This window comes from Archangium sp., from assembly GCF_057119385.1.
The window spans coordinates 1-57671 of sequence record NZ_DBNGVP010000028.1 but is presented as its reverse complement, the minus strand read 5'-3'; the positions used below and the strand labels follow the sequence as shown (position 1 = coordinate 57671).

Genomic DNA, 57671 nt, shown 5'->3' with positions numbered 1-57671 from the left:
AACGCGGTGGTGGGCTCGTCCGCGATGAGCAGCTCCGGCCCACACGCGAGCGCCATGGCGATCATCACCCGCTGGCGCATGCCGCCGGAGAGCTGATGCGGATAGCTGTCCACGCGATGCTCGGGGGCGGGAATGCCCACCTGGCGCAACATCTCCACCGAGTGCTCGCGCGCGGCGGCCTTCGACAGCTTCTGGTGCAGCCGCACGCCCTCGGAGATCTGCTCGCCCACCGTGTAGACGGGGTTGAGCGAGGTCATCGGCTCCTGGAACACCATGGAGAGGTGACGCCCGCGCATGCGGCGCATCTTCTCCTCGGGGAGCGCGAGGAGTTCCTCGCCCCGGAAGCGAATCCGCCCGCCCACCACCCGGCCGGGCGGCTCGGGCACCAGCCGCATCACCGAGAGCGCGGTGAGGCTCTTGCCACAACCGCTCTCCCCCACCACGCCCAGCGTGCCGCCAGGCGGAATGGAGAAGGACACATCATCCACGGCCAGCACCGGGCCCTCCTCCAGGGAGAGCTGGGTCTTCAGTCCACGGACGTCAAGGAGAGGCTCGGACATGGGGCTCACGGCCGGGCCTCAACAGCCGGCCCGGGGCATCACTTCCGGGACAGCTCCTCCAGGAACTCCTCCTCGCGAATGATGCGCTTGCGGATGAGGAGCCGGATGAGGCTGGCCACCATGCGCGCGGGCTTCACCTTCTCCGTGTGCAGCTCCGCCTCGGCGCCATCCGCCATCCGCTCGATGTCCTCGAGCACCTTCAGGTCCTCATCCGTGATGTCCGGAGGCTGGGGCGCGGGAGGAGGCTGCGGCAGACCCTTCGCGGCGCCCCCGAAGACGACCACCGGCACGCCCTTCTGATCCGGCGCGGCGGGCGGCGCCGGGGACTCGGGCTCGCCGAGCAGCTCGTCCAGCAGGTCCTCGCTCTCCTGCGGAGGCGGAGGCGGCGGCGGCGGCGGGCTCGCGGGGGCCCGGGGCTTCGGCGAGCCCCTGGGGGTGATGAGGGTGATGTCATCGTCCTCATCATCGAAGGGCGGCGGTGCCGGGGGCGTGGGCGGCTTTGGCTTCAAAGCGGACCTCGGGGTGAGGACGGGGGGAGCGGCGACAGGGGGCGGCGGCGGTGTGGAGAGCCCATCCCAATCGAGCAGGGCCGAGACGGCGGCGGCGGCCGAGGACGGCTCCAACACCGGCGGTTCGCGGGGCTCGTCCTCCACGAGCAGTCCCACCGCGCGGCCGCTCACGAGATCCAACGCGCGGTCGATGTCGTCCTCGGCGGCCACGTGCACGCGGATGGGCTTGTTGAGCTGGAAGCTCAGCTCGCCCACCACGCTCAGGTCCGAGGGATCATCCACCGCCACGAGCAGCCGCTCGCCACGGGCCTCGCGCTCGAGCCCGAACAGCACGAAGCGGTGCTCGGCCTGGAAGTCGAGCGAGACGAGCTCGCGCACCTTCGGGGGGATCTCCTCCGGGAGCCGGACGAAGGGCAGATCGAACTGACGCGCCAGGGCCTGGGCCACCGCGGTGGGCTCGGTGAAGCCCAGGGCGATGATGACGGAGCCCAGGCGCTGCCCCTGCCCGTGGATCCGCTGCTGGCCGAGCGCCTTGCGGACCTGCTCCGGATTGAGTGCGCCGGACTCGATGAGCAGCTCGCCGATCTTCTTGCGCATGGAAGGACGGGGGGGCTGGACGGCTTACCGCTTGACCTTCGCCAGGTACTCGTCGCGGGTGAAGACGCCCTTCTCGATGAGCAGCTCCACCATGGCCTTGAGGGCGGCCACTTCCTTGCGCTGCACCTCCTCCACGCTGCGCAGGAGCTCCACGGGGCTGCCGTTGCCGCCGCGCACCGACGGCACCTCGCGCGAGGGCGTGGGCGGCATGGGGGCCGGCGTCCGGGAGGGAGCCGCGGCCGGCGGAGGCGCGGTGGGCGCGTTCATGTTCTTGACGACCGTGCGGCCCTGGGCGTCCACCACCTTGAAGTTGGTGTCCGCCTCGGCCAGCTCGCCCTGGTCGTCGTAGAAGCGCGCCATGGAGCGGGCGATGGCCGTGCGTCCGGCCACGTTCGGCACGATGCGGCACTTGGTGACGGCGCGCAGCTCGTCCAGCTGCCGCACGTTGAGCGGGTCCGAGATGGCCACCACCAGCGTCTTGCCGTCGTCGCGCAACTGCAGCGGCAGCACCGCGAAGTCCCGCGCCGTCTGCAGCGGGATCTTGTTGAGCACGTGCGCGGGGATCTCCTTCACCGCGTCCAGGTTCACCGCCGGAATGGCCAGCTGCTTGGACAACGCCCGCACCAGGATGTCCTCGGACACGAGGTTCATCCGCACCAGGATCTCTCCCAGCTTCCCGCCCCACTTCGCCTGCTCCGCGAGCGCCGCCTTGAGCTGGCTCTCCTGGAGCACGTTCGCCTTGATCAGCAGTTCACCAAGCTTGATCTGTGCCATGTCGCAGTCGCGGTGAGTCCGAACGGACCCGCCTTTGGCGTCAGTCTACCTGAAGTTCCAAGCATTGCCGCATTATCGACGAGGCCCGCTCAAGAACCGGGCGAGGCAGGAGGCAGGGCAACCGGAGGGAGGGACTGCCCCCCCTCGTCCACCTCGACGACGCGGACGTGCTCGGGCGCGGTGAGGTCGAAGAGCGTCAGGTCCGGGGACTCGTTGAGGGTGATGCCGGTGTAGCGCACGCCCACGGAGGTGCCGGCGTTGGGGGCCCGGAGCGTCACCTCGTGGGGGAAGACGAAGTCCCCCTGCTCCTTGAAGTGGTCGTACTCGAGCCCATAGGCCTGGATGCCGCGGACCTCGCTGCGCACCACCCGGAGGTGCTTGGGGTGGATGTGGAGCACCTGGAACACGGCTCCCTTGTGGAGCGTGAGGACGTACAGCCGCTCCTTCTCATCCAGGGCGAGCGTCATGCGCTCGGCGGGGATGAAGGGCACCTTGCCGAGCATGACGGAGACCAGCTCCTCGCTCGGCAGGGCCAGGGGCAGGAAGCGCGAGAGGTTCCGGGGGGTCGCCGGCCCCTGGTAGTACGTGTTCTCCTGGAACTGGAGCAGGCCGAAGCGCTGGCCGTCGGTGACGAGCACGGCGATGGGCCGGTTGAAGAAGTCGAACATCTCCACGCGCAGCAGGCCCGGCCGGGAGGCGGCCAGGAAGGCGGAGACGGTGCCGGAGCCCTGGGGCGACTCGACCCGGAGCTTCCCGTCACCCTGGAGGGTGGCCACCTGGTCCTGGGCGGCGCTCACCAGACGGAAGAGCTCCCCGGCGTCGGTGATGGGGCCCTGGGGGCCGAAATCGATGCGCTTGGGACAGCCTGAACATAAGAGAGCCAGGAAGATTGCTGCGGCTGCGCGGTTCATGGCTTTAGTCTCGCGCCAGGCCGACCTTCCTGGCCACCATTCATGAGCCTTTCCGACCTCCTCCACTACCTGCGTATCGGCGGCGTCACCCTCGCCTCCCTCCTCCTCGCCTCCGTGGTGGCCCTGGGTGTGGCCATCGAGCGGCTGATCGCCCTGTGGGGGGTGAGCGAGCGCTCGCGGGCCCTCGGCGACACGGTGCACAAGCACCTGCTGCGCGGGGACATCACCGCCGCCCGCACCGCCACCGAGCGCTCGGATGCCGCCGTGGCGGACATCTTCCTGGCGGGCTTCGATCGGCTCGAGCGCACCCGGGGCACCGGGGACGGCGTGGAGTCCGCGGTGGAGCGCGAGCGCGCCCAGGTGGGCCTGCGGCTGCGGCGCAACCTGTGGATTCTGGCCACCATCGGCTCGCTGACGCCGTTCGTGGGCCTGTTCGGCACGGTGGCCGGCATCATGAAGTCCTTCAAGGACCTGGGCCTGGACGTGCAGGCGGGCGGCTCGGGTGGCAGCGCGGCGGTGATGACGGGCATCTCCGAGGCGCTGGTGGCCACGGCGGTGGGCATCCTCGTGGCCGTGCAGGCCATGGCCTTCTACAACTACTTCCAGGCGAGGCTGTCGCGGGTGCTCGTGGAGCTGCGGCTCATGGGTGACGAGTTCGCCGAGCTGCTGCGCGAGCGGCCCATGAATGGCTCGGCGGCTTCCGCTTCCTCTTCCACTGCTCCGGCCCCGGTGGACGCGCCGCGTTCCCAGCCGGAGGCCTGAGGTCCACTGCCATGGCGATGGGCAAGACTCCGGGGGACTCCGAGGGAAGCGGCGAGGACGTCGGCTTCGCGGAGATCAACATCACCCCGCTGACGGACATCTTCCTCGTGCTGCTCATCATCTTCATGGTGACGAGCTCGGTGATCGTCCAGCAGGCACCGGGAGGGGCGCAGACGGGCCTCAAGGTGAACCTGCCCAAGGGCGGCACCACCGACGTGACGGCGCGGGCCACCGACTTGTCCGTGGCGGTACTCGCGGACGGGCGCTTCGTGCTGGGCGGCAACGTGGTCAGCGAGGACGAGCTCAAGCGCGCCTTCGCGAAGGCCCAGGAGGAGAACCCGGACACCGTGGTCATCGTCCAGGCCGACGAGGGCGTGCCCCACGGCACCGTGGTGCAGGTGATGGAGCTGGCCAAGAGCGTCGGGCTCGGCCAGCTCGCCATCGGCGTGCGCGACTCGCGATAGGTCAACCTGGACGCGGAGCGCGCGGTGAGACGCCCAGCCGCTGCATCACCTGCTGGAAGACGCCGTACTCCTGGGCGCCCTGCAGCGCGAAGCGATCTCCGAGCACGAAGGTGGGCACGGCCTGGATGCCCGCTTCCCGCGCCTCACGGACGGCGTCCTCGACGACCTGGCGGTAGCGGCCCTCTTCCACCGCCCGCTGCATCGCATCGGGATCCAAGCCGGCCTCCTGCGCCGCGCCTCGGAGCGTGTCCCACTGCCACAGGTCCTGCCCCTCGCTCCAGTAGCGCCGCAGCACCGCCGCATGGAACGGCTCGAGCTTCCCCTGGTCCCGGGCGAACTCCGCCGCCTGATGCGCCCGCCGCGTCGAGGGGATGATGTCGCGATCCACCATCTTCAACCCGGCCTCGGCCGCCCTGCGCTTGAGGGGGTTGTTCGGATCCTTCATCCGCTCGCGCACGTAGGCCGGCAGGGGGAGCCCCTCTGGCGGTGTCTCCGGACGCAGGAAGAACGGACGCCAGTCCACCTGGACGTCATATTCCTTCTTCAGCTTCTCGACCTCCACGAGGCCGACGTAGCACCAGGGTCAAACGAAGTCCGACCACACCCGGATCGTCACGATGTCGCTCATGAGGCACACCTAACACCTCCGGAGCGTGCCTGCCACCTGGACCCCCCTCACCCCCCGCCCTCTCCCAGCGGGAGAGGGCGCATGCGGCTCACAGGATGCGGCGCGAGCGCGGGTAGCTGCCCAGGACGAAGAGATCGCGGCAGTGCGTCTGGGCCTGTTCGATGGCGGCGACCATGGCCGGGTCCTCCCGGTGGCCGAGCGCATCGACGAAGAACGTATACGTCCACCGCTCCCGCCCCTGCGGCCGCTTGTCGATGTGCGAGAGGTTGATGCCGGCGGACTGGAAGACGCCGAGCACCGACACCAGCGCGCCGGGCTTGTCGTCCGTGGTGAACATGATCGACGTCTTGTCATCGCCCGTGGGCCGGGCGTTCTGCCGCGCGATGATGACGAAGCGGGTGATGTTGTTCGGGTCGTCCTCGATGCGGGGGAAGAGGACGTTGAGCCCGTAGAGCTGCCCCGCGAGCGCCGTGCCGATGGCGGCCGAACCGGGCTCGGCGCCAATCTCCAGGGCCTTGCGGCACTCGTCGGCGGCGATCTGCGCGGCGCGCGAGCTGCTGGCCGCGGGCATGAGCTCGACGCCGGGGTACTGGGTGCTCAGCCAGTTGCGGCACTGCTGGAAGATCTCCGGCTTGGAGTGGATGCGCCGGACCTGGCTGGGCTGGCAGTTGGCGAGCAGCGCATGGTGCACGGCGATCTGCACCTCGCCGTAGACGGAGATCTGCTGGGCGTTGGCCTTGAAGGCGTCGAGCGTCTCCACGATGCCGCCGCCCAGCGAGTTCTCGATGGGGACGAGCCCGTAGTTGACGTGCCCGCGGCGCACCTCGGTGAAGACGCCCCCGATCTCCCGCAGGTCCTCGTAGTCCACCGAGGAGCCGAACTGCTTGACGGCGGCGGCGTGCGAGTTGGAGCCGGGCGGTCCCAGGTAGCCGATGCGCAGCGGCTGCTCGAGCGCGAAGGAGCCGCTCATCAGCTCGCGGTAGATGCCCTCCACGGCCCGGTCGCTCAGCGGTCCCTTGTTGGAGGACAGCACCTTGCGGAGCACCTCGGCCTCGCGGTGCGGAGCGTAGATGGGGGTGCCCGTGGCGCGCTTGGTCTTGCCCACCTCGACGACGAGGCTCGCCCGCTCGTTCAACAGCCGGACCAGGCGCTGGTCCACGGCGTCGATCTTCCGGCGCAGTTCCTGGAGCCGGGCCGCGTCCTTGGGCCGGACGGGCTCGGGCTGCTTCTGCTTTCGGGTCTTCCTGGTGGCCATCGGTCTCCAGCGCGGTCGAGCACGGAAGGCGGGATTCTCTCTCAAGAACCCCCGATGGCGCACGGGAAGTATTCAACCCGGGGCTCCCGGCACCCTCACCCCGCCCCTCTCCCGGCGGGAGAGGGAAGGATGCGAGGGTGGGCCTGGGAGGTACGGGAGCCCCCGGGCCTGGACGTCAGATGCTGCCGAAGGCGGTGTTGGAGATCTCCACCGAGGAGGTGTCCTCGGTCGCCATCATCCGCGCCGCCTGCTCCACGTTGGGCAGCACGTTGCGCGCGTACCACAGCGCGCTGTACTTCTTGCCCTCGTAGAAGGCCTTCTCGTCGCCCGTGGCCTTCTCGCCCACGCGCTCGGCGATGACGGCCGCGTCCAGCAGCAGCCAGCCCACGGCCAGCTCCGACATCATGTTCAGGAAGCGGTTGGCCGACAGCGGGATGAGCGTCATCTTCGACGGCTCCTGCGACCAGCCCAGCACGGCCATGGCGCTCGCCATCACGCCCTCCTGCGCCGCCGCCAGCTGCTTCACCGCCTCGCCGTACACCTTGTGCTCGCGGTTGGCCTCGATGAAGCCGCCCACGTCCGCCATGAACTGCTGGAAGTTCGCGCCGCCCGACTGCCCCATCTTCCGGCCCACCAGATCCATCGCCTGGATGTGGTTGGTGCCCTCGTAGATGGAGAAGATCTTCGAGTCGCGCGTGTACTGCTCCACCGGGTAGTCCTGGCAGTAGCCGGCGCCGCCGTACACCTGGATGGCCTGCGCGCACAGCCGGAACGCCTGGTCCGACGCGTACGACTTCACCAGCGGCGTCAGCAGCTCCACCTGCCCGCGGTGGTAGGCCGCCTGATCATCGTCCTTGCCCGCCATCATCTGCGCCTTGTCCGTGTGCATGGCCAGCTTGACGAGCAGCGCGCGGATGCCCTCCACGTGCGCCTTCATCTCCAGCAGCATGCGCCGCACGTCCGGGTGCTCGATGATGGCCACGCGCGGCGCCGAGGGATCCTTCCACTTGCTCAGGTGCGCGCCCTGCTTGCGATCCTTCGCGTACTCCAGCGCGTTGAAGTACGCCGCGCTCGCCAGCGCCACGCCCTGGATGCCCACCGCGATGCGCGCGCCGTTCATCATCTTGAACATCTGGCTCATGCCGACGTTCTCGACGCCGCCCACCAGCTCGCCCACGCAGCCGTCGTTCTCGCCGAAGTTCAGCACACAGGTGGCCGACGCCTTGATGCCCATCTTGTGCTCGATGGAGCCCACCGTGACGTCGTTGCCGCCCGCGAGGCTGCCGTCCGCGTTCACGCGGATCTTCGGCACGATGAAGAGCGACAGGCCCTTGGTGCCCGGCACCGCGCCCTCGATGCGCGCCAGCACCAGGTGCACCACGTTCTCCGCCAGGTCGTGGTCACCGCCCGAGATGAAGATCTTCGTGCCACGGATGCTGTAGGTGCCGTCCGCGTTCTTGCGCGCGCTCGTCTTCGCCGCGCCCACGTCCGAGCCCGCGTGCGGCTCGGTGAGGCACATGGTGCCGCCCCAGGTGCCGTTGAGCATGCGCTCCACGAAGAGCTTCTTCTGCTCCGGCGTGCCGCACTCGGCGATCAGCTCCGCCGCGCCGAAGGCCAGGCCCGGGTACATGTTGAAGGCCGAGTTGGCGCCCGAGAGGATCTCCTCGATGAGCACCTGGAGCATGATGGGGCCACCCTGGCCGCCATGGTCCGGGCTCACCGCCACCGTCTTGAAGCCCTGCTCGTAGAGCTTCTTCCAGGCGTCCTTGAAGCCCTTGGGGGTGATGACGGCGCCGTTCTCCAGCCGGCAGCCCTCGCGGTCACCCGAGGAGTTGAGAGGCCCGAGGACCTCCTTCGCGAAGCGGTACGTCTCCTGAATGACGGCCTTCGCCTCATCCGGCCCCCAGGCATCAAAGGGGGCCTGCCCCGCGACCTGGCCGAAGCCGAACTGCTCGAACAGCGTGAAGAAGATTTCCCGAAGGTCGGTCTTGTAGGTGTTGATGCCGGCGGACATGAGCCCCTCCCCGTACGTTGGTGGGGCTCACGGCCGCCACATCGGCGGTCAGCGGCCCCCATTGGGACACGCAAAGGTTACGTCTGTTGATTCGAGAGTCAATCCCGATTGACTCCAGAATCAATCAAAAGTGACGCTTCGCGTTGGAGCGGCGAGGGTTGCTCGCCGCCCCCACAGGGAGGGGATTGAAGGGGAAAGTCCTACTTCTTGGCCTTCTTCGCCGCGGCGGAGGCCTGGGAGACAGCGGGCGCCGTGGCCGTCTTGGCGGCCGGCTTGGAGCCCGTCGTCTTCTTGCCGGACATGCTGCCGGCCCTGCGCTCGTCGTCCTCCTCGCCCTCCCCCGCCGTCTGGGCGGCGGAGGCCTGGAGGAGGCTCTCGCGAGGCACTTCCACCACGATGGGGGACTGGCCGGAGCGCTGCCGGTTCTCGTCCTCCAGCGAGTAGAAGAGCTGGATGGTGGAGTTGCCCTTCATCACCAGCTCACCGCGCTGGTTCTCCGCCCACAGCTCCACCTCGACGAAGTAGCGGCCACCCTCGCCGTGCCGGTCGCTCACGCGGCCCTTGCAGACGACGGTGTCACCGGGCCACACCATCTTGATGAAGCGCACGTGGTAGCGGCGCAGCTGGCCGCCGCGGGCCCAGTCGCTGATGAGCTGGCCGAGCATGCCCATGACGAGCATGCCGGGGGCATACACGGAGGGCATGCCCACGCTCTTGGCGTAGACCTCGTCCACGTGGACGGGGTTGAAGTCACCCGAGGCACCGGCGTAGCGCGACAGCTGCACGCGATCGATGGGAGCCTTGGCCAGCGCCGGCAGCTCGTCGCCGACGCGGATGCCTTCGAAATAGAGCTTGCGCGCGGGCATTACGGATTCTCCTTGGCGGCGCGGACGATGAGCGTCCGGCGGGCGCGGAACACGAGGTTGCCCTCCTCGTCCCGGCCCTCGTCCTCGATGACGGCGACATCCATCTTGCCCGCCGGGCCGGTGCGCTCGAGCACGTCCGACACCCGCGTGGCGACGAAGATGCGGTCACCGGCGAAGATGGGACGCTCGTACTCGAAGGACTGCTCGGCGTGCAGCAGGCTCTTGATGCCCACCCCCAACAGCTCGCGCAGATCCGCCGCCGAGCTGAAGGACGCGGGGAAGGTAGGCGGGGCCACTACCGTGGGGTAGCCCGAGGCCCGCGCATACTCCTCGTCGTAATAGATGGGGTTGTAATCGCCGAGGGACTCGGCGAAGCGCCGGATGGCGCCCTTCTCCACCTCGTTCAGGAACGGCGGGGAGGCCCGGCCGATCGCGTTCTTGTCCAGCATGTCCCTCTCCCTTTAACGACCGGCCGGAAGCTCGAGCACGGTCAAGAGGCCCGCCTCGGCGGCAGTCACGCGCGGGGCCGCATTCACCAACGTGTTGGCGGTGGCCCGGTCCCCGGGCACGCCCCCGCGAATCTCCAGCACCAGCTTCGGGTCCGCCTCAATCTCGATGCGATCCCCCGGATTGTCAGCCCCCACCGCGATGGTGAGCTCCAACCGAACCCGCTCCTGCCCTTCCTCCAGACCCACGGCGGACTGGAAGATTCCCGCCACCCGGCCCTTCTTCACCGGGAAGGCACCATCCAGGATGTCCTCCTCGGCGAAGACGGGGACGATCTCCTCCTCGAAGTCGTCGCAGTCCATGCCGAGTCCCAACGCGCACAGGGCCGCGCTCTCCACCAGGCCCACGTGCCCCATCTGATCCTTGTCCACCAGGGCGAAGAACTCGTCCTCGGTCAGGCCGGCGCCCACCTTGCGCTGGAGCGCTTCGCGGCGCGTGCGCGCGTCCACCACGCGCGTCACCGTGGCATGGCGCACCGGGCCGCACGCCTGGCCCGCCACCGCCACCAGCCGGTCCATCACGAAGCCCGGATTGACGCCGGTGCCGAGCACCGCCACGCCCGCGGCTTGCGCCGCGCGGTCCAGCTTCTCGGCCAGCTCGGGATACTTGAGGAAGGGGAAGGCCAGCTCCTCACAGGTGGAGACGATGGGCAGGCCGAGCTTGAGGGCGTCGAGCAGCTGATCCATCACCTGCTCCAGGCGCGAGCCGGTGGCATGCAGCAGCACGGCGCCCTTGCGCCGTCCCACGGCCGCCTCCAGCGTGCCAGCCACCTTCACCTTCAGTGCGGGGCCCCCGAGCACATCCGACAGGGGACGCCCCACCAACTGGGGGTTGGCGTCCACGGCACCGATCAGCTCCACCTCAGGTGAGAGCTGGGCCGCCCTGGCGATCTCCTGCCCGATGACTCCCAACCCCATGACCACCACCGGGACCGGCCCTGCGGAGGCTCTAGGCATCGGAGAACTCTCCAAAAATCAAGGAGTTACACCACAATGCAGCAATGTCGCGCACCATAGACCACCCCCAGCCGGACAGGCAAGCGGCTCGTGAGGCAGGCAGATCGTCCCCTCCCAGAAAGAAGAGAGGTTACGAGGGGTTGTAAAGCGAGCAAGAGTGCGAGCCCACACCCTGCGGGTGTGACCTTCGGGCGCAAAGACGTGTATAACGGCCCGGTTTCTTCGATGTCCGTCCCTATTTCGAAGGGTTGGGAGGCTGTGTTCATGGACCGCATCCTGGTGGTGGATGACGATCCCCTCATTCTGGCCGCGCTGTCGCGGATCCTCCAGTCGGAGGGCTACGAGGTCGTCACCCACACGGATCCTGCCCAGGCCGCCAAGGAAGAAGGATTCCAGGTGGTGCTGACGGACTTCATGATGCCGTTGCTCAACGGCGTGGAGCTCCTGAGGACCCTGCGTGAGAAGAACCCGCGCGCCGTACGCCTGATGCTCACGGCGGCCGCGGACTTCCGTACGGCGTCCGAGGCGGTCAACCGGGGAGAGGTGTTCCGTCTGTTGGGCAAGCCCTGGTCGCTCAGCGAGCTGACCAGTGCGGTGCGGCAGGCTTTCGAGCATTTCAAGCTCGTGGAGTCCAACGAGCGGCTCACGCGGGAGGTGGCCGAGAAGAACGCGGAGCTGACGCTCATCAACCGCGACCTCGAGCGCATGGTGGTGGAGCGCACCAACGGCCTGCTGGACGGCCTCATCAGCGCGCTCGACTACCGCGATACCGAGACGCAGTGGCACTCGCGCCGGGTGTCGCTCTACTCGCGGCGCATTGGCGAGGAGATCGGTCTCACGCCCACGCAGCTCGAGGTGGTGGAGCAGGGAGCCCTGCTGCACGACATCGGGAAGATCGGCGTGAGCGACACCATCCTGCTCAAGCCCGGCCCGCTCTCGCCCGAGGAATGGGTGGAGATGCGCAAGCATCCCGAGTACGGGTACAAGATCCTCGCGAAGATGCCCTACCTGCACGAGGCCTCGCTGATCGTGCTGCACCACCAGGAGCGGTGGGACGGCAAGGGCTATCCGCAGGGGCTCAAGGGCAAGGACATCGTGATCGGGGCGCGCATCTTCGCCATCGCGGACACGGTGGACGCCATCACCTCGGATCGCCCGTACCGCAAGGGCCGGCCGATGTCCGTGGCGCGCGATGAGATCAAGCGCTGCTCGGGCACGCAGTTCGACCCGGAGCTGTCCGAGGCCTTCCTGCGCATTCCGGACGCGGAGTGGCAGCGCATCCGCAAGAAGGTCGAGGACATGGAGAACGCGGAGAACGCGCTCTGGGCCGGCTTCACGCCGGGCAAGGTGCCCAACCGCGTCGCGAGCTGAGCGCGTCTCTCACGGGAGCGCGCCCTTGCCCACGAAGGCGCGCAGCCAGGTCACCTCGCTGCGCGCCCGTGATTCCAGCAGTTGCTCCGAGAGCGAGCGCAGCGGCCACCGGTCGAGCGCGGCCCGGAGCGAGCTCATGACGGCCGCGTGCAGCTCGTCCTCGCGCGCGAAGGCCTCCCGCTGATCGCGGCCATGCCGCAGGCTGGAGGCTCCGGACGCCATGAGCGAGCTTCCCACCGAGTGCTCCAGGAGCGAGGACTGCCCGGTGAGTTGGCTTCCGATGCGCCAGAGCATGCGTCCCATCCTGCGGCGCTCGTCCTCAGGAGAGCCGCTCCCGGGTGGCCGCGGCCCGCCAGAGCAGCAGGAGCACACCGCGATGGCCCAGCGTCCGCTCCGCCACCGCGAAGGCAGCCCCCGTGGAGCCGGGCACCGACAGGTCCACCAGGCATCGCCGCGCCTCCTGGAAAGGCCGTGTGAAGGAGTCCTCCTTCCAGGTGGGGAGCACCGAGATGGCCTCGAGCGTTTCCAGTTCATGGGGACCCAACGGTGCATCCCGCTCCGTTCCCACCAGCAGGTGCAACAGGCGAAGCCGCATGGCTGAAGGTGAAGAGAGCTGAGCGAAACGCTGGCGCAACACGGGCGCGGCCTCTTGCTGGACGGACACCGGGAGCCTCTTGTCGCGCAGTAGATCGAATGCCGCGACGAGCAGCGCGGAATCGTCGAGCTCCGGAACCTGCTCGAGGACCCAACGGGCACGCGCCTCGGAAGGATTCAGGGAGAGCAGGGTCAAGATGAGACGCACCCGCGAAGAGGGGGCACGATCCCAGGCGCTCTCGAGCCCTGATTCATCGAGGCTCGCGAGGAGGGGCTCCGGCAACAAGGCACTCTCCTGCAGGTCGGGGCGGCCCAACTCCGTCCAGGCTTCGAGAAAAGCCTGTCCCCACCCCACCGGGACATCTCGCCGCTGATTCGCCAGGAGCGTCTCCAGAATCCGCAACTCCGGTTGCCCGGGAGCCAAGGCACTCACTCGGCGAAGAACCTCCTGTGCCGCGGAGAGGTCACCTGATTCCAGTGCGACGCACGCGAGAACGACATGCGCCGGAGCATGGCCTGGTGCTTCAGTCAGGGCCGCGGAGGCCTCCTGTCGAGCGCGCTCCATTTCTCCCGTAACGGCGGCCCGATGAGCGAGCCGGGTGTGCTGCAATGCACTGGAAAGGGCCTGCCCGGAATCGGGTGGCTCGCGCGCCGCTCGGGACTTCCAGAGTGCGAAGCCTCCCGTGAAGGTGAGCAGCGGAGTCGCGAGGCCCAGGGACCAGAGAAGCATCCTCCGTGTCATGCCCGTGCCGCTGCGTTCCGAGGTAGGGCTCGGAGGAGTCGATGTGACGTTCATCAGGACGCGGCCCCGTGGTTGTTGGCTACCCTACGCAGAATAGTCAGGAGGCGTCCCCTCTGATTGAGACGGCCGTCTCGTCTGTTCGAGACTCGTCGCCAGCGACGGAAGAGTCGCTCGCGCACCAGCCTGGGCGCTTTCGGAAGAGGGGAAGAGGTGCCCGATGCACATCAGGAGCTCCGCACCGCACCGCTCCATACTGGTGGCCACTGCGGCCCTGATGCTGATGACACGATTGGCCCTGCAAGGATTCATGCATGCAGAACAATGTGGTCTGGCCCGATAGACTCTGGGACGAAAGACCTTGCCGATGGTGAGGGTCTCCGCCAGCTCAAAGCGCCGCTTCATGGAGGTAGCACGAACGCTGGAGCAGACACTCGTCGCCTCGTTCGACGATTCCTTCGAGACCTTGGAGTCCAGGTTCAAGGCGCTGGAGCGGCAACTGCTGCGTTCAGTCGTGATGACGGCGTACGAACGACAAGAGGTACAACGGCGGATTGCCGAGGCGATCTTCACCGAAGCGTATGGGCACGACTGCCCATGGCCGATCTTCGGGCGCACGCTGCGGCGCATTCATCGCCTGGGCTACTCGAACGTCGAACGCCGCTACCACGTCGCCTGTCTGTACGCGCGATGGTGCCAACGGCACCCGCAGCACGACAATCGCGAGGCCCGTCGCATGCTGGATGAGACCGAACGGAGCATTCGCCGTCTTCCTCACGGCAACAGCCTTCGCAAGTGGCTGTTGAGCGCTCTGTCGGAGCTACGAGTCCAGACAGGGTTCCAGTCTGGAGCACCGCTCATCCAGTAGCCGTCCTTGCTTCAGGGCGACACCTCCACCTCCTGGATGGTGTCGCCCTCCAGGAGGCGGTCCACCACCTCCATGCCGCGCGTCACCTCGCCGAAGGCCGTGTAGCGGCCATCCAGGTGCGGCTGCGGCGAGTGGGTGAAGAAGAACTGGCTGCCTCCCGTGTCCTTGCCCGACAGCGCCATCCCCAGCACGGCGCGGCGATAGGGCCGCCGGGTGATCTCGCAACGGATGGAGTAGCCCGGACCACCCTCACCGTCTCCGCGCGGGTCTCCCCCCTGCGCGACGAAGTCCGGCACCACGCGGTGGAAGGTGGTGCCCCGGAAGTAGCCCTTGCGCGCGAGCGCCACCAGGTTGCCCGACGTCAGCGGTGCCTCCGCGTCCAGCGCCACCGTGAAGTCCCCCTTGTTCGTATGGAACGTGAGCGTGCTCCCCACCGGAGCGGGCTCGGGACGGAGTGCGTTGTCCGGCAGCTCCACGTGCGCGGCCCGCACGGGCTGCCCCGTGAGGCTCGAGAGCGACTCGGCCGCCACACGGCGCACGTTGGCGTGCGGGTGCTCCAGCCACTTCCGCAGCATCGGCTCCGCGTCCTTCCCCGCCAACTCCACCAGCCCCTCCGCCACCGGCGCGGCCATGTCCGGCTCCTGCGGCACGCGCTCCGCGAGCGCTCGCACCAGCGGCAGTGCCTCCATGTCTTTCAGCTTCCCAGCCGTGCTCGCCGCCGCCGCGGCCTCCACCGGGTCTTTCCCCTCCAGGAGCGCCCGCACGGGCCCGGCGGCCTCGGGCACCGGACGGGATGCCACCGCGTCGAGCGCCGCCAGCCTTACCCGCGTGTCCGGATACGACAGGTACTGCACCGCACTGCTCGCGCCTCCCCTCCCCTTCGACTGCGCCACCTCGCGCAGGCCAAGGGACAGCCGCCGCACCGCTCGCACCCAGCCGCCTCCACAGCGCAGCGCTTCATCGAGTGCTCCCGTCTGCCGATCGAGCGCCGCCGCCAGACGGCAGTCGAGGTTCATCAAATCTCCCGAGGCCACCTCCGAGACCGCGCCCGGTGTCGCCTCCTGGAGCGCGCGCCGCAGCGCCACCAGCACCGGACGTCCCGCCTCGGGCAGGCCCTGCTGCGCCAGCGCGAGCAGTGCGTGACCCGCCGCGGAGTCTCCTCGCGCCACACGCTCCACCCGGGCCGTCAGGGTCCGAAGCGCGTCCAGCGGGGTGCAGTCTCCGCTGCAACGCGAGGCCAGCTTCGCCAGCGCCCGCGAGGCCTCGGCCGCCACGCGGGGCACCTCGTCCCCCAGCAGCCGGCCCACCACGGCCGCGTCCTCCGGGCCTCCCACGTCCCCCACCCCCTTCGCGCACAGGGCCCTCACGTCCGGCGCGTCATCCCCGAGACAGCGCCGCAGCATGCCGAGCCCCTCGGGACGCTTCGCGCTCGCCAGGAGGTAGGCCCCGCCGAAACGCGCCGCCTCGGGCTGTCCGGACTGGAGCAGCACCGCCGCCCGCGCCAACGGCACCTCCGCCAACGACGCGCCCCGGCGTGCCGCCACCCCGAGCCCCACCGCCGCCCGGCCCGCGACCTCCGGATTCCCCTCCGAGAGCCGCTCCGTGAGGCGCTTCACCGCCCCCGGCGTGGCCAGCTTCCCCAGCGACTCGAGCAACGTGCGCCGCACGCCCTCGTCCTTCTCCGCGCCCTCGGCGGCCAGCAGCGCCTCCGTCATCCGCGCCTTCTCCGCGTCCGTGAGCGGCTCCCACGAGAGCGCCAGCACCCCCGCGGCGAAGGCCGCCTCGTCCCGCACGGGCACCTCGGCGGCACCCCATCCGCCCAGCACGGCCTCCAGCGTGGACGGCTCCTGGATGCGGGCGAGCGCGCGCAGGGCCCGCACGCGCACCGGCACGGACCCCTTCGCCGCCAGTTCCACCAACCGGCCCCCCGCCAGCGAGCGGCGGTCCTCCCAGAGGGCGATCTCCTCCCCTCCTCCCGCCTCCGGCGCGGACGGCACGGAGCGGACACAACCCGACAGCACGAGTCCCCACAGCAGGCAGGCGGGCACAGCGGCGCGCAGAGCATCCATGCCGCCCCGCCTAGGCCAATTCCCCGCGAAAATCCAGGGGTTAGCCCGTAAGCCGTTTGACTTGGGCCATCGGGCACCGGAAGATGCTCGGCGCTTCCCAGATTCAAGGAGCGCCGGTCCTGAACTGCCCTGGCTGTGGCACCAAGGTCGCGGATGGCACCTCCATCTGCCCTTCGTGCGACTACATCATCGACTCCTCGTTCATCTCGACCGATGCCCCCCCGGACACGGACGATGACGCGGAGGCCGCTCCGCCCCCGCCTCGCAGGCCCACCGCGTCCCGCCCCGCTCCGGGCGCTCGCGTCGCCACCGGCTCCCGGCCCGCGGCCCGCGCCCCCACCGGCTCGCGCCCCCGCGTCCCCACCTCCCCGGGACGTCCCTCCGCTCCCGCCCCCGCGGTCGCCGACGAGGACGCCACCAACATCCGGTCCATGGAGGACATCCTCCGCAACGCGCCCCAGCGCTCCACGGGCGCTCGCCCCGCCTCCGGCTCCCGTCCCGCCGCGCGCTCGGGCACCGCGCCCTCCCGTCCGGCCCCCGCGCCCGCTCCCAAGCGCCCGCAGCAGACCGAGCTCGACCCCGCCGACATCAACTACGTCCCCACCCGCGACCCCTACGGCACCCACTCCGGCACCGGGCAGATCGTCGCCCCCGAGCAGGTCATCGAGGACTTCCGCGACTTCGTCGGCGTGCTGGGCAGCTCCGACAAGATCGCCTTCGGCGGCGCCGTCACCCTCCTCGTCTCCGCCTTCCTCCCCTGGAAGGAGACGGCCGCCGAGGGCGACATCCTCGGCCTGATGAGCCTGGGACTCCTCGCCGTCCTGGCGGCCATCGGCATCATCGGCGCCATCACCGTGCGCGTGCGCCGGCTCATGCCCAATCTCAACGTGCTCATCCCCTGGGTGGCGCAGCTCGGCCTGTCCGTCTTCTGCATCCTCTGGTGCATCGTCTTCATGAAGCTCTCGTACGACGCCACCGAGGTGCCCTCGCCCATGGGCAACGCCACCATCATGAACTCCACCCCCAGCTTCGGCGTGGTGCTCGGCCTCCTGGGCGCGCTGACGAGCCTGGCGGGCTCGCTCATGGGCCTGAAGGAGAAGCCCACCGCATGACTCCGTCGCCCTCCGTCCCGGCTTCCGGAGGCCCGGCCCTGCGCCTCCTCCTCCAGGCCCTGGAGCGCACGGTGCTCGGCCAGCCACAGGTGGTGGCGGACCTCGTCACCGCGTTCCTCGCGCGCGGGCACGTGCTGCTCGAAGGCGTCCCCGGCGTGGCCAAGACGCTCACCGCGCGCAGCATGGCCTCCGCGCTGGGCCTCGACTTCACCCGCGTCCAGTTCACCCCGGACCTGATGCCGAGCGACATCCTCGGCACCAACGTCTTCCGGCCCCAGGACAACGCCTTCCAGCTCGTGAAGGGCCCCGTCTTCACCGAGGTGCTCGTCGCCGACGAGATCAACCGCACCCCGCCCAAGACACAGGCCGCGCTGCTGGAGGCCATGGAGGAGCGGCAGGTCACCATCGACGGCACCACGCACACGCTGCCTTCCCACTTCTTCGTGGTGGCCACGCAGAACCCGCTGGAGCTGGAGGGCACCTACCCGCTCCCCGAGGCCCAGCTGGACCGTTTCCTCATGCGGGTGCGCGTGGGCTACCCGCCACCCGAGGCCGAGCTGGACATGGTGCGCGGCTTCCACCAGCGCGGAGGCAAGGCCGCCCAGGTGGAGCGGGTGCTGGACGCCCCCACCCTGCTGGAGCTGCAGACGCGGGCCGCGAGCGTCGCCTGCGACGAGTCCGTGCTCGCCTACGCCGTGCGCCTCATCCGCGAGACGCGCGCCAACCCCCGCGTGCGGCTGGGGGCCTCTCCGCGCTCGGCCCAGGCGCTGCTGGCGGCGGCCAAGGCCCGCGCGGCCCTCAACGGCGGCGACTTCGTCACCCCGGATGACGTGAAGGCCGTCTGCCCCAGCGTCCTCAACCACCGCCTCCTGCTCAAGGCCGAGGCGGAGGTGGAGGGCCTCACCGCGGACGACGTGCTCCGCCAGACGTTGGAGCGCGTCCAGGTCCCCCGGTGAGCCCCGGCCGGCCCGTCCCCACCGGGCTCGCCGTGGCCCTCCTCGCGGCGGCCCTCGTCCCCGCGGCCCTCGCCGTGGCCGGCTCCGTCTTCCTGTGGCTCGCCCTCGCCCTGGACGCGGCCGTGCTGCTGCTGTGCGCCTTCGACTTCCTGTCCGCCCCTCGCGCCTCGGACGTGGAGGTGCGGCGCTCGCTGGAGCCCGTCCTCTCCTCGGGCACCGCCAACCCCGTGCGTCTGGAATTGAGCCCGCGCGGCCCCCGGCCCGTGCGCGGATGGGTGCGGGACGAGGTGCCTCCCGGCGTGGACGTGCGCGGCCACCAGCAGCCCTTCTCCCTCTCGCCGGACGCGCCCCCCGCCACCGTCTCCTACACCCTCACGCCGCCCGCCCGAGGGGACCTGCGCCTCGGAGACGTGCACCTGCGGCTGCTCGGGCCGCTGGGCCTGTGCGCGCGCCAGGTGCGCCTCCCCGCGGCCCAGACCGTGAAGGTGTACCCAGACCTCACCGCCCTGACGCGCGAGGCGCTGGCGCTCGCCATGGCCTCGGATGCCCCCTCGGAGCGCACCCTGCGCCGCTCCGCCGAGGGCCGTGAGTTCGAGTCCCTCCGCGAGTACCGCACCGGTGACGACTACCGCACCGTGGACTGGAAGGCCTCGGCGCGCCGGGCCCGCACCATGGTGCGCGTGTACCAGCCCGAGCGGAACCAGCCGGTGCTGCTGATGCTCGACTGCGGACGCCACATGGCCGGCCGCGTGGACGGCCGACGCAAGCTGGACCACGCCGTGGACGCGGCGCTGCGCCTGGCCAAGGTGAGCCTCGACGCGGGTGACATGGTGGGCGTGCTCGCCTTCGCCAGCGACGTGCGCGCCTACCTCCCGCCGCGCAAGGGCCACGAGCACCTGCGCCTCCTCACCGAGGCCCTCTACCGCGCCGAGGCCGCCCTCGAGGAGAGCGACTACGGCCGCGCCTACGACTTCGCCTTCGCCCGCTCCTCGCGCCGCTCGCTGGTGGTGCTCTTCACGGACCTGGTGGACCCGGACGCCTCGGGCACCCTGCTGGCCCGCACCCTGGCCCTGCGCCCCCGCCACCTGCCCGTGGTGGCCTCGCTCCTGGATCCCGACCTCCAGGCCGCCGCCACCGCCATCCCCTCCTCCGAGCAGGACGCCTACGCGCGCCAGGCCGCCGCTCGCCTCGAGGAGGACTACCAGCGCACCGCTCTCACGCTCCGAGACTCGGGTGCACTCGTGGTGCGGGCCCCCGCGAAGGGCTTCGGCGCCGCCGCCGTCAACACCTATCTGCACGTGAAGTCGCGCGGCCTGCTGTAGCTGCCATCGGCCTCTACGAGGCTGGAAAGAGGATGAAATGAACGGACACGCCATGAGGCAGGCTCAACGCGCGACATCCGCCTTCCCGAGGAGTCTGCTCCAGTGGATGCCCATGCTGCTGCTGGTGGCTGGGCTCTCGGCCATACCGTCCTTCGCGCAGCCAGCCATGGGAGCGGGAGCAGAAGTGGCTCGAAGCGCAGAAGCCATTGTGCTCGCGCCTCTCGCTCAAGAGGTTCTGTCCGGTGACTCCGTCACCATCGCGGCAGGCAAGAAAGGTGGAAAACCGCCTCCGAAAGGCACCGCGAATGGCGAGCGGGCCTACATGCGCTTCACGCCAAAGGGCAAGAAGGACGTCAAGGAGGAGAACGCCCGGAAATACGAGGGCGAGAAGCGCTGCGAGAGCTGTGATGTCACGACCGTTGATGCCCAGAAGAGCCAGAAGGGAGTCACTCCACCGAGCCATGAGGCCCAGGTGGATCACGTCATTCCGAGAGCGAAGGGCGGAGACGGAGCGCCCTCGAACGGACAGGTGCTATGCAGGGAGTGCAACAACGAGAAGAGCGACAAGCTCTGACCCTGGAGCACCGTTTCATGTCGGATGAGTACGTGAAGGTCCTGTTCGAGCTCGAAAAGGAGGACGAGGACTATCCCCCCGTCGATTATGAACGGCTCTGGGCCAGACCCTTGGGGGAGGGCTTGTTCGAGATCGACAACATCCCCTTCTTCGTCCGGGAGCTCAGTGCGGGCGATGTGGTCGCCGCGCAGCTGGGAGAGGGAGAAGTCGTGTTCTCCAAGCTGGTTCGTGAGTCGGGCAGCAGCACACTCCGTGTCATCGTCTTCGACGAAACACGCGTGGAGGATGTCCGCCGCCGGATCCAGGAGTTCGGCTGCGCCACGGAGCTGAACGTCTCGAAGATGCTGGGCGTGGATGTGCCTCCCCAGGTCGACTTGCATGCAGTGCGCGCATGGCTCATGGAAGAGCAGTCCGCGGGCGCCTTGGAGTTCGAGGACGCCTGCATCCGCCACGATGGCAGTCCTTGATGTAGCGAGTCGTCATAGGACCCAAGCCACACAGGAATTTCAAAGAACGGTCCGATGGAGCCACCCCCCCCGCGCCAGGTCACGGCACGCGGACTGCTGTAGTTCGATCGCGGCCGTCAAGTCCCTCCTGCTCTACCTCCCGCCCACACGCCCAGTCGCGACGCTCCTGAAGAAAAAGCGTGCCAATCGCTCCGAGGCCGATTTTCCGGCTCCGGACAAGACCCCCTTTACACGGCGATCTCACTTCCCAAAATGGCCCCTCTTTCGTGCTACACGCCTGTGGAAGCACGTTTCGTACGGTACGGAGAAGGGTCTTGCCGGAGGTCGCGAGGGAGTTCAGGGAGCTGCGGGTGGCGGTGGATGCGGCGGCGGCGGTGTCGGGGACGGAGGTCCGCGCGAACGCTGAGCAGCAGTCACAGCCGTTGACGCCCTTCCACGAGCGTCTGCTCGCCGAGGAGCTCACCATCAAGAGCTCGGACTCGCGCGAGCGGCTCGCGGGAGCGCTCGCCGAGGCCAAGGTGGATCTCAACCCCCACCAGCTCGAGGCCGCGTGCTTCGCGCTGGACTCGCTGTCGCGCGGCGGCTGCATGCTCGCGGACGAGGTGGGTCTCGGAAAAACCATCGAGGCGGGCATGGTCATCGCCCAGCTCGTGGCCGAGGGGAAGACGCGCATCCTGATCCTCGCCCCGGCCGTCCTGCGGGCGCAGTGGAACAGCGAGCTGCGCGAGAAGTTCGATCTCGAGTCGGTGATGGTGGATGGCCGCACCGTGCGCGCCACGGGCAACTGCTTCGATCAGCCCTTCCCCGTCATCTGCTCGCACCCGTTCGCCGCCAACAAGGCGCAGCTGGTGGCCGAAATCCCCTGGGACGTCGTCATCATCGACGAGGCCCACCGCCTGCGGAACGCCTACCGCGCGGGCCACAAGACGGGCCAGGCCCTCCGCTCGGCCCTCAGCGGCCGTCCCAAGCTGCTGCTCACCGCCACCCCGCTCCAGAACGACCTCATGGAGCTGTTCGGGCTGGTGACGCTCCTGGACGAGCAGATCCTCGGCCCCGAGCACGCCTTCCGCAGCCGCTACCGGCTGGAGGCCGAGACGGGCGGGCTGCAGACGGACGCCGTCAACGAGCTCAAGGAGCGGCTGGCCCCCGTGGTCCAGCGCACGCTGCGCCGCCAGGTGCGCGAATACGTGCGCTACACCAACCGCCGCTCCATCGTGGAGGACTTCGCGCCCTCGCCCGAGGAGCAGGACCTCTACGAGAAGGTCAGCGAGTACCTGCGGCGCTCCGAGGTCGCGGCCATCGAGCCGGGCAAGAAGACGCTGCTCACGCTCTGCTACCGCAAGCTGCTGGCCTCCTCCACGTACGCCATCGCCCCCACCCTGCGGCGGCTCGCGGACAACCTCGCCAAGCGCCTGGAGGCGGCCAGGCTCGGCCAGCGGGCCCTGGCGCTCTTCGAGCCGGAAGAGGCCAAGCAGTACGTCGAGGAGGGCGAGGAGTGGTCGGATGACCCCGCCAAGCCCGTCAGCCTCCGCACGCTCGAGAACGAGCAGTGGGAGCTGAAGCAGTACGCGGACCTGGCCGACTCCATCAAGGTGAACGCCAAGGGCGAGGCCCTCAAGCGCGCCCTGGACCGCACCTTCAAGGTGATGAAGGGCCAGGGCTGGCCGGAGAAGGCGCTCATCTTCACCGAGTCCAAGCGCACGCAGCAGTACCTCTTCAACCTGCTGTCCGCCAACGGCTACGCGGGGAAGATCTCCCTGCTCTCCGGTGACGCCGCGGGTGGCCCCGAGGAGCGCCGCGCGCTGGTGAACGAGTTCCGCGAGAAGACGCAGATCCTCATCTGCACCGAGGCCGGCGCCGAGGGACTCAACCTCCAGTTCTGCAACCTGGTGGTGAACTACGATCTGCCGTGGAACCCGCAGCGCGTGGAGCAGCGCATCGGCCGGTGCCACCGCTACGGCCAGCAGCGGGACGTGCTCGTCATCAACTTCCTCAACCGGCAGAACGCCGCGGACGCGCGGCTGTACGAGTTGCTGGAGAAGAAGCTGAACCTCTTCGACGGCGTGTTCGGCGCGTCGGATGAAATCCTCGGCGCGCTGGAGAGCGGCGTCGACTTCGAGCGGCGCATCCTGGACATCTACCAGTCCTGCCGCCACCCGGACGACATCAACAAGGCCTTCGACAAGCTGCGCTCGGACATGGAGGGGCGCATCAGCGCGCGGATGACGGAGGCGCGCTCGGTGTTGATGGAGCGCTTCGACGGCGACGTGCGGCGGCGGCTGCGCATGGCCGGGGCGGTGACGAAGGAGGCGCTGGAGAAGCGCCAGCAGGGCGCCAAGGCGCTGACGGGCTCGGTGCTGGGCAACAACAGCGCCTCGGGCCGGCTCCAGGTGGCCAAGGCGGCCTACGCGGTGCGCGACCGCACCCACGACGCCATCAACTACCTGCAGCTGAGCGCGGCGGAGCTGCCCGCGCGGCTGGCCCGGCTGGCGGGCAGCGAGGGCTGGTGGTTCGTCTACAAGTTCGAGACGACGGGCCTGAAGGCCGAGGAGAAGATGGTGCACCTGGTGCTGGTGCTGGACCGGGACGGCAAGAGCTTCCGGGCCCTGCCGCTCGCGGACGGCGAGCACTTCGTGAAGCTGGCGGCCAAGGAGGAGCGGCGCCGGCAGCCGCCTTCGGTGTCCGTGTCGCTGATGCAGGAGCAGGCGCTGATGGCGGCCAAGGAGGACATCCTCCGGGCGGCCGAGCGGCGCAACGCGCTGGAGATGGACCTGGCGCGGGAGCGGGCGGACCGGTACGCGGAGGACTGCCTGCTGGAGACGCGCGAGCAGGTGGAGAAGGCGCGCGAGGCCTGGCAGGAGGCGCGCAAGGTGGTGTGCGCGCAGGAAGACCCCGCCGAGCGGGTGAAGGCCCGTGGACACGCGGAGCGGCTGGAGCGCGAGTACCGCAAGAAGCTGGCCTCGCTGCGCAACGAGGAGGAGAAGCGTTACGCGGCGAAGGACCGGCAGGTGGCGGACCTGGCCAACAAGTCGAAGGTGACGGAAAAGCGCTCACTCATCGCCTCCGCCTACTTCTGGCTGTCGTAGACTCCACTCGACCCCACGCTCCCCTCTCCTTTCGGGAGAGGAGCCCCCCGTCGTTCAAAGGGGGGGCAAGCCCCCCGGGGTGAGGGTATCCGTCCCCCGGGTTACCCCCTGACCAGGCATGCGTCCAGGCACTCGCCTTGTATGTCCCGACGGAGCAGGCGCCCCAGTGTCCGATGGAGACACGAAAGTCGCCCTCGCTGCCTGGCCGGCCACAGATTGGACCCAGGCGACGGAGGAATGAGCCGATGAGCAACAGGGAGAAGGGCGACACCGGGCCTCAGGACGAGTCCTCACGGTCGGCCCGGGCGGGACGTCTCCGGGCACAACCGGGAACCCCGAGGACCTCGGGCCCGACAGGCATGCATCCCCTCGGTGTGAGCCTCGGGCACGACAGCATCCTCTACGTGCCCCCTGGCTACCAGCCGGACCATCCCGCGCCACTCGCGGTGATGCTCCATGGCGCGGGAGGCTCGGCCCGGCACGGACTGGACCTGCTCCGGCCCCTGGCCGATGACGTGAACCTCCTCCTCCTGGCGCCGGGCTCTCAGGGCCCCACATGGGACGTCATCGTGGAGGACTTTGGGCCGGACGTGCAGGCCATCGACGAGGCGCTCGCGCACACCTTCGAGCGCTACGCGGTGGACCCCGCGCGCATCGCCATCGGCGGCTTCTCCGACGGGGCGTCGTATGCACTGTCGCTCGGGCTCGGCAACGGGGACCTGTTCAAGCACATCATCGCCTTCTCCCCGGGCTTCGCCGTGCCACCGCGCCAGCTGGGCACCCCGCGCATCTTCATGAGCCACGGGACGCAGGACCGGGTGCTCCCCATCGACCGGTGCAGCCGCCGGCTGGTACGCGTGTTCGAGCGCGCCGGCTACGACGTGAACTACCAGGAGTTCGAGGGCCCCCACATCGTCCCCGAGGAGATGATGCGCGAGGCGGTGCACTGGTGGCTGGAGGGCACCGTCCACTGAGGCACGGGGCCTCGCGCCCTACCCTTCCGAGTCTCCGGGAGCCAGGGGCTTCAACCGGACCCAGGTGGCGCCCCACCCACCGTCACTCTCGGAGGCGGAGCGGAACGACTCCACCTCGGGCAACTTGGGCAGCAGCGCCTGCACGGTGCGCCTCAGCGCTCCCGAGCCCTTGCCGTGGATGATGCGAACGTCGAGTACACCCTTCTGACGGCAGGCCCAGAGGTACTCGGTGACGACGTCCTTCACGTCGCGCGGGTGGAACACATGCAGATCGAGGTTCCCATCCAGGGGGAGCTCGACGGGTGCTTCGGGGTCGAAATCGGCGTCCGGGTCCTGCTCAGCGGCCACGACGCTCGCGCTCCAGCTCCTGCTGACGACGCTCCGCGGCGAGCTTGTGACGCGCCTCGGCGTCTCGGAACTCGGACTCCAGCGTGGAAATCTCGTTACGCAGGGTGGAGAAATGTTTACGCACGTCTTCCCAGGTGTTGCCGGCTTGCTGGCGTCGCGACTCTTCCTCGACACCAGCGCCCGCCCCTCCGGCCGCCGTCATGCGTGCCACGAGCGCTGCAACCAGGACCGATCTCATGACCACCCCTCCAAGCAAGCTGCGTGCTCAGCCCAACGGGTGTTTCTGATCCTACATCCACCACCATAAGCGCACACGCGAAGGGCTCAAGAGTCCACACTCGCGGGCTTTCCTGTACGTGACATGACGCTTCGCGCCAGGAGCACGGCGGAAAGGGGTGCGCTGCCCTCCGCTTTGTTGTTGAGCGTGATGAAGACGGGCCTGCCGGAGCGCAGCGCGGCGGCACTGGCGCGAGCGATGGCCTCGCGGGTGCGCACGTCCTCTTCCACCAGCTTATCGAAGGGGAAGAAGCGCTTGCGGGCCTCCTCGTAGTCGAGGTGGGGCGGCAGCATCCAGCGCACCACGAGCGCCGGAGCCTGCAAGGCGCGCAGGCGCACGGCCTGGCGCTCCACGGGAGGCATGTTCTTCCAGGCGGCGAGCACGGGGCAGACGCCCACGTCCGCCAGCGCCTGGGCCAGGGCCTCCGTCAGCAGCGACTCGTTGCGCAGCTCGACGGCGTAGAGCGGCCCCCGGGGCAGCGCGGAGAGGAACGCGTGCAGCCGCTCCACGAAGGGCCCTGCCCCGCCGAGGTCATGCGGATCCTGCGGCGGGAGCTGGAACACGAGCGGCCCGGCCTTCTCTCCCAACCCCTCGACGAAGGGAGCCACCACGAGATCTCTCGCGTAGGCGGCATCAAGGAAACGATCATTGGGCTGGCCGCGCAGGTCGCCATAGCGCACGTGCACGGGCCAGCGGGACAGGGTGCAGGCCTCGTGGGCCTTCACGAGGAAGCGGAAGCCGGGAGGCACCTGGGTGGCGTACTCGGCGAAGGCCGAGGCGGGGATGGGGGCGTAGAAGGTCCGGTCCACGCCCACGGTGCGCAGCACGGGGTGCTGTGCATAGGCGGCGAGCCCCTCGCGGGAGAGGCGCGCCGGGGTGGCCTCGCGGTCGTAGACGAGCCCCGGCCCCGTCCAGCCCGGGAACGTCCAGGAAGAGGTGCCCAGGAACAGGCCCGGAGGCAGGTGCTCCCCGAGCGCCCTCACCTCCTCGGGCTGCTCGGCGGGGCCCACGGGCTCCTCGTGGCCCCGGCGGCGCCCTCGAGGCGGCGTGGGGCTGGGGCCTCCGGTGAAGAGATCGAGCTGGGAGGGGTCACGGTCTGGCATGCGCGCTCCGGCGTACTCTATTCCTAGAGTAAGTCGTAACGGCCGAACTTCCAAGGTCAAGTCGAAGTCGAGGCGCACGCCCGGCACACGGGGGCCAGGCGACCACCGGGGTTGAAACCGACGGGTGGCAGCCGGTTGCCCGGAAATATCGCTCCACGGGTCCAAGGCTTCGTCAGACCCACCAGGAGCGAGCCGTGGCTCAATACAAGAATCTCCAGCTGATCGCGTACCGGGTCCCGACGGACCTGCCGCTGCCCCCGGGAAATGAGTGTGACCTCGTCAGCCTCAATCTGTGCAAGGGGCTGGGAACGGACCTCTCCCCCCACCTGGAGGAACTGGAGACGCTGTCCGAGGACGCGCTGAGCCGGGTCACGCGAATGATCGCGGTCATCGACCGGGCCATGCAGTCGAAGAAGGTGTCCCAGGACCCGGCCACGCTGAAGGTCTTCATGGCTCCGGAGTTCTATTTCCGGCCGCAGGCGGGCGGCGCCGCCAGGAGCTACTCGGAGAAGACGCGGCACACCGTCCTCGCCATCCTGCGGCGGGTCTTCGCCCAGAAGAGCCTCATGGGCTGGATCTTCGTCCCCGGGACCATCGTCTGGAACCTGAAGGGACAGACCTTCCTCGAGGACCTCCAGCTCGACGCCAGCACCAGCAAACTCAAGAAGATCGCGAGCCAGGACATCGTCATCAACACCGCCATGGTCGGCATCGGCGGTCATGGAATGACCAGCTACGACAAGCTGCACTATTCGGGCGCGGACAACATCGACGCGAAATACCGCGCCCTGCTCAACAAGGAGAAGAAGACCCCTCAGGACCAGGATGCGACGACCTTCGACCTGAACGTGCTCGAGCCGCAGCGGCCCCTGTTCAGCGAGTACTTCGAGCTGATGCGGAAGAGAAACAAGGATCAGTGCGTCATGGGGGCCGGTGACAACCGCTGGTTCGGTATCGAGGTCTGCCTGGACCACGAGCTCCGTGTGCTCAAGAACGCCTACGGCGAGTTCACGGCCACCTGGCCGAACAACCCTCCCCGGCTCGACTTCCAATTGCTGACGGCGTGCGGCATGCGAATCCAGCCGCACAACGTCACCGTCGGAAAGCACCACTTCATCCTGAGGAATGACGGCATCAGCTGCATCCCCTACGACTGGAAGACGCCCTACGACCCCTCGGAAATCCAGCGCGTGACCGAGGTCGACGAGAACGGCGTGCTCGAGACGACCACCGCCCAGAACGAGGACACCAAGGAGGACTGGGCGAGGATCAACGACATCGTCGATCGGATCGCCCTCTCCGGCGACCTCAAGCTCGATGCGACGGGCGTGGACGCCATCATCTGCACGCCGGTCTACGACAAATACGGGAAGGACATCGAGTCGTTGGACGTGACGAAGAAGCCCCTGGACCCGTGGTTCCCGCAGCAGATCGCCGTCTACCGCCCCCTGCAGCTCGCCAATTTCTGACGAGGAACCCCCGATGAACTACCAGGATCTGAAGCAGAAGCTGTCCGCGGCCGATGGCAAGGCCGTCATCGCGCAGAGCACGCTGACCTCGGGCGTGAGTGATTTCCTCGCCGCCTTCTACAACGGTCAGCCCATCGAGATCTCCGAGGCGAAGACGGAGAGCGAAGACACCGCGGGAGGCACGGTCCGCATCACGGGCCGGGCGAGCTTCCTCGGCGCGGCCGACGTGCCCGTCTCGGCGCGCTTCAGCGTCGATGCCCAGGGCCAGGTGCACGCGACCCTCCGCTACCAGCTGCGCGGCGCGGCCCCGGGGCCCGACGCCTGGACCTTCTCCCGCAGCTTCCCGAAGCTGCCCACGAGCGTCGACTACGCCACGGAGCTCTCCCCGTTCTTCCGCGAGGCCCGGTACGACCCGTTCGCCAACCAGCGCTCCTTCCTGGATGCACTCGACCTCTTCGACACCTTCTTCGTCGTCTCCACGCACGCGGGGCTCGACCTCGAGTCGGACCTTCCGATCGACGTGGGGATCAACTTCGTCAGCCGGATGCGTCCCCAGGGCGTGATGGGAGTCCTCGAGCATGGCCTCGGCGACTCGCCCACCGTTCCCCTCTACGGGACCATCCGCATTCCCAAGGCGGCGGACCGGACCCTCGCGCTCATCCCCATGCAGCGCGCGTGGGATCGTCCGGAGGCACCGGGCATCCATCTCCAGTCGCCCCTGGCGGTGAACTTCAAGCTGGGCTCGCTGTCGTTCCAGCGGGCGATGTTCCAGGTCTACAGCCCCCACTCCACCGAGTGGCTGGCACAGAACCCCTCCTTCAAGCCGGTGCATGGCTACACGGGCACGCTCGCCATCCCGAGCGCGGGGATCCAGGTCAAGCTCGGGGCCGATCTGAAGTGGAACCTGCCCCAGGCACTTCTCTCCGGCCAGTGTGAGGGCATCTCGCTCGGCAAGCTGACCCAGCTCGTGGATCTCACCGGTACCGATGGCCTCTCGTCCTACCTGCCGCAGGAGCTCCAGAAGGCGGTCGACGCGCTCGACACGCTGGAGCTCATGTACATCGCGGTGGATGTCGGGGTCTCCGGCGTCACGCCCACCGTGGACGCGGCCTGGTTCACGGTGGGCTTCCCGAACCTGAAGTGGAAGGTCTGGGGCGATCACCTCGAGGTGAAGGATCTCGCCTGCCGCTTCAACATCCGGCCGGCGGCCCAGAAGACCTCCGTCTCGGTCATGCTGACCGGCACGCTGGAGGTCGAGGGCGTCCCGCTGTCCATCTACGCGAGCAGCGAGGACTCCTTCACCGTGCGCGCCACGACGAAGGAGAAGATCAGCCTCCCGCTCGACAAGCTGCTGAAGACCTACGCGCCCGGCGTTCCCCCGCCCTCCGCGCTGGCGGTCGACAGCCTGGGAGTGATGGTCGCTCCAGGACGCGCGTACGAGATGTCGGCGCTCCTCGCCGGTGCGCCGGATCCCTGGGTCATCCCCATCGGCCCCAAGAAGCTCACCGTCAGCGACGTGGTGCTCGCCCTGCAATGCAGCAATGGAGCGCCGCTCTCCGGCTCGTTCGCCGGGAAGATGGCCTTCGGCGACGACATCCAGCTCGACATCGCCTACGACCTCCCGGGTGACGTCGTCATCCGCAGCACCTTCGAGCGCGTCAACCTCACGAAGCTGATCGATCAGCTGTGCGACGTGAAGGTCCCGATGCCGGGCGGGTTCGACCTGGTACTCGACAACGCGTCGGTGCTGATCCAGAAGCGCGGTAACGACGGCACCTTCCAGGTCTGCGCCGGTGTGAAGGATCTCGGCCTCTTCGCGTTCGAGGTCAGCAAGGTGCCCGGCAAGGGCTGGGGCTTCGCCGCGGGCCTGAGCCTCGGCAACGGCCGCATCTCCCAGTTGCCGGGCCTGTCGGCCCTGCGCGACATCGAGGACACCTTCAAGCTCGAGAAGCTGCTGCTGGTGATCTCCTCGATCGACAACGCGGGCTTCACCTTCCCGGACATGGCGCGGTTCAACCGTCCGGAGCTCGGCGCGAAGCTCGCGCTGCCCGCGCAGGCCACGGGCGTGGTCCCGGGAGTGATGGCGTTCGCCGAGTGGCGGCTCGACTCGAACAGCCGCGAGCAGAAGCTGTTGATGAACCTGCTCGGGCTCGGGGGTACGCAGTCGGCCGCGGTGGTGCTCGGGGCCAATCCCCTGAAGGACTTCCGGCTGTACGTCAGCCAGCGGAGCAAGCTCCAGGGCAACCCGTTCCAGTACCGGTTCGGCGTCGAGCTGAACAATGGCAAGCCGAGCTTCTTCCTGAGCGGCTCGCTCGACGTGAAGATCCAGGGACAGCCGCGGACGTTCGACGTGACGACGGCCTTCCTCCCGGGCGGTGCCTTCATGTCCGCGACGGTGAAGGGCGCCACGGCCATCGACTGCGGGCCGTTCAAGCTGTCCAACCTCGCGCTGCAGGTGGGCGTCAACTGGGCCGGCATCCCGAGCCTCGGCGTCGCTTGTACGATCGACGTCAAGAAGTTCCAGTCCTCGCTGGCGGTGTTCTTCGACTCGACGGATCCCTCGCGCAGCCTGGTGGCCGGCTCCATCAGCAGCCTGACGCTCAAGGACGTGACGGACACGCTCCTGGGTGTGGTGGGCCTGAAGACGCCGCTCGACGAGGTGCTCGAGACCGTCGCCATCAAGGGGACACACGAGTTCTCGCTCCCGGGCAGCCTCGCCAGCGAGCTGGACAACCTCTCCTTCGAGAAGGTCGCGGCTGCTTTCGCCTCCGCGAAGGTGACGATCCCCTCGTCCTCGCAGCAGCTCACGCTGGTGGTGAACGCGAAGGGCTCCTCGTGGCACCTGACCGATCTCTCCACGATGCGCCACTACGAACTGGCGAAACGCGGTGACAGCATCCAGGTCCAGATCGCTCCGCAGTTCTACTTCGCGCCACAGGCCACGGCCATCGGCACCATCAAGTACCCGCAGGGCTACTACATCAACGCCGCGATCTCGTTCGCGGGGTTCGATGCCGCGGCCACCATCGAGATCTCCCAGAGCAAGGGGTTCTCCGTCGACGCACAGATGGACAAGATCGTCCTGGTGGACGAGCAACTGTTCGCGCTCACGGCCGCCCAGGGCGGTGGCGGTCCGAGGATCTCGATCTCCACGTTCAACCAGCCCGCCCACCCGGTGCAGGAGTTCCGGCTGCCGCACTTCTACATCAACGGCGGCCTGACGATGCTGGGGCTCAAGCGCAGCGTCTACGCCAGCGTGACCTCGAAGGGCGTCGAGTTCGACCTGCAAGGGAAGCTGCTCCCCGGCGTGGACTTCGACGTGGAGGCGCGCTTCGGCAAGAGCGGCCTCGAGGCGGGTGGCAAGGTCAAGGTGGGCGTTGGCACCATCGACCTCGGCCCGCTCGGCAAGGCGAAGATCAACACCGACCTCGAGGCGGAGCTGGATCTCGCGATCGGGAAGGAAGTCGAGCTCACGCTCGACTCGAGCTTCGACTTCGCCGGCCAGCACTTCAAGATCGCGAAGTTCAAGGTGGACGCGAAGGCCGATGCGCTGACGAAGCTGCCCGAGGTGATGGCCAGGAAGGTGGAGGCCGCGCTGCGCGACGCGTTCAAGGACGTCAACCAGTGGGCGAACGCCGTGGGCAAGGGCTTCATGGATGGCGTCGACGACACGGAGAAGGTGTTCCGGGACGTCTACGGAAAGAGCGCACAGGAGGCCAAGGCCATGGCCAACGCCATCGGCAAGGGCGCGAACCAGGCCGGCAAGGCCATCGAGGGCGCCGCCAAGGACACCGGCAAGGCCGTCACGAACGTCGCCAAGGACGCGGGCAAGGAGATCAACAAGACGGCGAACAAGGCGAAGAAGGCGTTCAAGAAGATCTTCTGAGCGGGACGCTTCATTGATCCATGGGACAGCACGACATGACCCGATTCATCGGAGCCGCCACCTCCCTCACCGCCCAGGGCATCCAGGCCTGCGCCGACACGCTCTCCGTGCACCCCGCCGAGCTCTGGGCCGTGCTCCAGATCGAGACCCGGGGCTGTGGGTACTTCGCGGACCGCCGGCCCGCCATCCTCTTCGAGCGCCACGTCTTCAGCCGCGGGACGCACGGCCGCTTCGACGCGCAGGCCCCCGACATCAGCAACCCCAAGGCCGGGGGCTACGCCAGCGGCCCGGCCGAGTACCCGCGGCTCGAGAAGGCCATGGCCCTCGACGAGCGGGCCGCGATGGAGAGCGCCTCGTGGGGACTCGGCCAGGTGATGGGGTACCACGCCGCGGAGCTGGGCTACGGCTCCGTCGAGCAGTTCGTCAGCCGGATGATGGCCTCCGAGGACGAGCAGCTCGCGGCCATGGCGGCGTTCATCCAGCACAACGGTCTGGCACAGGCCCTGCGCAACCACGACTGGGCCGCGTTCGCCCACGGATACAACGGCGCGGGCTATGCGAAGAACGAGTACGACAAGAAGCTGGCCGCGGCCTGGCAGCACTTGTCCACCCACGGCCTGCCGGACTTGAGCGTGCGCGAGGGCCAGCTCCTGCTCACGTTCCTGGGCTTCGAGCCGGGCACCGTGGACGGCGCGTTCGGCGCGCACACGAAGGCGGCCTTGAACCGGTTCCAGAGCGAGCATCACCTGCCCCTCACCTCCGGCTTCGATCCGGCCACGCTCGAGGCCCTGCGGCAGGCCGCCCACCCGCCGCCGAGCACGACGGTTCCCACCGCACAGCAGGTCCCCGTGGTCCCCACGCAAGTCCTGACGCTGGCCCCGCGTCCCCCCGCTCCCGTGGTGGTGAAGAGCCCCGAGCCCGTGGAGCTGACACCGGCCGCGCCCACGCCCGCTCCCGCGCCAGTCGAGGTGCTGCCGGTGGAGCTGCTCCGCCAGAAGCTCGCGCAGCCGCTCGGCAATGACGTCCAGCAGGAGCTGGCCAGACTCCTGGCGCTGCGTGAGAAAGCCGCACCGGTGCTCGGCCCCACCGCCATCCAGTCCATCGACCTGGGACTCACGGCCCTGCTGTCCTCGGAGCAGCCCAACCTCGCGTTCGTGCGGGGCATCCGCCTGCGCCTCGCCTCCGCGCTCGCGGACCAGCTCTATCCCCTGCGCCCGCTCCCCCTCCTGCGGTCGAGCTCTCCGGCTACCCAGGTGGTGCTCGGGCTGGGGCTGCTGATGCTCGTCTCGAACGGGATGACCGCCTTCATCCACTCGGTGTTGACCGATGAGAGCACCCAGCTCTTTGGCCTCCCCGTCCGCACGCTGTTGCTGGTGGGCCTGTGCGGCGCCATGGGCGGCGTGGTGAGCATCCTCATGCGGCTCTCGGAGCTCGAGAAGCTGCAGGGCGCCAGCCGCACCTCCATGGTGATGTTGGGATTCTTCAAGCCGGTGATCGGCCTGTACAGCGCGCTCTTCTGCTTCGCGCTGATGAAATCCGGGCTGCTGCCCCTCCAGCCGCCGAAGCCGGAGTCGGAGCAGTACCTCTACATGGCGGTGTGCTTCCTGGTCGGCTTCAGCGAGCGGCTCGCGAAGGACGTGTTCGCCCGCGCGGAGGAAGGGCTCGTCGGGGCGGCCAGCGGACAGAAGCCCGCGCCCCTCGCGGCTCCCTAAGCGGGGAGTGGCCAGGATGGCCGGGCATTGCTGGGCGAACAGAGGTAGCAACCCATGAAGATGCACTGGGCTCATCGGTCCGAGGACGCTCACACCTCGGCAATTCGAAGAACACCTCCAGCGCCTCAGGCCAACCCGCAGGCGGCAACAGTTCCAGGCTCGTGACCAGGGAATCGGGTATGTCCACAGCACCCCTGGAGCAGGCTCAGGGACCAACCTTACGGATGCCGTGGACAACCGTGCGCCGGAAGAGACGCCCTGGGCATCACGTGGAGTGAACGATGTGGCACGCGCTGTCCTGGATGGCTGCGGTCTGTTATCCTTCCCGGCGCTATGGGACGCCTCCAACGACCGCTGGATCGGGCCATCGTGGCCAGAGCCGACGAGCAGCTCTACGCAGCGCATCGGGACGATCCTCAGCCCAATCCATTGTTCGATGCGCAGGGTAATCGCCGCAAGCTAGACCCCAACGATCCGACCCAGGCGGACGTCCAGCGAGAATGGCGCAGCCGCTACACAGCGGAAATCGCCAAGAAGAAGAGCGGTGGCGCCGCAGCAAAACCCAAAACCACGCCGCCAGCCAGTTCGAACCGGTCGACTGATGATCCGGTCCTTCCCTGTACAATCAAACACTGGTTGGTCATCCGCCTGGGCGCACGTCCCAACCAGAAGGCACGAGATCACGAAGGCCAGGTGGATGGACAGCCGGGGTATGCCGGCGAAAAATATGCTGCCAGTGGCGCGTGTGGCACCAAGGAAGGCATGCTCGATGGTGGTTCCAGCCTGCGCTTCCACAACATCAAGGCGGGCCACTGCACGATTGTCTTCAAGCACTTCTACGAGGACATCGAGGCCTTCTTCAAAGAGCAATTGCGGTGAGCCATGACCGATACCCGCACCGTTGATTGGTTCGAGGCTGACAAGGCGCAAGAGAACTTCGCCACCGATACGGCGGGGGAGGTTCTCGTTCAGCGTGAAGCGATCCCCATCATCTTCGTCCCCGGCATCATGGGCAGCCGTTTGCGCCGCGCCGGAACGGACGGCACCGGGAAGGGGCCTGACGGATTGCCGAACATGCGCTGGGATCCCGACAGCTCCATGTTCATGCTCAAGCACTTCTCGGGAGAAGGCCCGCTGCAGCGCAAGCGCATGCTGATCGGTGACACCTTCAACCCGGGTTTCCTCGAGGTGCACAACTCCAATCCGGTGGGTGATGGCTTTCAGGGCATCATGTCGGATTACCACGTCGCGCTCCGGCGACTGCGCTCCAACAATTGGGGACCGCTCTCCAAGATCTTCGTCTTTCCCGTCTATGCCTTTGGCTATAACTGGACCGACAGCAACAAGAATTCGGGGGCGAAGCTCGCGGCCCGTATCACGGAGATCATCGCGCAGGAGAAGTCCGTCATCGGCATGTGTGAGAAGGTCATCCTCGTGAGCCACTCCATGGGTGGGTTGACCAGCCGCGCCGCCAGTGAACTGAACGGGGCCAAGAGCCACATCCTCGGCATCATCCACGGTGTTCAGCCGGCAATGGGCGCGGCCGCCGCTTATTGGCGCATCAAGGCAGGTTTCGAGGGGTTTGGAATGACCTCTCGGGTGCTGGGTAACTCTGGTCCCAACGTGACGGTCATGCTCGGCAATGCCCCCGGGGGCCTCCAGCTGCTTCCCAATGCCGATTACCGTACCAATGATGGGAAGGTGGGGTGGCTGCAGATCACCCAGAAGGGGCAGGCGACACGCACCCTTCCCAAGGCGGACCCCTACAAGGAAATCTATCGCGTGAAGGCCGTGTCGCGCCCCCCAGCGGGAAAGGGTGCGAGCAACAATACCTATTGGGGTCTGGTCGATCCCGACCTGCTCGATCCGCAGCAGGTCTCCGCGCCCGCCTCCGCACCGGCGAAAGGCAAGGATGCCCTGGCGAACAAGCTCAAGCCCTCCTCAGGCCCGTGGGAGCGCTACCTCGCCCTGCTCGCAGAGGCGGAGAGCTTCCACAAGGCTCTCGGCAAATCGAAGCATCCCAATACCTTCAGCTTCCATGGCACGGGGCACGACTCCGCAGACAAGATCACCCTCGCCATCGAATCCAACTGGATCCGCAGCAATCCCTACGAGGTGCGAGGCTTCCGCGGCCTGTTCCGCGACGAGAATGGCGATAGCATGCAAGCCGTGTTGCAAGATCCCGACGGCGATGGAGATGGGACGGTGCCCGTTTCGTCGGCGACCTCGCTCAATGGCCCGAGCAACACCCCGCCTGGAGATCAGTCCTTCGAGGTGGAGCACCAGCCCGCCTACGAGAACCGGGCGGTGCAGGACTTCACGATCCGTGCGGTGATTGCCCTGGCGAAGAAGCGTTATCAGGAGAAGAGAGGCGGGTAGAGAATGCGCCGCGCTGGCTGGGCCGCCTCGGTTTGCGCCATCGCCGTGGCCGCATGTACAGGGCGGGGGCAGGAGAGCAACCATGTGGCCACGGCGGCATCGAGCCCCCCTGTGGCCCGGGAAGGAAGATCCGTGGAGAGCACCAAACAACGGCGTGTGTGGTGTGTAGGCCGGTTCGGGTTCATGCTGCCCGAGGAGCTCACCCTCGCCGGGCGCAGCCAGTCTATCTACCGCGTGAGTGTGGGCACGCAACCGCTCGTCGAGGGCAAGACCGCGCAGGAGCTCTGGAAGGAGAAGTTGCGCGAGCTCGAGGCCCGGACGGAGGGGCCGGGCGCGCCCAAGGAGAGCAAGGCCAGGCAGATGATACCGGGCGCCTCAGCAGCCTGGTACGGCGCCAATCCCATGTTTCCCAACGACCGGACGCTCCTGGTGATGAAGCCCCAACGAGGGCACGTCGTGCTGCTCCAGGTAGAGGCCGAGGCGGGCAATGAGGCGATCGCCGAGCAGTTGGTGGCGGAGACCGTCGCGGCCTATGTCCCCGAGGCGCGCTACGGGTTCTGTGTGGGCGAGGGAGCGATCACCTCCGAGGTGAGCATCAACGAACAAGCGCTCGCGACCTTCGTCAGCGCCAGATATCCCGGCCTGGAGGTCAGCATCTCCACCCAGACGCTCTCGCAGCCGCGCTCAGACCATCCCCTCTCCGACGTGGAGGGGGATCGCCAATCCTTCGCGTCTCGCGGTGATAAACTGGAGGTGCTGCGTGACGAGGAGCGCACGGTCGCGGGCTGGAAGGGACGGGAGGGGCGGGTCTCACTCGCGTCGGCGCGCGAAGGAACGATGCTGCGTTTCACCTGGTTCCATCCGGGAGGAGAGGCCCGGGGTGATAATCCGGAGATCCTCCTCAAGGCGAGCGCGTTCGACAAGCACCAGGCCGAGTTGGAGGCCACATGGGAACTCCTGCTGACTTCACTGAAGCAGCTTCCGCGGACACGCTAAAACCACCGGAACCGACCATGTGGAAGATCACCGCTTCTCAGATGCGCGAGATGGGCAAGGCCCTGCAGCAGCGCTTCGAACTCGGAGCCGTGGACTACCTGCGCACGAACTTCGCTGACTGGAGCGAACTCAAACCCGACGCCGAGCTCTTCAACCTCATCCGCCTGGCCATCAACCGTGCCAGAACCTACGGCATCACCATCGAGGCCGACGTGCTGCGCTATCTCGACTACATGGTCATCTACAGCCAGGAGTTCGATACGGAGCCAGCCACATCCTGGGCCGGGGAAATCCTCCGCGCCCAGGAGTTGTCCGGCACGGAGAAGATGGACCGCATCGACGCCTATGATGAATTCGTCATGAATCGGAAGGACTGATACGACGAACTCACTGAGTTCGAGTTTCGAAGTATCGGGCGATCAGGCTTTAGACGTCTACGCGCCTGCGGCAGCGTCCAGGGCATCGCCCTCAGGGGAAAAGCGCTCGTCGCAACACAAGGAATCCGTGAGCGACGGCGCAGAGCGTGGCGTGATGGTGGAAGCCGAGCCAGGAGCGTCAGCTTTTCGGCGCCTAGAAGAAGCCCATCGCCTTCGGCGAGTAGCTGACGAGCAGGTTCTTCGTCTGCTGGTAGTGGCTCAGCATCATCCGGTGGTTCTCCCCGCCGATGCCGGACTGCTTGTAGCCACCGAAGGCCGCGTGCGCCGGGTACAGGTGGTAGCAGTTCGTCCACACGCGGCCCGCCTGGACCTCGCGGCCCACCCGGTACGCCGTCGATGCGTCGCGCGTCCACACGCCCGCCCCGAGCCCGTACAGCGTGTCGTTCGCGATGCTCAGCGCCTCGTCCAGGTTCTTGAACGACGTCACCGAGACGACCGGCCCGAAGATCTCCTCCTGGAAGATCCGCATCCGGTTATGGCCCTGGAAGATCGTCGGCGCCACGTAGTAGCCGTTCTCCAACTCGCCGCCATGGCGCAGCCGCTCGCCGCCGGTCAGCACCTTCGCGCCCTCCTGCTTCCCGATGTCCACGTACGAGAGGATCTTCTCGAGCTGATCATTCGACGCCTGCGCGCCAATCATCGTCGCGGTGTCGAGCGGATTGCCCGTCTTGATCTTCTTCGCGTGGCGCGAAGCACGCTCTACCGGATGCTCAGCCGGCACGGGCTCGCCTGAAATAGTCCCTCTACCCTCGGCGAACCTGTTCTCCAACCCGTGGCCCTCAGTGGGGACAAGGGGTTCAACCCGGATTCACCCGATACCCTCACCCCGTCCCTCTCCCGGAGGGCGAGGGGAAATGGGCTCAGTCAGGTGCCTGGTGGCACTCATTCACGGACTTACTCCTTGCTGCCTCCCTGTCCGGCGCGCTTTCCCGGTGCATCCACCAGGCTCTTGTCCATCGCCACCACGGCCGTGGGCTCCTCCTCGTTCATGGCGAATGAGGGCTCTGGCGCGCCCGTCACCTTGAGCACCAGCGCCTCCTGGATGAGCCGGGCCAGCGCTTGCTGTCCATTCGGATAGGGCGCGTACTCTCCCGTCAGCGCGCACAGTTGCACGCGCAACCGCTGCCCCCTCGGGGTGCGCTCCTCGAGCCGCCACTCGAGCAGATCCATGATGGCGGCATCCAACGCGGCAGGCACATCCGGGCGGAAGGCCGAGGGCGGCAGCAGTGACGGTGGCGGCGTGGGATTCAACCGCTCGGAGATGTCTTCCCCTCCCTTGAACAGAGGCCGTCCCGTGAGGGCCTCGTGCAGCGTGGCCCCGAGCGCGAAGAGATCCGCGCGCCCGTCGGAGGACTCGCCCCGGGCCTGCTCCGGTGACAGGTAGCCCAGCTTGCCGCGCACCCGGTCCGCCTCCGTCAGGCGCACATGGATGCCCGCCCGCGCCACCCCGAAATCCCCCAGCTTCACCTCGCCAATCCGTGACAGCAGGATGTTGGGCGGATTCACGTCCCGGTGCACGTAGTCGAGCGCCTCGCCCAGCTCCGCACCGATGTACGCCACCACCTCCGGTGGCAGCGGCCCATGGCTCTTGAGCAGCTCTCGCAGCGACACGCCCTCGATGTGCTCCATCGCCATGAAGTACGTGTCCTTGAAGCGGCCCACGTCCAGCACCTGGATGATGTTCGGATGGTTGAGCAGCGAGCCCAGCTCCGCCTCGCGCCGGAACAGCGTGACGAAGTCCTCGTCCTCGGCGTAGGCCGGAAGGATGCGCTTGATGGCCACCACCTTCTCGAAGCCTCCCTCCGGGCTGTAGGTGGCTCGAAACACCTCGGCCATGCCCCCCACCCCCAACCGCTCGTGGAGGAAGTACTTGCCCAGTAGATCCTTCGCGCGGATGGCGTGCAGGGCCTCCTCGGCCTTGCGCGTGATGTGGCCGGCCACCATCGCCGCCATGCCTCCCGTGATGAAGTAATAGACGGCGCGCTGCACCATCAACGGCGGGGAGAACATCACCGGCACGGGCGAGGGCAGCCGGGGCAGGGCCACGAAGTAGTAGAGCAGCAACATCTCGGCGGCCACGAGACAGCCCGCGAAGAGCGCCAGGCGCTTGGAGCGCAGCGCCGCGAGCACGATGAGCGTGCTCCACAGCACGGCCGCGGGATTGGACAGGGCCTGCTCGGCATCCGCGAAGAGGATGTCGTAGGCGAAGAGCCACACGCCGGCACCAGTCTCCAGACAGACATTGAACCAGCAGATGGCGGGGTGGAACCATCCGCGCCGGATCATCCGGGACATCCACCCGTAATACAGGCCGTAGGCCGCGCAGCTGCTGATGCGAGTCCGTGACACGGCCTCCAGCCGCCATCCGATGTGATGGGTGACCTCGGCCTGTCAGTCCCTGCGCGTCCACACCCCGTGAAGGCGCCTTGACGCGCCCCCGCCCGCCCTCTACTGCTTGCGTCGAGCCCGTCATCGCCTCGAGGTCCCCACCATGAGCTCCCCGCGCAAGTCTCCCTACGCCGCAGGTCCCGGCGCGGACGTCGTCCTGCACGGCACCGTCGCCCCCGGCTTCGAGGAGGTCCGCGAGGAGCTCCGCCGCAACTTCACCGAGCGCCACGAGCTGGGGGCCTCCTGTGCCGTCTACCTGCGCGGCCAGAAGGTGGTGGACCTCTGGGGCGGCTGGAAGGACGTCACCACCCGCGAGCCCTGGGAGGAGGACACCTGCGCCCTCGTCTTCTCCACCACCAAGGGCATGTCCGCCATCACCGCCGCCATCGCCCACTCGCGCGGCTGGCTCGACTACGACGCGCCCGTCGCCTCCTACTGGCCCGAGTTCGCCCAGGCCGGCAAGTCCCGCATCACCGTGCGCCAACTCCTCGCGCACCAGGCCGGCCTGCCCGCGCTCGATGAGGACATGGACCCGGTGAAGCTCGCCGACCTCGACTCCCTGGCGAAGGTGCTCGCCCGGCAGGCCCCGGCGTGGGAGCCCGGCACGCGCCACGGCTACCACAGCTTCACCATCGGCTGGTACCTCGGCGAGCTCATCCGCCGCGTCGATCCCCGGCACCGCAGCCTCGGCCGCTTCTTCCAGGAGGAGGTCGCCACCCCGCTCGGCATCCAGTTCCACATCGGCCTGCCCCGGGAGGTGCCCGGCTCGCGCGTGGCCCGCCTGGACGCCGTCGCCAGCCTCCAGGCGCTCTTCCACGAGCACTCGCTCCCCCTGGGCATGATCCTGGCCTTCCTGTGGCCGCGCTCGCTCACCGCCCGCGTCCTCACCAACCCCCGCTCGCGCAAGCTCTCCGACTTCGACTCGCCCGTGTACCGCCCCCTCGAGCTGCCCGCCGCGGGCGGCATCGGCCAGGCACGCGCCGTCGCACGGGCCTACGGGTCGCTCGCCACTGGAGGACAGGAGCTGGGCCTCACACCCGCCACGCTCGAGGCCCTCACCGCCCCGCCCGTCCTCCCCACCCGGGGCACCTTCGACGTGGTGCTCAAGGCGCATACGCGGTTCTCGCTCGGCTACACCCGCGCGTGCCCCACGCTGGACTTCGGCCCCAACCCGCGCGCCTTCGGCACCTCGGGCGCCGGAGGCTCGCTGGGCTTCGCCGATCCGGATGCCCAGCTCGGCTTCGGCTACGTGATGAACCGCGCGGGCCTGCACCTCATGAGCGACCCGCGCGCCCGCGCCCTGCGCGACGCCGTCTACCGCTGCCTCGCGCGCCTGTCCGGCTCCAGCTCGCGCGCGGCGTGAGCCGCCCCGCCGCTCCAGGCCCGAGGTAGCACCCCGTCGAGCGCACGGTGGCTCGGCATGAGGCCCCGCCGTCATGGCGAGCCTCTGCCTCGAAGCCCGCCCTCGGCATTAGTTTCAATCACATCCAGAGAACACCCCATCAGCCCCATTGAAGACCACAGGACCGACCACCCACGGTGGGCGGCCCTGGAAGCCAGACACGATCATTCTCCGCTGGCACGCATTCCGCGAAACTGATTGGCAGGGCCTACACGATCAGGGGTCATGCCCACATCTCGAACCTGCTTTTCTTTACACCCAGGCCGTGAGCTCCCGGAGCTGACACATGAAATCCTATATCATGGCAGGACCTCGCGCACTCGAACCGGCGGAGCTCGGAGTTCCCGAGCTCACACCGGGCTGTGTATTGCTGAAAACCCTATCGGTCTCCATCTGCGCAACGGATGTCGGCTATTACCGGGGTTGTTTGAAGCCTCCCGGATGGCCGATCATCCCGGGGCACGAGTACCTGGGAGAGGTGGTGGAGAGCCAGGTCGAGGGAGAGGCGCTGCGGCCTGGCGACAAGCTCGTCTATTGGGGGCAGACGGACTTCGGTGGGCTCGCCGAGTACCGGGTCATCAGGCCCATCTTCCCTGGCATGCACCGGGAGATGCAGTGGCTGACCGATCGGCACTTCATGGACGACCACCAGGCCGCGGCGGTGCTCGTCGACGACGATGTCCCGCTGGAGAACGCCACCCTCATCGAGCCGCTCACGTCCGTGTTGCGCGCCATCCTGGAGCATCCGCCCCGGCCCGGGGACGATGTCATCATCCTGGGCGCGGGCCCCTGCGGCTTGCTGGGAGCACAGGTGCTGCGACGGATGTTCGGCGTCCGCCACATCACCATCCTCGAGCGCAATCCGGCGCGTCTGGATTTCGCCCGGGCCGCTGGGATCGAGCTGGCCCTGGACGTGGTGAGGGAGGAGGAGGCCATCCATCGGTTGATCCGCGATTCGCAGGGGGCGCATGCACACTACCTGTTCGATGCCCTGCCAGACATCTCGGGTCTCGAGGCGGGCCCCAGCCACACCCGCGCGCTGGGCATGCAACTGCTGGCGCCCCATGGCTGCTACCTGCTTTATGGCGCCACCGAGCAGGTCCAGCCGGTAGACACCTGGCTCATCCTGTCCAAGGGGCTGCGGCTCGTCTCCACTCCTTTCGACGTCCGCCACTTCTCCATGGCCCGCTCCGCGAGTGTGATGAACGTCGCCAGGACGCTGGTCGCCCGCCGGTTCCTCGAGCTGGAGTCCCTCGTCACCCAGACGATTGCCTTTGGTGACGTGGCGGCCATCCGGTCCGTCTTCGACCACTACGGCCAGGACGCCCACTTGAAGACAGTCATCTCCGTGGCGCGGCCCGTGAGCGCGCGCCTGCCGGTCCTGGAACGGATGGCCGCTTGAGGGCCGGGAGGAGGCGGACATGAAGACGGGACGACACGAAAGACTCGCACCCGGACAGCCCGGCACCGCGGGCCGGGCCCTCGGAGGGTTCTACTTCCTCCTGTTCACGAGCTTTGGCCTCTTCGCCCCCTACATCGGGCTGTTCCTTTCCCGGCGGGGCTGGCGCGGCCAGGAGGTGGGCCTGGCACTCTTCACGCTCACGGCGACTGGCTTCCTGGGCCAGTTCGTCTTCGCCTTCCTCGCGGACCACGCCCACCGCAAGCGGACCATCATCTCCCTGCTCGCGCTCGCGAGCGGGCTGGCGGGCACGCTGCTCTTCCTGGCCCGAGGCTCGCTCCTCTTCGGATTGCTCGCCCTGTTGGGGTTGGTCCACCGGCCCCTGGTGCCACTGACCGACAGCGCCGTCTTCGATCTTCTCGATGGCCAGCGGGAGAAGTACTCGCGCTTCCGGCTGTTTGGCTCCACCGGCTTCATCTTCGCCAGCGCGGTGGCCTCGCTGCTCGTGCTGCCCCGGTTGGGGTTGGCGGGGGTGTTCCCCGTGTTCGGGCTGACGCTGCTGCTGGCGGCGGTCCTGCCCGCGTGGTTCGAGCGGCCGGCGGCCGCGAGCCGGGCCCCGTTCTCCCTGGCGTGGCTCGCCGACCGGCGGATCCGGGGGCTCGCGCTGCTGATGTTCCTGCTGGAGTTCGCCAGCACGGCCGTGCAGGGCTACCTGGGAATCTACATGGACCGATTCTACGCCCTGCCGGACGGTGCGGTGTCGCTGGCCTGGGCGATCGGCGTGGCGTCCGAGCTCGTGCTGTTGGTGGCCGCGCCCCGCCTGCTGCGCAGGTACAGCACGAGAGCCCTGCTGGGCGCCGGAGGAGGCGCGGCCGCCCTCCGGTACGTGTTCCTGTCCACGACACTGGCCACGGGCTCCCCCAGGCTGTTCTTCGTCTCGCAGCTGCTTCACGGCGTCTACTACGGCATCTTCTTCGCGGCGGCACTCGGCTACCTCGACGCGTGCAGCCCCGGTCATCTGCGCGCCAGCATCCAGGCGACGGTCCATGCCCTGAGCACACTGGCGGGGCTCCTCCTGGGTTATCTGGTGAATGGCTGGGTCCTGGATGCCTTCGGGCTGCAATGCCTGTTCGCGCTCTCGGGTCTCTTCGCGCTCGCGGGAGTGTCGCTCCTCTTCACCGGGCTCCTGGAGGACGCGGAGCGCCCGCTGGCACGGCCGCGAGGCTCCTCCCCCGGAGTCATCGCTCCACCTCGCCCCACGCGACGACGACGACCACGCCCTTGCGCATGACGAGGCAGTCCCGGACGTTCAGCACCTCCTGGAGGCCCGCCGCGTCCAGGTGTTGTCGGCCGCGGACTTCAAGGACTCGAGCCACGGGCGCCGAGCCGCGCCCGCCTCGCGCCCGGCAGGGCTCGCATGCGGCTGGAGGGCCGGTCCCCCCACGCCAGTTGCCATCCCCGGCGCGCACCCCCAGCGTCGAGGTGCGATCCTCTCTTCCCCGCCCTCGCGCCATGCGTCCCCTGCTCCGTCTTCCGTCCCGTTTCCTTCGCGCTCGAAGCCGGGACCCTGGGCCTCCCCGCCCGGCGGCCCAGCAAACGCCCCCCCCGGTGGAACCATCGCCACTCAGCAATCAGGGGCTCGGGGAGGTGCTCGGGGTGGCGCTCCGCGCCGGGCAGGTCATGGTGGAGAGCGGAGCCAACGCGGCCCGCGTGGAGGAGGCCATCATCCGCTTCGGCAACGCGCTCGGTGCGGATCGGATGGACGTGTTCGTCACCCCGGGAGGCATCGTCGTCTCCGCCCTCGCCCGGGAGCAGCACCGCACCCGGGTCGTGCGCGTGGTGAAGACGGGCATCGACCTCAACCGCGTGGCCGCCATCACCCGGCTCGCGGAGCGCGCCCACCACGGAGCGCTCTCCCGGGCCCAGCTCCGGACGGAGCTGGAGCACATCGCCAGCCAGCCCCGGCTCTATGGGCATCTCACCACCGTCCTCTCGGTGGGCATGGCCTGCGCGGCCTTCGCGCTCCTCTTCGGCGGCAACGCCCTCGAGGTGCTGACCGCCGGAGCCGCCGCGGGCGTGGGACAGGCGCTGCGCGAGCTGCTGGTCCGCCTGCGCTTCGGCCGGCTGGCGATGACCTTCCTGGTGGCCGTGGTGGCCTCCGCCCTGGCGCTGGTGGGCTCGCGACTGCTGGAGGTACCCGCGCCGGGGCTCGCCATGGCCGCCTCGGTGCTGCTCCTGGTCCCCGGCGTTCTCATGGTCAGCTCCATCGTGGACCTGTTCCGAGGCAACACCCTCTCCGGCATGGTCCGGGCCACCTCCGCCGTGCTCATCATCGCCACCATCGCGGGCGGCCTCTTCGTGGTGCTGCTCATCTCCGCCCCGCACCTGGCGCTCACCACCCGGACACCGCCCCCGCTGTGGGCCGCCACGCTGCTGGCGTTCGCCGCCGCCGTCGGGTTCTCCGTGCTCTTCGACGTTCCCCGCCGCGCGCTCTGGGCCGGGGGCCTCGCCGGAGCGGTGGGCGTCTGCCTGCGCAACGGCCTGCTGCTGCTCTTCCCCAGCGTGCCGCACGAGGCCGCCATGCTCTGCGCCGGCTTCGGCATCGCCCTGGTGTCCGGCGTCCTCGCGTCCTTCACGCGCATGCCCACCAGCATCTTCACCATCCCGGGCTTCATCCCGCTCGTCCCCGGCGTGCTGGCCTTCCGCGCCGTGCTGGGTTTCGCCGAGCAGGACTACACCGCCGGCACCAGCAACCTGGTGCAGGTCACCCTGCGTCTGGCGGCGCTCGCCGCGGGACTCGGCACCGCCCAGGCGCTCACCCGGCGCCAGTGGTGGCCCTTCGCCCGGTAGCGAGCCCCGCGTCTACACACCGGCCGGAGGTGCCGCCGTGGCCCCGGGCGACAGCCGCTCCAGCAGCGCCCTGGCCTCCTGGAAGTCGGGGGCCTCCTGGTTCAGGTCGAGCCGCTCGCGCAGCCGCTCCAGCAGCCGCCGGGCCTTCTCCGGGACGCCGTCCTCCATCAACAGGCGGGCCAGGCCCACCGCCGCCCGCACCTCGTAGGTGCCCGCCTCCTGGTGTCGGGCCACCGCCAGGGCGTGGAAGTAGCAATACCGCGCGTCATGCGGTTTCCCACGGGCCCGCAGCAGCTCGCCCCGCAGACGATGAATCTCGGCTTCGTAGACGTGCTCCCCCGTCTGTTTGATGACCTCCAGGGCCGAGTGCACCCGCTGGAGCCCCCACCCCGTCTGGCCCAGCTTCAGGTGGACCTCCGCGAGCAGGCGCAGGGTGTAGCTGCGTCCCAGCAGGACGCCGAAGGCCCACCAGCGCTCCAGCTCCTTCTGGAGGAGCTCCAGGCCCTCGCGGGGCTGACCCAGCTCGGCCAGTGCCCAGCCCCGGACGCTGGAGGACCACACCCGCCACAGCTCATAGCTGCGCTCGCTGGAGAGGGAGATGGCGCGCTCGGCCCACGCCAGGGCGCTCGCGGGCTCCCGGCGAATCTCGCTGGCCACGGCCGCGTACGTCAGGGCGTAGGCGAGCGTATGCGGGTGGCCGAGCTGCTCCGCCTGCTCCAGGGCCCGCGCGCTGTACCCCCGCGCCCGCTCCGGCAGTCCCAACAGCGAGCAGGGCACGGCCGCATAGGCCAGGGCGGCGATGCGCGGGGCCGCGAATTGCAGCTCCTCCGCGGCGGAGCCCGGCTCGTGCTTCACCTGGGCGGCGCAGGCCACCGCGCGCTCGCCGTACTCCATGGAGGTGCGGACCCTGCCCCAGATGAGGAAGTCGTAGATCATGCTGCGGTAGCCCTCCAGCAGCAGCTCCGGATTGGAGTGGAGCTCGCCCAGGCGCATCAGCCGCTCGCCCAGCTCATGGCAGCGGGAGAACTCCGCGCGCGTGAAGTGCCAGGAGAACAACCCCGCGAAGGAGAGGTGCGGCGGAGGGAGCGCATCCCCCAACCGCTCGAGCAGCTCCCAGACCCGGGCATAGGTCCGCTCCACCTCGGGCGAGCCGTAGCCCCGCAGTTGGTAGAGGGGCGTGCCCAGGGCCAGGAGGATCCTCAGCTCGTCGGCGGCACGCTGGCTGGCATCCGGCAGACCCCGCAGCAGGGTCAACGCCTGGGTGAGGTGCGCCACCGCTTCCCGTGCGGCCGAGCGCGTCTGGGCGAGCTGCCCGGCCCGCAGCCACCAGCCGATGGCCTGCTCGGACTGGCCCGCCGCCGTGAGGTGGTGGGCGATGACCTCGGGGCACGACTCCACCTCCTGGCCGAAGTGCTCCTGGAGGATGCGGGCGAGCCGCCGGTGGTAGTACCGCCGCTCGCGCGAGGACAGGGACGCGTAGGCGGCGTCCTGGAGGAGCGCATGACGGAAGCGGAAGGACGGCCCCCGGATTCGCGTCGGGTCCCGCTGCTCCTGGAGCAGTCCCCCGCGAATCAGCCCGGAGAGCTCGCGCCGCAGCAGCGGCTCCTCCCCGCGCGTGAGCGCCCGGAGCAGCTCGAGTGAGAAGTCTCGCCCCACCACCGAGCACATGCGGATCAACGTCCGCTGGCGCGTGGGCATCAGGTCCAGGCGCGCCAGGAGCAGCTCGTGCAGGGTGGCCGGGAGGGTGCCCGGCAGCTCCGGCGGGCCGCCCCGCTCCAGCACCACGCGCAGCATCTCCTCGATGAAGAGCGGAATGCCATCCGAGCGCTTCGCCAGCTCGCGCACCAGCTCCGTGGGCAGGGTCCTGCCACCGGCGGCCGCCTTCACCATGTCCGTGGCGAGCTCCGGGCCGAGCCGGTCGAGCACCAGCCGGTGGAACCAGGGATGGAGCGGCCAGGGCGATTGGAACTCGGGCCGGGCCGTGAGGACGATGAGGATGCGCTCCCGCTCGAGGTGGCCGAGCAGGTGGTCGAACAACTCCAGCACGAAGGAGTCGGCCCAGTGCATGTCCTCGACGGTGACGAGCACGGGGCGATCCCTCGCCATGCGCTGGAGCAGGGCTTCCAGGGCCTCGAAGATGAGCTCCTTGCGCCGCTCGGGCGTGAGCTGGCGTACCAGGGCATCCTCGGCCACGGGCAGGTGGAGGAAGAGGCCGATGAGCTGCACGTGCTCCCGGCTCATGCCGAGCTCGCCCCCCAGCCGCTGCTCCAGCTGCGCCAGCTGGGTGCGCGGCTCGCTCTCCGGGGAGACGTGGAGCAGGTGGTGCTTGAACACCTCGAAGCCCGTGAGGAGCGCGCCGGAGCTGAAGCGCGGCCAGCACTGGGCCGGCAGGAGGTAGGCCGACTTCTGAGGCACCCGCTCCAGGAACTCCTGGAGGAGGCGGGACTTGCCGATGCCGGCCTCGCCGGTGAGCAACACGCAGCCGCCCTCGCCCGCGCGGGCGCGCTCCCACCACCCCGACAACAGCCGGAGCTCCTCCTCCCGGCCCACCAGCGGCGTGCGGCCCCGGGCGGAGAGGGCCCGGCTGAAGCGGGACAGGGCCTCGCGCTCGCGCACCACGCGCCACGTCTCCAGGCTCGCCGTCCCGGCCAGTCCCTCGAAGGGATGGGCGCCGCGCGTCTCCGTCTGGAAGCTTCCGCCCACCAGCCGCCAGGTGTTGCCGCCGACGAGCACCTCGCCGGGCGCGGCCTGTCTCGCGAGCCACTCGGCCACCTGGGGGGCCTCGCCCAGGATGGCCACGGCCCGTTGCTCCCGGGGATCCGGGGCGTGCTCGCCCAGCGCCATCAGGTCCGTGTGGACGCCCACCTTCGCGGCCAGCGAGCCCAGGGAGAGGTGTGGCAGGGCCCGCTGGAGGGCCCTGGGAAGGGAGGAGGCCAGGAGCAGTGCCGCGCGGACGGCGCACTCCGCGTCGTCCTCGCGCATGCGGGGGGTGCCGAAGGAGGCGAGCACCTGGCGGCCCAGGAAGAGGGAGACGGAGCCTCCGTACTTGCGGATGGCGTCCACGCATTTGCGGTGGAAGGCCTCTTCCAGCTCACCGAGGGCATCGGCATCGAGCGGCTCGGCGGCGCCCCCCGTGCCCGTGAGCAGGCAGCACACCAGCGTCACCTGCCGGCGCCGGGGCACGCGGGCCCGCGGCTCCACCTGGACGAAGCCGAGCCGCATGCGCAGCTCCCTCAACTCCGCCGCCATCTCCTGCGCGGACTGGAAGCGCTTCTCCGGCTCCTTGGCCAGGGCCATGGCCACGAAGGACTCCAGTTCCCGGGGCAGCTCGGGCCGGCGCGTGCGCAGCAGGGGCGCGGGCTCGTCCGACGTCACCCGCAGCCGCAGCTCCCCGAGGGTGGAGTACGGCCAGGGCAGCTCGCCCGTCAGCATCTCGTAGAGCACCACGCCCATGGTCCAGAGGTCGGTGCGCACGTCCTGCGGCCCGCCCTCCCACTGCTCCGGGGCCATGTAGACGGGCGTGCCCGCGGTGGGCAGGTGCAGGGCCTGCGAGGGGTCTCCCACCGCGGTGAGGCTCGCCAGGCCGAAGTCGAGCAGCTTCACCATGCCCTGCCGGGTGATGAAGACGTTGCTCGGCTTGAGATCCCGGTGGATGACGAAGTGGGCGTGGGCATGCGCCAGTCCCGAGAGCACGTCCTGCAACACCTCCAGCGCGCGCCTGGAGTCCACCCGCCCCCGCCGCATCAGCGAGGTCAGCGACTCGCCCTCCAGGCACTCCATGACGATGAAGGGAATGCGCGTCGTCATGTGCTGGGGGCACCACTCGCTGACGTCGAAGACGCGGACGATGTGCTCGTGGTCCAGCCGGGCGATGGCCCGGGCCTCCAGCAGCGCCAGGTCCGCCAGCTGCTCGCGGGGCAGGAGGAACTTGAGCGCCACCACGCGCTGCAGCTCGTGATCCCTGGCCCGGAAGACCTGGCCCATGCCCCCGCTGCCAATCTTCTCGAGGATCTCGAAGCGGCGGCCGTCCTTGCCGCCCAGCCACTCGCCGGGCCTGGGCAGCCGGAGCGGGATGGGAGCCTGGGCCACCTCCCTCAGGAAGGAGTCGAAGGAGGCATCGATGGAGTCCTCGGTGTCGGCCGGGGGCTCGCCCTCCCCATTGGCGTACCTGCTCATCGCATACTCCCAGCCCACGCGGGGCTCGCCGTAAGCGAAAGCTGCCCACGGAAATACGGCGCGGCAAAGGCGCGCGCGAAGGGGGGGACGCGCGGCAGCTTGCCCGGAAGCGGGAGCTACACCGTCAGACGCTACAGCGTCAGACGCTACACCTTGAGGCGGATGGCGCCGGGGAGGATGGAGATGCGGCACGGCAGCCTGCCGGGCACCTCGCCATCCATCTCCAGGAAGACTTCCTCGTCGCTGTCGGCCTCCAGGGTGCGGCACTGGAGGTAGCGCGTCTTGTTCCAGGTGATGTGGTCCCCGTTGTAGACGCCCTTGGACTTGATGATGAAGTCGGACAGGCCGTAGTCGTGCCAGATGGTCAGGTCGAACACGCCATCATGGGTGATGGCCTTGGGCGCCACGCACATGCCGCTGCCGAAGTAGCGGCCGTTGGAGGCGGCCACGACGGTGATGCCCAGCTCCTCGGGCTCGCCGCCGTCCACGCGCAGGCGCACCTTGCGGTCCTTGTACTTCGCCATGGTCTTCACCGTGCCCCACAGGAAGCTCAGGTTTCCGCCGAGCGCCTTGCTGCCGATGTTGACCTCGTGGGCCACCGCCGCGCTCACGCCGAAGGAGGCGATGTTGGCGAAGTAGCGCGACTCCTTCTGGCCCTGGTGGTTGACGTACTCGACGAGCCCCACGTCGAAGGGCTCGGTCTTGTCGGTGCGCAGCCGCGCCAGGGCGGAGTCCAGATCCAGCTCCCACCCGAAGGCGCGCCGGAAGTCGCCACCGGTGCCCCGGGGGATGAGCCCCAGGGCGGCGTTGGGGTTGATGGCCTTGCCGTCCGCGAAGAAGCCGTTGACCACCTCGTTGACGGTGCCATCGCCTCCCACGGCGGCGATGCAGTCATAGCCGTCCAGGAGCGCGTCGCGCGTCAGGCGCACCGCGTCCATGGCGCGCTCGGTGAAGCCGAACCCGAAGTCGCCGATCGCCCGGGTCACCTGGCCCGAGATCTCCGCCCAGCGCTTGCCCGTCTCGCCACCGGCGCTGCGCGGATTCACCACGAGGAACGTCTTCATCGCGAGGGTCCCGGTCCTACTTCTGGGGGAGCGGCACGGCGCGCACGTGCACGTCGCGCAGCTGCTTCTCGTCCACGTCGCCGGGGGCGCCCGTCATCAGGTCCGTGCCCATCTTCGTCTTGGGGAACGGGATGACGTCACGCAGCGACTCGGCGCCGGTGAGCAGGAACGCCAGCCGGTCCATGCCCAGCGCGATGCCACCGTGCGGGGGCGCGCCGAACTTCAGCGCGTCCAGCAGGAAGCCGAACTTGGCCCGCGCCTCCTCGTCGGAGATGCCCAGCGCCTTGAAGACCTCGGCCTGGACCTTCGGGTCGTGCAGACGGATGGAGCCGCCGCCGATCTCGAAGCCGTTGAGCACCACGTCGTAGCGGTGGCACTTCACGCGGCCCGGATCCGTGAGCAGGTACTGCACGTCCTCGTCGTGCGGGCGGGTGAAGGCGTGGTGCGCGGCGGCCCACGTCTTGGTCTCCTCGTCGTACTCGAAGAGGGGCGGGTTCACCACCCAGAGGAACTTCCACACGCCGCCGCTGCCGTACTCGGGGATGAGGCCCAGCTTCTTGGCCACGTGCACGCGCAGGTTGGCCATCACCGTGTGCACCAGCGACTCGCGGCCGAACTGGAACAGGAGCAGATCTCCCGTCTTCGCGTTGCACGCCTGGTTGATGGCCTGGCGCAGCACGGGGGTGATCGTCTTGGACAGCGGGGACTGCGTCCACTCACCGCCCTCGCCCACCTTGGCGCGCGCCAGTCCCTTGGCGCCATTCTGTTTGGCGAACTCCTCCAGCTTGTCGCTCTCCGCGCGGCTCATCGGCTTGTCCGCGGGGACGACCATGGCCTTGACGATGCCGCCCTGCTCCACCGCCTCGAACATCATCGGCACGCCGCCCGCGGCGCCGTGCTGCTTGATGAGCCCCGTGAGCACGATGTGCTCCAGCCCGAAGCGCAGGTCCGGCTTGTCGTTGCCGTACTTCGCCATGGACTCGTAGAAGTCCATCCGCATGAAGGGCGTGGGAATGTCGATGCCGAGCACCTCGCCCCACAGCCGTTTGATGAGCCCCTCGATGATGGTGAAGATGTCGTCCTGGGTGACGAAGCTCATCTCCACGTCGATCTGCGTGAACTCGGGCTGCCGGTCCAGCCGCAGGTCCTCGTCGCGGAAGCACTTGACGATCTGGAAGTAGCGGTCGAAGCCCGCCACCATGAAGAGCTGCTTGTAGAGCTGGGGGCTCTCGGCCAGGGCGTAGAACTTGCCCGGGTTGAGCCGGCTGGGGACGAGGAAGTTGCGCGCGCCGCCCGGGGTGTACTTGCCCATGAAGGGCGTCTCGAGCTCCAGGAAGCGGTGGTCCACCATGTACGAGCGCGTGATGGCGTTCATCTTGGAGCGCGTCATCAGCGACTGCTGCAGCGGCTTGCGGCGCAGATCCAGGAAGCGGTAGGCCAGACGCTTGTCCTCGGCCGTGTCGATGTTGTCCTCGACGAGGAAGGGCGTGGGCTCGGAGCGGTTGAAGATGGTGAGATCCGTGGCCTTGATCTCGATCTCCCCCGTCTTGAGCTTGGGGTTGACCTGCGTGCCACGCGAGGCGACCTTGCCCTTGATGCCGATGCAGTACTCGAGCCGCAGCTGCCCGGCCAGCTCATGGGCCTCCCTGGCGATGTCCGGCTCGAAGACCACCTGGGTGAGGCCCTCGCGGTCACGCAGATCGATGAAGACAGCGCCGCCGTGGTCTCGCCTGTTCTGCACCCAGCCGAAGAGGACGACCTCCTCACCGATGTTGGCCTTGGTGAGCTGGCCGCAGGTATGAGTACGCTTGACCTCGGTAATGAACGGGACCGCCATGACACCGCCTGCACAGAGGGGGGTTGGAAGGGCGGCACCATAGAGAGCGTGGAAACGGTGCGTCAAGGAATCCGAGAAGGAACCCCCGGGCCGCGCATGAAGCGGAAGGCACTCGCCGTGGGGTGCGCGGGCGCGCTGTGGCTGGCGGCTCCCGAGGCCCACGCGGGCTCGGTGATGGTGGAGGCGAGCGCGGGTGCCTCCCAGCGCACCTGGGCGCTGCTGGGCGACGTGGAGCTGCGCAAGGACGAGACCTTCCTCACCCTGGGCTACACCGGCGCGCGGCTCGAGTCGGACACCGCCCTCTCCCACCAGCTCTCCACCGGCGTGGACCACGCCCTGTCCGAGCACTGGCTGCTCTCCGGGCTCGTCAACGTGGGCCTGCCCAAGACGACCACCACCGCGCTGGCGCCCGCCCGGCCGCTGCTCGGGCTGCCGGCGATGTCCGCCCAGAGCGGCTACCACAGCCTCGGCGTGCAGCTCGCGGCGGCCTACGACTCGGCTGGCTTCTCGGACCTGGAGTATGGGTGGGACGGGGGCGTGGGGCTCACCCGTTACGCGCTGCGGCGGCGGATCTCCGTCCGCGAGGATGGGAGTGACGAGACCCTCTTCCAACGCAACGAGCCGCTCTTCGTGGTCCGTCCCTCACTGGGCGCGCGGCTGCTGCTCTTCGACAAATGGGAGCTGGGCCTGCGGGGTGGCGTGTACCTCTACAGTGGAGATCCGCTGAGCGCCGGCCAGTTCACCGAGGAGGAGATGGAGCAGGTGTTGCGCCGCTACACCAATGCCGCCGAGGGAGGCCTGCTGTTGAGGAACTTCGCCCGGCGCCGCATCGGGGAGCTGGCGTTGGACCTGAGCGGCCGCATGCTGGGAGTGAATGCGCTCACCGGCTTTCCCAGCGCTCCGGCGCTCTTCGATCTCAAACCCTCGGTGACCTGGCGCGTCAGCGCGGCGGTGCGGGGACAGCTCTCCTACGCCTTCACGCGCTACGTGCCGGGCGAGGGGTACGCCCACGTGGTGGGGACCCGGTGGACGGTGCGGCTGGCCGGGTCCTTCCGGCTGTGGGCGTCGCTGTCGCTCCAATCGGACCACCCGGAGGGGGAGGAGCCCCTGCGCTCGGGGATCGCGACGCTGGGCTCGGAGCTCAGCTTCTGAGCCCACCTTCCTGACCCGGCTGACCCGGCTTCAGGTGGCCACCGGACCCGTAGTAAGAAGGCGGGCATGGTCCGAAAGCTGACAGCCGCTGCCGCCGCGCTCGCGACGCTGACCGCGTCGTGCGCGCCGCCCTCCCAGCCGCCCGTGAAGGTGCGCGCGCTCGTGCTCTCCAGCAATGGCGAGTACACGCCCACGGAAGTAGAGCTCAAAACGATCACCGACATCGTGGCCATGGAAGGCCAGGTGATGAAGGTCGTCGGGGGCGCCCTCATCCGGGTGGACTCGCAGGATCCCGAGTTCAACGCGGCACAGGGCAAGGGGGATGAAGCGTACAAGCGCGCGGTGCTCAAGGACGTGGGCCGTCCCGTGACCGCCAGCTACATCACGGACGAGAAGGGCGTGCTGTGGCCGGCGGACTTCCACACGTGGAATCTCGTCACCACGTACTACAACCTCGAGCGCGCCCGGGACTACTTCATCAACACCGCCGAGGTGAAGGTGGCGGAGTTGCCGCAGGCGACGACGTACTACTTCCCCGAGTTCGTCCTCGCGGACAGCAGTGATGAGCCGCAGGTGGACAACGCCATCTACTTCTCGCCGGTGCAGGCCTTCCTGGTGCTGCCCTTCAAGGAGATCGAGAAGGCGCCGATGGCGCTCAACGCCTCCATCCTCACGCACGAGTACGCGCACCTGGTCTTCAACCGCCGGGTGTACGAGGGCCAGGGCGTTCCCGTGCCCCTCCAGAGCTGGTCGCTGGACGGGAGCACGCCGGGGCTCAACGCGATCAAGGCACTGGACGAGGGCCTGGCGGACTTCCATGCCTACGTGGCCTCGTGCCAGACGAGCTACAACTGCAACCCGCGGGTGCTGTACACCACGCTGGAGGGCCCGCAGGCGGAGGCGAGGGATCTGTCGAAGAAGTGGTGCATGGGCACGGAGCTGAAGCAGCAGCTCCAGCTGGCCAACTTCGGCCAGTTCACCGAGGGGCAGTACCTGGTGGGCACCATCGTGGCGAGCGCGCTCTACGAGTCCGCGTCGACGTCGCCGGCCTGGCGCCAGGTGCTGGCGCGCGCGGTGGTGGCGGCCTACTCGGACCTGGATACGGTGAAGCCCGGCCTGGCCCAGCTGGCGAAGACTTACACCACCGACCAGTACGGGTTCACGCTGGCACGAGCCCTCCGGGCCCTCATCCAGCACATCCCGAACGGTGAAGACGAACTGAAGAACCGGGTGTGCTCCAACCTCGCCACGCGGCTGCGGTTCACGGACAAGGAGATCGCCGAGTTCACCGGCGGCGCTCAGTCCGGTCCGAGCGACTGCCCGCAAACCCCCACCATCAACGACTGTTCGATCACCCCATGAAGACCGCCAACCTGCATTCCTGGCTCCTGCCCTGTCTGCTGGGGGGACTGACGCTCGCCGCGCCCACGTTCGCGCAGGACGAGGACACGCCGTACACCTATCCGGACGAGGAGGAGTCGGAGAAGAAGAGCAGCTCGCGCCGCCGCACGCAGGACGAGGACTCGCCGTACGCCTATCCGGACGAGGAGAATCCCGAGCGGGCGCAGAAGCGCCGGCGCCGACAGGAGGAGGACACGGCGGAGGACTTCCGGCGGGCGGCCGAGGGTGACGAGGAGGAACAGGGCTACGAGCGGATGTCGCGCCTGGACGATCCGAACACGGGCGTTGCCTTCGAGGTGCTCGGCGGGGCGATGTTCCTGAGCAGCCCGCGGGGACAGCTGGTGGGCGACCTGCTGCCGGCGGTGGGAGGGCGCTTCACGTGGGAGTACGGGCGGCTGTTGGGCTCGGAGGCGCTGCGCGAGGCGCTCTGGTTCGACGTGCGCTACACGTACGCGGGGCAGCGCGAGGGCACGAAGCTGATCGTCGGAGACAGGCAGTTGCACTACGCGACGATCGCACCGGCGTACGAGCTGACGTTCGGCGAGTCCTCGGACTACGGCGCCTACGCGCAGGTGGGCGGAGGCTTCGTATACGAGCGCACCACGCTGGAGGTGGGCGGCAAGCTGACGCCGCTGGACGGAACGCAGTTGCTCATCCAGTACGGAGTGGGCCTGAGGGGCCGGACGAAGCTGTCGCTGGAGTCGAACGTGCGCCTGGCGTGGAGGGTGGAGCTGATGCGGTTCCGGCGCGGCTACCAGGACGACACGTTCGTGGGAGCGAGCCTCGGCACGGCGTTCTGACGGAAGCCCCTCCCCTGTCCGTCCCGGCCCCGCCTGGCCCTTCTCTCTACGCGGAGCAGCGCGACAGACCGCCTTGGGCGCGGCATCTGATAGGGTGGACTCTGGAGGTAATCCCCCCTGGTGCGACTTCTCCCGTGGTTACCGCTCGCCATCCTCCTGACGGGGGCGACAGCGGCATCTCAGCAGCCTCAGCCCCCGGCCCGCGAGCGGCAGGAGCGGCAAGTCGTCGTCCCCAACAACCCGGATGACCCGGTACCGGAGGTGCGCGTGGCGGCGAACGTCGCCACCCTCTTCGTCTTCGATGCCCCCATCGACAGGGGCTCACTGGAGGTGGAGGGGCGGGCAACGCGCTTCAACCTGATGGACATAGGTGAGCGCACCATCACCCTTGAACCCGCTGTGGAGCCGGGGGGCGGGGAGAAGCTGGGCGTGCGGGTGCGCTACAAGGACGTCGGCGTCCCGGCGTACGCCACCTTGGCGCTCGTCTCCCACCCCACGCGGGTGGATACCCGGGTGGATGTAATGCGCCGCCCGCGCACCCTGGAAGCGCTGGAGGCGGCTCTCGCCGAGAAGGACGCGCAACTCGCGGCGCTTCGCGCTGTGAGTGGACCCGCCGGGCTCGTGTTCTCCGGGCGGCTCGACCTGAATGGAGTGCAGGCCCGACGCATCGAGAATCTGCCCACAAGCACTCAGAGTGGGCTGAAGGTACTGAGCGGAGAGGGGTATCGCGCCAGGTCCTGGGCTCTCGCCGTCATCCGTGTGCAGAACCTTCCGGGACAGAAACCATGGGAGTCAGGGCAAGCGCGCCTCACCAGGAGGGACGGAACCCCGGTGAAGGTGCGTTCCGTGGACATGAACAAGGCGCAGCTCGCACCCGGTGAGGAGGGCCTCATCGCGGTGGAAACGGAGGCGCCCTTCTGGAAGGTGGACGGCGTCCTCCGCCTGGAGCTGCTCGACAAGAGCGGCAGCCGGCACCTCTCCATTCCCAATGTGAAACTGTAGGAGCGCTGGCTCATGACTGAAGCCCTGCACCCAGACCACCTCAAACCCGGCGACAGGGTGGGGCCCTGGCTCATCGTCGCGGTGCTGGGCCGTGGAGGCTCCTCCCGCGTCTTCAAGGTGGAACGCGACGGCCAGCCGTACTCCATGAAGATGGGGCTGCTCCCCCTCAACCCATTCACGGAGGAACTCACCGAAGAGCAGTACGTGGAGGAGACGAGCGCCTGGCGGCGCCTGGCGCGCGAGGCCGCGGCCCTCTTCACCTACTCCTCCCACCCCAACCTGCTGCGCGTGTACGCGGTGGACTTCTGGCCCCACCCCACCCAGGGCTACCCCTTTCTCGTCACCGATTTCGTGGAGGGGGACGACTGGCACCGGTGGCGGTGGCGCAAGCCCCTTCACGCCGTGGAGCTGGCGGACACCTTCTCCAGTGTAGTGCGCACCGTGGGGGTGCTGCACGCACGCGGCGTGTACCACCGGGACTTGAAGGCGGATAACATCCTCATCCGCCGCAAGGACGGCAGGCCCTTCCTCATCGACTTCGGCACCGCGCGCCTGCCGGGAGCCCTCACCCAGACGCTGGGCCTGCCCGAAGGCGTCCTGCACCTGGTGCCGCCCGAGCTCCTGGCCTACACGCGCACCGAGGCGTGGAAGCGGGGCG

At 68.7% G+C, this 57671-nt stretch carries 46 protein-coding genes and 3 pseudogenes (1 of these 49 running past the window's edge); 27 read left to right on the top strand and 22 right to left on the bottom strand.

Going from position 1 to position 57671, the window contains the following annotated elements; genetic code table 11:
- The 4 genes from AC16DP_RS07330 to AC16DP_RS07315 all read right to left on the bottom strand — a co-directional run.
- Positions 1-560: the 5' portion of an ABC transporter ATP-binding protein gene (locus tag AC16DP_RS07330; RefSeq protein ID WP_329728563.1), read on the bottom strand. 433 nt of this gene lie to the left of the window's left edge; 560 of the gene's 993 nt are visible here — the first part of the coding sequence; it begins with the start codon at positions 558-560; its stop codon lies beyond the left edge, outside the window.
- 38 nt (positions 561-598) lie between these two features.
- Positions 599-1666 (bottom strand): GspE/PulE/PilB domain-containing protein, encoded by a 1068-nt coding sequence (locus tag AC16DP_RS07325; protein WP_329728562.1) that lies wholly within the window; start codon positions 1664-1666, stop codon positions 599-601.
- 24 nt (positions 1667-1690) lie between these two features.
- On the bottom strand, positions 1691-2440 hold the full coding sequence (locus AC16DP_RS07320) for a cyclic di-GMP-binding domain-containing protein, MshE-related (protein WP_329728561.1): 750 nt from the start codon (positions 2438-2440) through the stop codon (positions 1691-1693).
- 89 nt (positions 2441-2529) lie between these two features.
- Positions 2530-3351, bottom strand: a complete 822-nt coding sequence (locus tag AC16DP_RS07315; protein WP_329728560.1) for a DUF4292 domain-containing protein — start codon at positions 3349-3351, stop codon at positions 2530-2532.
- 42 nt (positions 3352-3393) lie between these two features.
- Between AC16DP_RS07315 and AC16DP_RS07310 the strand changes: the two genes are divergently transcribed.
- On the top strand, positions 3394-4113 hold the full coding sequence (locus AC16DP_RS07310) for a MotA/TolQ/ExbB proton channel family protein (RefSeq protein ID WP_329728559.1): 720 nt from the start codon (positions 3394-3396) through the stop codon (positions 4111-4113).
- Positions 4114-4124: 11 nt separating this feature from the next.
- Positions 4125-4577 (top strand): ExbD/TolR family protein, encoded by a 453-nt coding sequence (locus tag AC16DP_RS07305; RefSeq protein WP_329728558.1) that lies wholly within the window; start codon positions 4125-4127, stop codon positions 4575-4577.
- 1 nt (position 4578) lies between these two features.
- Here the strand turns inward: AC16DP_RS07305 and AC16DP_RS07300 are convergent.
- The 6 genes and pseudogenes from AC16DP_RS07300 to AC16DP_RS07275 form a co-directional block, all read right to left on the bottom strand.
- Positions 4579-5148, bottom strand: a pseudogene (locus AC16DP_RS07300) (DsbA family oxidoreductase); the annotation flags it as partial.
- 145 nt (positions 5149-5293) lie between these two features.
- The gene (pheA, locus tag AC16DP_RS07295) at positions 5294-6460 is read right to left on the bottom strand and encodes a chorismate mutase (protein ID WP_329728557.1); all 1167 of its coding nucleotides are present in this window, start codon (positions 6458-6460) and stop codon (positions 5294-5296) included.
- Positions 6461-6635: 175 nt separating this feature from the next.
- Positions 6636-8474 (bottom strand): acyl-CoA dehydrogenase, encoded by a 1839-nt coding sequence (locus AC16DP_RS07290; protein WP_329728556.1) that lies wholly within the window; start codon positions 8472-8474, stop codon positions 6636-6638.
- A 200-nt stretch (positions 8475-8674) separates the two neighbouring features.
- Positions 8675-9340, bottom strand: a complete 666-nt coding sequence (locus AC16DP_RS07285) for a MaoC family dehydratase (RefSeq protein ID WP_329728555.1) — start codon at positions 9338-9340, stop codon at positions 8675-8677.
- The gene (locus AC16DP_RS07280) at positions 9340-9789 is read right to left on the bottom strand and encodes a MaoC family dehydratase N-terminal domain-containing protein (protein ID WP_043388894.1); all 450 of its coding nucleotides are present in this window, start codon (positions 9787-9789) and stop codon (positions 9340-9342) included. The genes AC16DP_RS07285 and AC16DP_RS07280 overlap by 1 nt, the downstream gene beginning before the upstream one ends.
- A 12-nt stretch (positions 9790-9801) precedes the next feature.
- Complete coding sequence (locus tag AC16DP_RS07275) at positions 9802-10803, bottom strand: NAD(P)H-dependent amine dehydrogenase family protein (protein WP_329728554.1); 1002 nt, start codon at positions 10801-10803, stop codon at positions 9802-9804.
- Between the two features lie 264 nt (positions 10804-11067).
- On the opposite strand from AC16DP_RS07275, the gene AC16DP_RS07270 reads away from it, so the two are divergent.
- On the top strand, positions 11068-12174 hold the full coding sequence (locus tag AC16DP_RS07270; RefSeq protein ID WP_047856925.1) for an HD domain-containing phosphohydrolase: 1107 nt from the start codon (positions 11068-11070) through the stop codon (positions 12172-12174).
- Between the two features lie 9 nt (positions 12175-12183).
- On the opposite strand, the gene AC16DP_RS07265 is transcribed toward AC16DP_RS07270, so the two are convergent.
- From AC16DP_RS07265 to AC16DP_RS07255, 3 genes and pseudogenes are all read right to left on the bottom strand, one after another.
- Positions 12184-12468, bottom strand: coding sequence for a hypothetical protein (locus AC16DP_RS07265; protein WP_329728553.1), 285 nt, complete (start codon positions 12466-12468; stop codon positions 12184-12186).
- Between the two features lie 25 nt (positions 12469-12493).
- The gene (locus tag AC16DP_RS07260; RefSeq protein WP_329728552.1) at positions 12494-12964 is read right to left on the bottom strand and encodes a hypothetical protein; all 471 of its coding nucleotides are present in this window, start codon (positions 12962-12964) and stop codon (positions 12494-12496) included.
- Between the two features lie 204 nt (positions 12965-13168).
- Positions 13169-13333 (bottom strand): annotated as a pseudogene (locus tag AC16DP_RS07255) (tetratricopeptide repeat protein); the annotation flags it as partial.
- A gap of 541 nt (positions 13334-13874) precedes the next feature.
- Between AC16DP_RS07255 and AC16DP_RS07250 the strand changes: the two are divergent.
- Complete coding sequence (locus AC16DP_RS07250) at positions 13875-14375, top strand: hypothetical protein (RefSeq protein WP_329728551.1); 501 nt, start codon at positions 13875-13877, stop codon at positions 14373-14375.
- Between the two features lie 11 nt (positions 14376-14386).
- Here AC16DP_RS07250 and AC16DP_RS07245 read toward each other — a convergent pair whose 3' ends face one another.
- Entirely contained in the window at positions 14387-16444 is a 2058-nt protein-coding gene (locus AC16DP_RS07245; protein ID WP_329728550.1) for a peptidylprolyl isomerase, read from the bottom strand.
- A gap of 56 nt (positions 16445-16500) precedes the next feature.
- Here AC16DP_RS07245 and AC16DP_RS07240 point away from each other — a divergent pair, with 56 nt between their 5' ends.
- The 7 genes from AC16DP_RS07240 (at position 16501) to AC16DP_RS07210 (ending at position 24935) form a co-directional block, all read left to right on the top strand.
- Entirely contained in the window at positions 16501-17556 is a 1056-nt protein-coding gene (locus tag AC16DP_RS07240) for a hypothetical protein (RefSeq protein WP_483956662.1), read from the top strand.
- Positions 17553-18512 carry an AAA family ATPase gene (locus AC16DP_RS07235; protein ID WP_329728548.1) on the top strand — a complete coding sequence of 320 codons (960 nt, stop codon included), beginning with the start codon at positions 17553-17555 and terminating at the stop codon, positions 18510-18512. Before AC16DP_RS07240 ends, AC16DP_RS07235 begins: the two co-directional genes overlap by 4 nt.
- A complete protein-coding gene (locus AC16DP_RS07230; RefSeq protein ID WP_329728547.1) occupies positions 18509-19834 on the top strand; it encodes a DUF58 domain-containing protein in 1326 nt (441 codons plus the stop codon). The genes AC16DP_RS07235 and AC16DP_RS07230 overlap by 4 nt, the downstream gene beginning before the upstream one ends.
- 106 nt (positions 19835-19940) lie before the next feature.
- Entirely contained in the window at positions 19941-20408 is a 468-nt protein-coding gene (locus tag AC16DP_RS07225) for an HNH endonuclease (protein ID WP_329728546.1), read from the top strand.
- Between the two features lie 32 nt (positions 20409-20440).
- The gene (locus AC16DP_RS07220; protein WP_483956661.1) at positions 20441-20875 is read left to right on the top strand and encodes a DUF4265 domain-containing protein; all 435 of its coding nucleotides are present in this window, start codon (positions 20441-20443) and stop codon (positions 20873-20875) included.
- A gap of 314 nt (positions 20876-21189) precedes the next feature.
- Complete coding sequence (locus AC16DP_RS07215; protein WP_329728544.1) at positions 21190-23961, top strand: SNF2-related protein; 2772 nt, start codon at positions 21190-21192, stop codon at positions 23959-23961.
- 359 nt (positions 23962-24320) lie between these two features.
- Positions 24321-24935 (top strand): alpha/beta hydrolase, encoded by a 615-nt coding sequence (locus AC16DP_RS07210; protein ID WP_329728543.1) that lies wholly within the window; start codon positions 24321-24323, stop codon positions 24933-24935.
- Positions 24936-24953: 18 nt separating this feature from the next.
- On the opposite strand, the gene AC16DP_RS07205 is transcribed toward AC16DP_RS07210, so the two are convergent.
- From AC16DP_RS07205 to AC16DP_RS07195, 3 genes are all read right to left on the bottom strand, one after another.
- Positions 24954-25283: a Smr/MutS family protein gene (locus AC16DP_RS07205; RefSeq protein WP_329728542.1), complete on the bottom strand. Its 330-nt coding sequence runs from the start codon at positions 25281-25283 to the stop codon at positions 24954-24956.
- On the bottom strand, positions 25273-25521 hold the full coding sequence (locus AC16DP_RS07200; protein ID WP_329728541.1) for a hypothetical protein: 249 nt from the start codon (positions 25519-25521) through the stop codon (positions 25273-25275). The genes AC16DP_RS07205 and AC16DP_RS07200 overlap by 11 nt, the downstream gene beginning before the upstream one ends.
- An 86-nt stretch (positions 25522-25607) precedes the next feature.
- Positions 25608-26663 carry a DUF72 domain-containing protein gene (locus AC16DP_RS07195; RefSeq protein WP_329728540.1) on the bottom strand — a complete coding sequence of 352 codons (1056 nt, stop codon included), beginning with the start codon at positions 26661-26663 and terminating at the stop codon, positions 25608-25610.
- Positions 26664-26857: 194 nt separating this feature from the next.
- On the opposite strand from AC16DP_RS07195, the gene AC16DP_RS07190 reads away from it, so the two are divergent.
- The 7 genes from AC16DP_RS07190 to AC16DP_RS07160 all read left to right on the top strand — a co-directional run bounded on the left by AC16DP_RS07190 (position 26858) and on the right by AC16DP_RS07160 (position 37482).
- Positions 26858-28132, top strand: coding sequence for a hypothetical protein (locus tag AC16DP_RS07190; RefSeq protein WP_329728539.1), 1275 nt, complete (start codon positions 26858-26860; stop codon positions 28130-28132).
- A 13-nt stretch (positions 28133-28145) separates the two neighbouring features.
- Positions 28146-32018, top strand: coding sequence for a hypothetical protein (locus AC16DP_RS07185; RefSeq protein WP_329728538.1), 3873 nt, complete (start codon positions 28146-28148; stop codon positions 32016-32018).
- 35 nt (positions 32019-32053) lie between these two features.
- Positions 32054-33730, top strand: coding sequence for an N-acetylmuramidase domain-containing protein (locus AC16DP_RS07180; RefSeq protein WP_329728537.1), 1677 nt, complete (start codon positions 32054-32056; stop codon positions 33728-33730).
- Positions 33731-34099: 369 nt separating this feature from the next.
- Positions 34100-34609, top strand: a complete 510-nt coding sequence (locus tag AC16DP_RS07175) for a hypothetical protein (protein ID WP_329728536.1) — start codon at positions 34100-34102, stop codon at positions 34607-34609.
- 3 nt (positions 34610-34612) lie between these two features.
- Positions 34613-36109 (top strand): esterase/lipase family protein, encoded by a 1497-nt coding sequence (locus AC16DP_RS07170; RefSeq protein ID WP_329728535.1) that lies wholly within the window; start codon positions 34613-34615, stop codon positions 36107-36109.
- Between the two features lie 183 nt (positions 36110-36292).
- Complete coding sequence (locus AC16DP_RS07165; protein WP_329728534.1) at positions 36293-37105, top strand: T6SS immunity protein Tli4 family protein; 813 nt, start codon at positions 36293-36295, stop codon at positions 37103-37105.
- A gap of 17 nt (positions 37106-37122) precedes the next feature.
- Positions 37123-37482: a hypothetical protein gene (locus AC16DP_RS07160; protein WP_329728533.1), complete on the top strand. Its 360-nt coding sequence runs from the start codon at positions 37123-37125 to the stop codon at positions 37480-37482.
- Positions 37483-37675: 193 nt separating this feature from the next.
- On the opposite strand, the pseudogene AC16DP_RS07155 reads toward AC16DP_RS07160, so the two are convergent.
- Positions 37676-38245 (bottom strand): annotated as a pseudogene (locus tag AC16DP_RS07155) (aldehyde dehydrogenase family protein); the annotation flags it as partial.
- Between the two features lie 191 nt (positions 38246-38436).
- Positions 38437-39891, bottom strand: coding sequence for a serine/threonine-protein kinase (locus AC16DP_RS07150; RefSeq protein WP_329728532.1), 1455 nt, complete (start codon positions 39889-39891; stop codon positions 38437-38439).
- Positions 39892-40033: 142 nt separating this feature from the next.
- Here AC16DP_RS07150 and AC16DP_RS07145 point away from each other — a divergent pair, with 142 nt between their 5' ends.
- The 4 genes from AC16DP_RS07145 (at position 40034) to AC16DP_RS07130 (ending at position 45581) form a co-directional block, all read left to right on the top strand.
- Positions 40034-41293, top strand: coding sequence for a serine hydrolase domain-containing protein (locus AC16DP_RS07145; RefSeq protein WP_329728531.1), 1260 nt, complete (start codon positions 40034-40036; stop codon positions 41291-41293).
- A 325-nt stretch (positions 41294-41618) separates the two neighbouring features.
- Positions 41619-42734 (top strand): zinc-dependent alcohol dehydrogenase, encoded by a 1116-nt coding sequence (locus AC16DP_RS07140; RefSeq protein WP_329728530.1) that lies wholly within the window; start codon positions 41619-41621, stop codon positions 42732-42734.
- A 19-nt stretch (positions 42735-42753) separates the two neighbouring features.
- Positions 42754-44022, top strand: coding sequence for an MFS transporter (locus AC16DP_RS07135; RefSeq protein ID WP_329728529.1), 1269 nt, complete (start codon positions 42754-42756; stop codon positions 44020-44022).
- A 365-nt stretch (positions 44023-44387) separates the two neighbouring features.
- Positions 44388-45581 carry a threonine/serine exporter family protein gene (locus AC16DP_RS07130; protein WP_329728528.1) on the top strand — a complete coding sequence of 398 codons (1194 nt, stop codon included), beginning with the start codon at positions 44388-44390 and terminating at the stop codon, positions 45579-45581.
- A 12-nt stretch (positions 45582-45593) separates the two neighbouring features.
- On the opposite strand, the gene AC16DP_RS07125 is transcribed toward AC16DP_RS07130, so the two are convergent.
- The 3 genes from AC16DP_RS07125 to aspS all read right to left on the bottom strand — a co-directional run bounded on the left by AC16DP_RS07125 (position 45594) and on the right by aspS (position 52658).
- Positions 45594-49757, bottom strand: coding sequence for a protein kinase domain-containing protein (locus AC16DP_RS07125; RefSeq protein ID WP_329728527.1), 4164 nt, complete (start codon positions 49755-49757; stop codon positions 45594-45596).
- 146 nt (positions 49758-49903) lie between these two features.
- On the bottom strand, positions 49904-50821 hold the full coding sequence (locus AC16DP_RS07120) for a diacylglycerol/lipid kinase family protein (protein ID WP_329728526.1): 918 nt from the start codon (positions 50819-50821) through the stop codon (positions 49904-49906).
- Positions 50822-50837: 16 nt separating this feature from the next.
- Complete coding sequence (aspS, locus tag AC16DP_RS07115; RefSeq protein ID WP_329728525.1) at positions 50838-52658, bottom strand: aspartate--tRNA ligase; 1821 nt, start codon at positions 52656-52658, stop codon at positions 50838-50840.
- 96 nt (positions 52659-52754) lie between these two features.
- Between aspS and AC16DP_RS07110 the strand changes: the two genes are divergently transcribed.
- From AC16DP_RS07110 to AC16DP_RS07090, 5 genes are all read left to right on the top strand, one after another.
- On the top strand, positions 52755-53810 hold the full coding sequence (locus AC16DP_RS07110) for a hypothetical protein (RefSeq protein ID WP_329728524.1): 1056 nt from the start codon (positions 52755-52757) through the stop codon (positions 53808-53810).
- 66 nt (positions 53811-53876) lie between these two features.
- Positions 53877-55172: a hypothetical protein gene (locus AC16DP_RS07105; RefSeq protein ID WP_329728523.1), complete on the top strand. Its 1296-nt coding sequence runs from the start codon at positions 53877-53879 to the stop codon at positions 55170-55172.
- Positions 55169-56011, top strand: a complete 843-nt coding sequence (locus AC16DP_RS07100; protein WP_329728522.1) for a hypothetical protein — start codon at positions 55169-55171, stop codon at positions 56009-56011. Before AC16DP_RS07105 ends, AC16DP_RS07100 begins: the two co-directional genes overlap by 4 nt.
- 120 nt (positions 56012-56131) lie before the next feature.
- The gene (locus AC16DP_RS07095) at positions 56132-57013 is read left to right on the top strand and encodes a DUF2381 family protein (protein ID WP_329728521.1); all 882 of its coding nucleotides are present in this window, start codon (positions 56132-56134) and stop codon (positions 57011-57013) included.
- 12 nt (positions 57014-57025) lie between these two features.
- A partial coding sequence (locus AC16DP_RS07090; RefSeq protein WP_483956660.1) for a serine/threonine protein kinase occupies positions 57026-57671 on the top strand: 646 nt, incomplete at its 3' end.

What these genes read in the sequence shown, in the direction of transcription:
- AC16DP_RS07325 (WP_329728562.1), bottom strand. Translation starts at nt 1,666, where the DNA reads ATGCGCAAGAAGATCGGCGAGCTGCTCATCGAGTCCGGCGCACTCAAT.
- AC16DP_RS07320 (WP_329728561.1), bottom strand. Translation starts at nt 2,440, where the DNA reads ATGGCACAGATCAAGCTTGGTGAACTGCTGATCAAGGCGAACGTGCTC.
- AC16DP_RS07315 (WP_329728560.1), bottom strand. Translation starts at nt 3,351, where the DNA reads ATGAACCGCGCAGCCGCAGCAATCTTCCTGGCTCTCTTATGTTCAGGC.
- AC16DP_RS07310 (WP_329728559.1), top strand. Translation starts at nt 3,394, where the DNA reads ATGAGCCTTTCCGACCTCCTCCACTACCTGCGTATCGGCGGCGTCACC.
- AC16DP_RS07305 (WP_329728558.1), top strand. Translation starts at nt 4,125, where the DNA reads ATGGCGATGGGCAAGACTCCGGGGGACTCCGAGGGAAGCGGCGAGGAC.
- pheA (WP_329728557.1), bottom strand. Translation starts at nt 6,460, where the DNA reads ATGGCCACCAGGAAGACCCGAAAGCAGAAGCAGCCCGAGCCCGTCCGG.
- AC16DP_RS07290 (WP_329728556.1), bottom strand. Translation starts at nt 8,474, where the DNA reads ATGTCCGCCGGCATCAACACCTACAAGACCGACCTTCGGGAAATCTTC.
- AC16DP_RS07285 (WP_329728555.1), bottom strand. Translation starts at nt 9,340, where the DNA reads ATGCCCGCGCGCAAGCTCTATTTCGAAGGCATCCGCGTCGGCGACGAG.
- AC16DP_RS07280 (WP_043388894.1), bottom strand. Translation starts at nt 9,789, where the DNA reads ATGCTGGACAAGAACGCGATCGGCCGGGCCTCCCCGCCGTTCCTGAAC.
- AC16DP_RS07275 (WP_329728554.1), bottom strand. Translation starts at nt 10,803, where the DNA reads ATGCCTAGAGCCTCCGCAGGGCCGGTCCCGGTGGTGGTCATGGGGTTG.
- AC16DP_RS07270 (WP_047856925.1), top strand. Translation starts at nt 11,068, where the DNA reads ATGGACCGCATCCTGGTGGTGGATGACGATCCCCTCATTCTGGCCGCG.
- AC16DP_RS07265 (WP_329728553.1), bottom strand. Translation starts at nt 12,468, where the DNA reads ATGCTCTGGCGCATCGGAAGCCAACTCACCGGGCAGTCCTCGCTCCTG.
- AC16DP_RS07250 (WP_329728551.1), top strand. Translation starts at nt 13,875, where the DNA reads ATGGTGAGGGTCTCCGCCAGCTCAAAGCGCCGCTTCATGGAGGTAGCA.
- AC16DP_RS07245 (WP_329728550.1), bottom strand. Translation starts at nt 16,444, where the DNA reads ATGGATGCTCTGCGCGCCGCTGTGCCCGCCTGCCTGCTGTGGGGACTC.
- AC16DP_RS07235 (WP_329728548.1), top strand. Translation starts at nt 17,553, where the DNA reads ATGACTCCGTCGCCCTCCGTCCCGGCTTCCGGAGGCCCGGCCCTGCGC.
- AC16DP_RS07225 (WP_329728546.1), top strand. Translation starts at nt 19,941, where the DNA reads ATGCCCATGCTGCTGCTGGTGGCTGGGCTCTCGGCCATACCGTCCTTC.
- AC16DP_RS07210 (WP_329728543.1), top strand. Translation starts at nt 24,321, where the DNA reads ATGCATCCCCTCGGTGTGAGCCTCGGGCACGACAGCATCCTCTACGTG.
- AC16DP_RS07200 (WP_329728541.1), bottom strand. Translation starts at nt 25,521, where the DNA reads ATGAGATCGGTCCTGGTTGCAGCGCTCGTGGCACGCATGACGGCGGCC.
- AC16DP_RS07195 (WP_329728540.1), bottom strand. Translation starts at nt 26,663, where the DNA reads ATGCCAGACCGTGACCCCTCCCAGCTCGATCTCTTCACCGGAGGCCCC.
- AC16DP_RS07185 (WP_329728538.1), top strand. Translation starts at nt 28,146, where the DNA reads ATGAACTACCAGGATCTGAAGCAGAAGCTGTCCGCGGCCGATGGCAAG.
- AC16DP_RS07180 (WP_329728537.1), top strand. Translation starts at nt 32,054, where the DNA reads ATGACCCGATTCATCGGAGCCGCCACCTCCCTCACCGCCCAGGGCATC.
- AC16DP_RS07170 (WP_329728535.1), top strand. Translation starts at nt 34,613, where the DNA reads ATGACCGATACCCGCACCGTTGATTGGTTCGAGGCTGACAAGGCGCAA.
- AC16DP_RS07165 (WP_329728534.1), top strand. Translation starts at nt 36,293, where the DNA reads ATGCTGCCCGAGGAGCTCACCCTCGCCGGGCGCAGCCAGTCTATCTAC.
- AC16DP_RS07160 (WP_329728533.1), top strand. Translation starts at nt 37,123, where the DNA reads ATGTGGAAGATCACCGCTTCTCAGATGCGCGAGATGGGCAAGGCCCTG.
- AC16DP_RS07145 (WP_329728531.1), top strand. Translation starts at nt 40,034, where the DNA reads ATGAGCTCCCCGCGCAAGTCTCCCTACGCCGCAGGTCCCGGCGCGGAC.
- AC16DP_RS07140 (WP_329728530.1), top strand. Translation starts at nt 41,619, where the DNA reads ATGAAATCCTATATCATGGCAGGACCTCGCGCACTCGAACCGGCGGAG.
- AC16DP_RS07135 (WP_329728529.1), top strand. Translation starts at nt 42,754, where the DNA reads ATGAAGACGGGACGACACGAAAGACTCGCACCCGGACAGCCCGGCACC.
- AC16DP_RS07125 (WP_329728527.1), bottom strand. Translation starts at nt 49,757, where the DNA reads ATGAGCAGGTACGCCAATGGGGAGGGCGAGCCCCCGGCCGACACCGAG.
- AC16DP_RS07120 (WP_329728526.1), bottom strand. Translation starts at nt 50,821, where the DNA reads ATGAAGACGTTCCTCGTGGTGAATCCGCGCAGCGCCGGTGGCGAGACG.
- aspS (WP_329728525.1), bottom strand. Translation starts at nt 52,658, where the DNA reads ATGGCGGTCCCGTTCATTACCGAGGTCAAGCGTACTCATACCTGCGGC.
- AC16DP_RS07110 (WP_329728524.1), top strand. Translation starts at nt 52,755, where the DNA reads ATGAAGCGGAAGGCACTCGCCGTGGGGTGCGCGGGCGCGCTGTGGCTG.
- AC16DP_RS07105 (WP_329728523.1), top strand. Translation starts at nt 53,877, where the DNA reads ATGGTCCGAAAGCTGACAGCCGCTGCCGCCGCGCTCGCGACGCTGACC.
- AC16DP_RS07100 (WP_329728522.1), top strand. Translation starts at nt 55,169, where the DNA reads ATGAAGACCGCCAACCTGCATTCCTGGCTCCTGCCCTGTCTGCTGGGG.